This is a genomic window from Azospirillum sp. VT-I1, from assembly GCF_055698305.1.
In genome coordinates, this window is record NZ_CP168802.1 from 872,624 (window position 1) to 930,294 (window position 57,671).

Sequence of the window (57,671 nt, forward strand, 5' to 3'; positions counted from 1 at the left end):
GCCCGGTCTCCTCAGCCGCGGTCACCACCGTCTCGCGCGTGGCGACGAAGCGGTCGACCGCCAGCGCCAGCCGCCGGTCCGCCGCCCGCACCACCACCAGCGACAGCGACCGTTCGGCGCTCGGCACCACCGGCGCCTCCATGCCCAGCAGCGCCGCCAGCGAGGTGACGGGGATCTCCTCCTCGCCGATGCGGATCATCGGGATCCCGACGCCGGAGAACAGCGTGTCGGCGGTCGTGGTGCGCAGCCGGACCACGTCGGCCGACGGGATCGCCAGGATCTGGTCCTGCACCGCGACGAAGACCAGGCGCTGGCTCAGCAGGCTCAGCGGCACCTCGATGGTGACGGCGGTGCCGCCCTCGGGCCGCTCCGCAATGGTCAGGTTGCCCTGCAGCCGCTCCACCTCCCGCCGGGCGATGGCCAGACCCATGCCGCGCCCGGCCAGCTCGGTGGTGCGGGCGGCGGTGGAGAAGCCGGGATGGAACAGGAATTCGGTCAGCCGCTCCAGCGGCATCTCCTCGCCCGCCGAAAGCTCGTCGGCGTCGATCAGCCCGCGCTCCGCCGCCTTGCGCAGGATCGCGCCGCGGTCCAGCCCGCGCCCGTCATCCTCGATGCGCAGGCGCAGGCGCGCGCCCTCCACCGACGCGGCGATGGTGACGCGCGCCGCCGGCCGCTTGCCCAGCGCCAGCCGTTCCGCCGGCGTCTCGATGCCATGGCTGACGGCGTTGCGGGCGATGTGCAGGATCGGGTCCTTCAGCCGTTGCAGGACGGTGCGGTCGGCCTCCACCTCCAGCCCGCGGACGTCGACCTCGACCTCCTTGCCCTCGGCCCGGCTGATGTCGCGCACCATGCGGCCCAGCCCGCTCAGCTGGTTCTCCGCCGGCAGCATGCGCAGGCGCCGCATGTCCTGCTGGAAGCCGCCGCCCCAGCGCCGCATCGACCACAGCAGCCGGTCATGGCTGCGGTGCGCCGAATCCAGCGCCCCGCCCAGCGCGCGGAAGCGCCGCTCGAACGCCATCAGCGCCGGCAGGGCGCCGCGCCCGTCCAGCGCCTCCGCACCGGAGCCGCGCCCGATCTGCAGCCGCAGATGGCGCCATGCCCGGTCCAGCGCCCGCCATTCCTGGCGCATCGCCCGCAGCTCCTCGCCAAGCCCGGCCTGCGCCTCCACCTCCGGCAGCAGGGCCGACGCGGTTTCCGACAGCCGTTCCAGCCCCTGCGCCGCGATGCGGACCAGCGCCGCGGAGTCGGCATCGACCGTCCCGGCGCGCGCCCGCTGCGCCCGCCGCTCCGCCCTTGGCTGGGTGGTCGGCGCGGCTGCGGCCAGCTGCGGGCCGTCACCGTTGCGACCGCCGGCAAGCAGGTCGAGGTCCGCCAGAACCGCGGCGATCTCCACCTCCTCGCCGCCCTGGAGCGACCAGGCGACCAGATCCTCGATGGCGTCGAGCGCCCGGCGGACCACGGCGATGGCGGCGGAATCCAGCACCGCCTCGCCCTTCTGCACGGCGATGAAGGCGGCCTCCAGCCGGTGGGAAATCGCTTCCACCTCCGGCAGGTCGACGGCGCGGGCGGCGCCCTTCAGGCTGTGGGCGCGCCGGTGGATGTCGACGAGGTCCGGCTGCTCCCCCGTCGCCTCGGCCTCGCGCAGCCCGGCGCGGATCACCGCGAGATGGTCCTTGTGCTCGATCTCGAACGCGGCGAGCAGGCGCTGGCGGATGTCCATCAGGCGCTCCGGCGGGGAGCTTGCGATCCGGCGGCGCATCGTCACACCCGGTAGTTCCGCACCGCCTCGACCAGCCCCTGGCCGAGGTTGTTCAGGTTGGCAGCGGCGCCTTCCAGCTGGCGGGTGCCGGCGGCGGTCTGGCTGCTCGCCTCGCGGATGTTCTGCAGCGCCTGGATCACCTGCTCCAGGCCGATCTGCTGCTGGTTGGTGCCGGCGACGATCTGCTGGAAGGCCAGCACGCTCTCCTGGATGTTCTCCGCCATGGTGCGGATGGTGGACTGTGTGGCGTCGGTCTGGCGCTTGCCGGCGGCGACGCGCTTCACCGCCTCCTCCGTCAGCATGACAGAGGCGTTGATGCCGTGCTGGATCTCCGACAGGTTGGAGCGGACCTGGGCGGTCGCCTCCTTCGACTGGTCGGCCAGGCTCTTGATCTCGCCCGCCACGATGGAGAAGGTGCGGCCATGCTCGCCGGCCGCCGCCGCCTCGATGGCGGCGTTCAGCGCCAGCAGGTGGCAGCGCTCGGCGATGTCGTTCACCGTCACGATGATCTCGCCGATCGCCTGGGTGCGTTCGGACAGCATGACGATGTTCTCGGCCACCGCCTCGGCCTGTTCGCGGATGGCGTCCATCGCCTGGATGGTGTCGTCGACCGCCTTCATGCCGGAATGGCTGGAGGTCGCCACCGTCTGGGCGCCGTGGGCCACGTCCTGGGCGCGGCGGTTGATCTGGGCGCCGGATTCGGTGATTTCCGACAGGGTCGCCGTGGTCTGCTCCACCGCCGCCAGCTGTTCGGCGACGCTGGCCGACTGCTGCTGGGTGGAGGCGCGGATCTGGGCGGTGGCGGCGTGGACGCTCTCGGCGGTCTCGCGGGTGGTGCGGGCCATCGACTTCAGCCGGCCGGCCATCTCGTTCAGATGCTGGCCCAGGACGGCCAGCTCGTCCTTGCCGGGGATCGTGACCTCCTGCGTCAGGTCGCCATGGCCGACCTTGGTGACGAAATCGATGGCACGGCCGAGCCGGCGGGTGATGGAGCTGCCGATCAGATAGGCCACGCCCACCGCGATCAGGAAGACGACGACCAGCGCGATGATCGACGACTGGATGGCCGAGTTGTAGATCGCCCGGATGTCGCCGCGGCCGGTCTCCGTCAGGTTGTCGATGGCGGCCTGGGCGGCGGCGATGCGCGCCTCCATGTTCTTGCGCAGCTCGTCCACGCGCTGGCGGCGCTGCAGCGCCTCGGGCACTTGGTTGCGCTCCAGCATGGTGTAGATGGTCCGCGCCTCGTCGCCGACCGCTGTGATGGCGCGGCTCATCTCGTTGACCGCGGTGTCCAGCTCGACCCAGCCCTTGCGGCGGTTGTCGGTCACGCTGTAGGACGAACGCTCCGCCACCAGCGCGCGCAGCCGGCCCAGCGTGTTGCGCAGCTTCGTCCCGACCTCGTCATACTGCCGGTGCAGCGGCAACATGATGTTCGGGATGTCCAGGACCCTCCCTTCGGCATTGGCGACGGTGACGGCGTTCAGCGCGGTCTCGCGCGTGCTGCGAAGCTCCGCCTGCAGGTTGCCGACGTCCGTCACCAGATTGGCGGCTTCGGTGTCGTAGCTCGACACCGCCATGATGACGGTCAGCGCGTCGGAGAAACGCGCCATCTGGTACAGCGCCAGCAGGGCGGTCAGGACGCAGACCACGCCGAACCCCAGGACCAGCTTGTGCGCGACTTTGATGTTCATTCTCGGACTCCAGCCCCGGACGGCTCTATGCAGGTGGATCGTTCTTGGCGGCAGCGTTCAGGTCTTCACGGCGTCGAGCAACGCCGCCATGTCGAGGATGGCCATGCGGTCCTCGGCGATCGCCCGGACCAGCGGCCCGGCCTCCGCCGGGGCGGGGGTGCGCGGCGGGACGATGTCGGCCACCCGCTCCACCTCCTGCAGCCGCAGCGCCGCCGGCCGGCCGGCGCCGGTGCGCAGGACCACGGCATAGCCGGGCTGCTCCGCCTCGCCGACGGCGCCCGCACCGCTGCCGCACAGCCGGTCGACGTCGAACAGCCGCATCACCCGGCCGGCGACGGCGATCACTCCCAGCACGGCGTGCGGCGCCCCGGGCACGCGGGCCAGCCGCGGCATCGGGACGATCTGGCCGAGATGACGCAGGTCCAGCCCGTACAGCGTCCCGCTCCCGCGCGCGACCAGCATGGGGATGCCGGCGCTTTCCCGGTCGAAGGCCGGCGGCGGTTCGGCAAGCTCCTCGGCGCGGCGGTCGAGCACGGCGTCGGCCCAGGGGCCGCGGCCGGCGAAGGTCTGCGCCAGCACGGCGTTGCGCTGCGCCAGCTTCTCGCGCACCGACTGCCAGTCGATGGAGCCGTCGGTGTTCCGTCCTTGCGAAGCGTTCCGGTCCATCAGCCTTCCTCACCGGTCAGCCAGAGGTCGAGCATCCCGCGCAGCTCCTGCACGGTCAGGCCGCCGCCCTCCGTCACCGCCTCGTCGTCCGGACGGTTTTCCAACGCTTCGCGGGCATTGCGGAAATGGCGTTGCGCCGGGACCAGCCGCCCACGCCGCCAGTAGGCCAGCGCCAGATGGTAGTCGGCGAGCACGAAGCGCGGGTCGAGATACAGCGCGCGCTTGAAGGCCGCGACCGGGTCGCCGACCCCCAGCTCCTCCTCCACCAGCCCCAGCTGATAATGGGCGCCGGGGTCCATCCGGTTCGCCTCCACCCGCGCCAGACAGGCTTCCAGCAGGGAGGACCGCTCGTTGGCCTCCGGATCCGCGGGGTCCCGGTCGGGCGGGGTCGGCGCCGCGGGCGGGGCCGCCGCCTTGGTCGCCGCTTTCGCCGCGGGCCGGGCGGCGGCGGCGCGCCGCGGCCTGACGGTGGGTGTCGGGTCCGCCGGCGCCGGGGCCGGGCCGGGTGCTACGACAGGCGCCGGTGCGGCCCGTTCGGTCTGCTTGCGGTAGAGCGTAGCGCCGGGGACCGACACCGGGATGAACAGCTCGTTCATCTGCGGCCCGGCTTCGGCATGGCCGACCACCAGCCATCCGCCGTCGGCCAGCGCCTTGTGCAGGTTCCCCAGCAGCCGGTGCCGCGTCGCCTCGTCGAAATAGATCATGACGTTGCGGCACAGGATGATGTCGAAATGGCCGATGCCGTGGGGGTAAGAGGGGATCGCCCCCTCCACCAGATTGAACGGCATGAAGCTGGTCCATTGCCGGTATTTCGGCTTCACCGACCACAGCCTGTCCTGGCGGTCGAAGCAGGCGTCCAGCGTCTCCGGCGACAGGCCGCGCACCGCCCAGTCGCCATAGGCGCCGCGGCGCGCCTGCTCCAGGAAGGCGCCGTTGATGTCGGTGCCGACGATGTGGACCTGCCAGCCCTCCAACTGGTCGGCGAAATGCTGCTTCAGCAGGATTTCCATCGTATAGGCTTCCGGCCCGATGGAGCAGCCGGCACTCCAGATCCGCAGCAGCCGCGTCGCCTGGTTGCGGCGCAGGCATTCCGGGATGGCGACGGCGCGCAGGGCGTCGAACTGCTCGATGTAGCGGAAGAAGAAGGTCTCCCCCACCGCCAGCTCGTTGATCAGCCCCTGATACTCCGCACCGCCCGGCCCCTGCGCCTCCAGCGCCGCCAGATAGCCGGCGACCGTCGTGACCCGGCCGAAGGGCAGGCGGCGGTTGATCCGCTCGGCGAAGGCCGCATCCTTGTCGGCGTAATAGGCGAGCCCGGTGGCGTCGATCACCATCGCCTTCAGGCGCGGGAAATGCGGGTCGCGGCGGATGGCCTCGATGGCGGCTGCCGCGGCGGCGGGACCGGAGGGCGTCATTCCGCGCCCTCCCACCGGGCCAGCCGCCGTTCCTCCGCCGCACGGAAGGCGTCGAGCAACCGGCCCTCCGCCTCGCTCAGCAGCCGGTCGGGGGCGAGCAGGGTGACGGTGCCGGCGCGGCCGGTCACCCGGTCCGGAAAGGCGCCGGCCGCGCAGCCGTTGAAGGACAATGACGGGTCGGGGGCCACGCGCTCCTCCGCCGCCAGCGCCACGTCGCCATGGACCTGATCGACCAACAGGGCGGTCGGCCGCCCCTGCCAGGTGATGAGGATCAGCGGCGCGTAGAGCCCTGTCTCCCCGCCGGCCGCCCCGCCCGCTGCGAGGTCCAGCAGAACGCCCAGGCGCAGGACCGGCACCACCTCCCCATGATAACGGAACACCCCCTCCACCGGCGGCGGCGCGGTCGGCAGACGGTCGAGGCGCGGCAACGGCAGGAAGCGCCGCACGGCTTCCACCGGCAGCGCCAGCGCTTGACCGGCAACCGAGAACACGACGCAACGGACGGGCGATGGCGTGGAGGGGCTGGAGGGGCTTTGCGTGGGGTGCGGTGACATCCGTCCGTCGATGGTCTGGGATCCGACCGGGAACATGCCCGATCACGACTGGAATGCGAATTACGCCAAAGGTTTACGTCAGACGATCTATGCCCCGGCCGCCGGAATCGGGACCTTTGCCGGATTGCTTCGCCAATCTACTGTCTTCCGTCATGTCGGAAAGCCGGCAACGACCAACCAAACCGACGACCAAGGGAGAGACGAGACAATGCCCGGCCGCCATTTCGAGGATTTCCGCATCGGCGACGTGATCGAATCGGAAGGGGCAACCCTCACCGACAGCCAGATCATGGACTTCGCCCTGCGCTTCGACCCGCAGCCTTTCCACATCGACGCCGTGGCGGCGGCGGACGGGCCGTTCCAGGGGCTGATCGCCAGCGGCTTCCACACCCTGTCGCTGACCTTCCGCCTGATCCGCGACACCGGCATCATCACCGGCACCAGCCTGGGCGGCTCCGGCATGGACGAGCTGCGCTGGCTGCGCCCGGTTCGCCCCGGCGATACCATCCGCGTCCGGGTGGAGGTGGTGGAGACGATCCCGTCGCGCCGCGGCGACCGCGGGACGGTGCGGCTGGCCTACACCACGGTGAACCAGCGGGGCGAACCGGTGATGACCTGCATCATGAACCACATCGTGGCCGGCCGGACGGTCGCCGTCTGAACGCTCGGCCTGACCGCCGCCACCGGCCTAAAACCTACCTCTGCGCTCTGCCATGACAATTTTGTTAACCAGAGCTGCGCCGATTTCGGCGGCCTGTCCATTGCCAGTTCGCAGGTGCGGGACTATCTGACCGCTCCGCACAGTCCACGCTGGCAAGATGCTGGGAATAAACGCAGTTCGTAACGCTGACGATTAATTTTCATTCATCCCCACGAAGCTGACGGAAGAAAGGACGGGCCTCCTGCGTCCATTGCGCAGGAGACCGCAGAAAAAGGTCTGGCCACCCCGGTCGGGTGGCCGCAAGAGGTTAGGGAAAGGGTTGGTCACCATGCTTTGCAACTTCGTCGCCGTCGCCTCGATCGGCGTCCTCCTGCTGTCGGGTATCGGTTTCGGCGTCACCAAGCCGCCCAAGCAGGACCGTGAGCAGCGTGTCGATGTGCCGCGCCGCTCGCTGGGCGAGAACATTATGGGCTGATGCCCGGCCTCTCCGCCTCGCGCGGAGGGGAGAGACGGGAAGGGGGCGGCGCCGTAACCGCGATTTCGACGGCGCCGTTCCCCGATCCTGGCCTTCGTCCTCCACGGACCGAAGGCGTCCAACAGTCAAATCTCGATCAGCGCATATGGCCGGCCGCTGTCCTTCGGGATGGTCTGCGCCACATTGTAGACCGGCGTGCCGCGCAGCGTCGTTCCCGAATAGGTGCCATGGTGGGCATGGCCGTGGGCGATGGCGCGGACATTGTCGAAGCGGTCGATGGTCTCGGCCAGCCGCGAAGAGCCCAGGAACGGATAGATCTCCGTCGGCTCCCCCTCCACCGTCGCGGCGACGGGGGCATAGTGCAGCACCACGAACACCCGTTCGGTGTCCAGCTGCCGCAACGCGCTTTCCAGCCGCATCGCCTCGTTCACCGCCTCGTGGACGAACTGCTTGATGGCCGGTTCGCCGAAGCTGTCCAGCATCCGGTTGCCGAAGCCGCCGCCGAAGCCCTTCACACCGGCGAAGCCCACCCCGCCGATCTCCTGCGGAGCGCCGTCGAGGAACCGCACGCCGGCCTGGGTCAGGATGTGCTGGACCTCCTCCAGATGGCCGCATTCGTAATCGTGGTTGCCGAAGACCGCGACGATGGGGATGCCGATGGCGCGCAGGGCGTCGGCCAGGATTTCCGCCTCGCGCGGCTTGCCATGGTTGGTCAGGTCGCCGCACAGAGCCAGCACGTCGGCCTTGCCGGCGATCTCCTGGAACAGTTCGCGATAGGGATACTGGGTGGTCTCCCCGACATGGATGTCGCCGATGGCGGCGACGGTCAGCCTGCGCTCAGCCATTCCCATTCTCCTTTGGCCTCTCCTTCGTGCCCTCTTCCCCGACGACGTCGGCGAAGCCCCACTGGGTGACGTCGATCAGGTAATCCTCGCGCGAGAACAGCCGGCCCCGGCAGATGCGAGTCTGCGCGACCGGCAGCTTGGCGCGCTCCTGCATCCGCTCCAGCAACTCCGCCACCAGCCAGTCGGGCACGCGGTCGCGTTCGGTCGGGTAGATGAACCGGAAGTTCAGGAGGTGGATCAGCAGCACCTCCCAATACTGCTCCATGTGGGCGAGCAGCCTTTTCCAGTCGACCTTGTCGTGCTGCTTCAGGATCAGGTGCGCCACGTCCGGTCCGTCGTACTTGTGGCGCATCTGGACGAAGGATTTGGAGAAGATCATCTCGGTCGGGGCCACCAGCCGCACGTCGGCACCGCAGATCACCGCGCGATGCTCCTCCTTGAACCAGCGGTCGTTGACCGGGTTGATGGCGACGGCCGAATTGAAGATGACGTCGAAGAACAGGTCGCCGTGCGTGACCTTGCCGATCCAGCGTTCGTCCTCGATCTCCGTCCCGAAGCCATGGTCCTGGAAGTGGCCCAGGATGCGGGGGAAATCGCCGCCGCAGCAGAAGACGTCGATGTCCTTGGTCGGCCGGTTGATCCCGGTATAGGCGCTGACCGCATAGGTCCCGCCCAGCAGGAACGGGATCCCGGACTGGGTCAGCAGCTTCAGGCTTTCGGTATAGAAGGCTTCGGCTTCCGCGGAGACGGTGGCGCTGCCCTCACGGAGTTCGCTCATGAACCACTCCCCATTACGCGCCGACGCGGCACGTTGCCCCGATACAACAGGGCAGGGGAGGAAGCGTTGCGGGGGAGGCGTCACGCCTCCGCCCCGTTCCGCAATGACCGCCGGCGAGGCCGTCAGACCCCGAAGTTCGGCTTTCCGGCCAGGATGTTGGAGGTGACGTCCTTGATGTCGCGCAGGCCGCACATCGCCATGGTGACGTCCATTTCCTTGCGGATGATCTCCAGGCACTGGGACACGCCGGCCTCGCCGCCGGCCCCAAGCCCGTAGAGGAAGGCGCGGCCGATGAAGGTGCCCTTGGCGCCCAGCGCCAGCGCCTTCACCACGTCCTGGCCGGAGCGGATGCCGCCGTCCATCAGCACCTCGATCCGGTCGCCCACAGCCTCGACGATGGCCGGCAGGGCGGCGATGGAGGAGATGGCGCCGTCCAGCTGGCGGCCGCCATGGTTGGAGACGATCAGCGCGTCGGCTCCGGTCTCCGCCGCCATCACCGCGTCTTCCGCGTCGAGGATGCCCTTCAGGATCAGCTTGCCGCCCCAGCGGTCGCGGATGCGGCGCACATCGTCCCAGTTCAGCGTCGGGTCGAACTGCTCGGCCGTCCAGGAGGACAGCGACGACAGGTTGCTGACGCCGGTGGCGTGGCCGACGATGTTGCGGAAGGTGCGGCGGTGGGTGCGCAGCATGTTGATGGACCAGCGCGGCTTGGTCGCCATGTCCAGGATGTTGCCGATGGTCAGCTTCGGCGGGGTGGACAGGCCGTTCTTGATGTCCTTGTGGCGCTGGCCGAGGATCTGCAGGTCCAGCGTCAGCACCAGCGCCGAACAGCCGGCCGCCTTGGCGCGGTCGATCAGCTTGTCGATAAAGGCGCGGTCGCGCATGACGTAGAGCTGGAACCAGAAGGGCTTGTCGGTATTCTCCGCCACGTCCTCGATGGAACAGATGCTCATCGTCGACAGGGTGAAGGGCACGCCGGCCTTGGCCGCAGCGCGGGCGGCCAGGATCTCGCCGTCGGCATGCTGCATGCCGGTCAGGCCGGTCGGGGCCAGCGCCACCGGCATCGCCACCGGCTGGCCGGCCATGGTGCTGGCCAGCGTCCGGTTGGTCATGTCCACCGCCACGCGCTGGCGCAGCTTGATCCGGCCGAAGTCCGATTCGTTGGCGCGGTAGGTCGACTCCGTGTAGGAGCCGGAATCCGCATAGTCGTAGAACATCCGCGGCACGCGCCATTCCGCCAGCTGCCGCAGATCCTCGATGCAGGTGACGGGCCGGTCGGTGAACAGGTTCGCCCAGCGCGACGGCGGCCGCGAGGAGGGCATGCGAACGGAGGTCATGGGGCGTGTCTCAACGGTTGCGCGTGAAACGAAGGGGGTGGGATTTGGCCATCCCCTCCGCGCACCGTCAAGCACGCCCTCGCCCGCCGCTTGCAGAATCCGCCCGTCCGCCGGTCAGCGCGCCGGCTTGGCCTTGCGCTTCGGCTTGGACGTCTTGGGCGGCGTCATCATGGATTTCAGGGCCGCCGACTGGTTGCGCTTGGCCGCCGACATGGCGGCGGTGGTCCACATGCCGGTGGCACGGTTGGCCCAGGACAGCCAGGCGCTCATGAAGGGATTCTTGGCCATGGCGGGACGACTCCGGGACGGTTGGGGTGCCGACTCAACAGCGGCGGCGGAGTGTTTGTTGCGGCGCACACGGCTTGGCCGGTCCTGTGCGCAAATTTTCAGCGAATTCGCCGCATTCTTAGGCAATCGCATGATCTCGGAGCAGCCGGCTTGCGGTGTGGAAGCCCTTCTCCCCTTGTGGGAGAGGGGCCTGTTTTTGCTGGCATATGCGTTGCTTAACCGGTGACGGGTGCAGCGCAGGGAGATCGGGCCGGATGGCTAGGCAGCGGGAAACCAAGGACGGCGGGGCGGACACCGCAGCCGCGCGGTTTCTGCGCGCCGCCAAGCTGTGCCGCATCCGCGACGTCGAACAGCTTCTGGCCGTCAGCGCCCTGGTCCGCGACATGGGCGGGCTGATCCACGCGCTGCAGAAGGAACGCGGCGCCTCCTCCATCTATCTCGGCTCCAGCGGCAAGCGCTTTGCTGAGGACCGTGCCCGCTGGCAGGCCGACGCCAAGGCGCTGGAGGCGGTCCTGCGCGACCGGCTCGACCATATCGACGAGCAGCTCGGCCGCCTCGGTTCGGGGGCGCAGTTCTACAACCGCGTCGCCATCGCCCTGCATGCGCTGGACGGGCTGCCGGCGCTGCGGGAGCAGGTGGCGTCGCTGGCGCTGGTGCCGCAGGACGCCGTGAAGTCCTTCACCGACATCGTCGGCCACCTGCTGGCCGTGGTGTTCGAGGCGGCGGACATCGCGGCCGACCCGGCGATCTCCCGCGCGCTGGTGGCGCTGTTCAACATCGTGCAGGGCAAGGAATTCGCCGGGCAGGAGCGGGCGACGGCCAGCGCCGGATTCTCGCGCGGGCGGTTCGACGGGGCGGAGCATGGCCGCCTCGCCCAGCTGATCGACGCGCAGAACCGTGCGTTCCGCATCGTCGCGGAATTCGCCGACCCGGCCCACGTCGCCGCCTTCCGCGCCGCCCTGTCCGACCCGGCGGTGGCGGAGGTGGAGCGGATGCGGGCGGTGGCGCTCGGCGATGGCGCCCGCCATGGCGAACTGGCGGGCATCACGCCGGAGTCCTGGTTCGAGCAGGCGACGCGGCGGATGGATCTGCTGAAGACGGTGGAAGACCGGCTGACCGAGGATCTGCGCCTGCTGTGCGAGGCGAAGCTGGCCCAGGCGCGCGCCGACCTGGAGCAGGCCGATTTGCGCGGACATGACGCGGTGATGCCGGTCGCGATGGTGCTGATGGACGCCGACCCGGCCCTGCCGGGGCAGGACGGCGCCGGGCTCTATGCGCCGGACGGGCTGCGGCCGAAGCTGATGCGCTCCGTCCTCGACGTGGTGCAGGCGCAGTCACAGCGCCTGCGCGACGTCAGCCTGGAGCTGGAGACCGCCAAGGCGGCGCTGAACGAGCGCAAGGTGATCGACCGCGCCAAGGGCCTGCTGATGTCCACCCGCAACCTGTCGGAGGAAGAGGCCTACAAGCTGATCCGCAAGACGGCGATGAACCAGAACAAGCGCATCATCGAGGTCGCCGAGGCGATCCTCAGCATGTCCGACATCCTGCGCGGCGTGACGGCGGGCGGGGGCGGGGCGGGCGGAGGCGGGGCGGCCGGCTGAGGACGCCCCTTCCTACTGCACCGTCCGCACCGGCGAGAAGGGCAGGCCGGCCTGATCCAGGGCGCGGTCGATGACCTCCTCCGACTTCTGGTCGAACAGCTGCAGCAGCAGGTCGTCGACCATCCAGTCGTTGGTGGGGGTGCAGGCGGTGAACAGTTCGCTGATGACCTCCGACTGGAAGTCCTCGCGGCGGTCCTCCTCACCCTCATACTCCATCCGCTTGGCGACGCCGACCGCGACCTGGAAGGGATGGGTCAGGCCGGGGGCGACGGTCGCCTTCTTCAAAAGCGCCGCCATGCCCAGCTCGCCGTCATCCCAGGCCAGCCGGCGGGCGTTCTCCGCCGGGATGCCGGCGCGCAGCGCCATGCCGGCGACGAACAGCGACAGGTCGCCTGCGCACAGCGCGCGGAACAGCAGCACCGGCGTCAGGCGGCGGTTGGCGTGCAGCCACTGGATCACCGAATCGATGTCCTCCGCCCCGCGCAGCACCGGGCGCAGCAGACGCATGGTCGCCGCCTCCCGCCCGCGCTCCACCAGCCGTTCGACCAGCTCGCGCGACAGCCCGTGCGCCTGCATCAGCGTGGTGCGCATGCTGTCCGACACGAAGGCGACCACCCGCTCCACCATCGCCAGCGACAGGCCGGGGCGGGTCGCCGCCGCCTCGCTGACCATGCGGACCCGGCCGAAGCGGTCGAGCGCGCGGTGCATCGCGCTGTCCGGCACGTCGGCCCCATCGTTGCGCAGCAGGGCGGTGACGGCGACGACGTTGCCGCGCTCCGCGATGGCACCCGATACGCGGGCCGAGACCTTCGATCGGCTGGCGACCGCCACATGCTTGCCGGAATCGGGATCGGACAGGACGTCCAGCAGCAGGTCGTCGGTCAGGCCCGCCGCGTCGCGCAGGATCGGGAAGGCCACCCGCCCGACGTCGCGGACCAGCCGTTCGGCCAGATCCTCGGTCAGCAGCGGGCTGTTGCGCAGCTGCCAGGCCACCGCCTCGCGCACCGCGACCTGGGCGTCGCCGGCGAAGCAATGCACCACCTCGATCGCCAGCGACCGTTCGGCCGGGCTGAGTGCGCCGGCCTCCAGGTCGTGGAACAGCTTGTTCATCGTCTCGATCCGCGTCTCCGCGGTGGGCGAGGTCAGCAGCCGCTCCACATCCCGCGACGACAGGGCGTTCGGGTTGGGCGCGTCCTGCTGGGGAGACTGCGGTTGGGCGGCGTGTGGCATGGGGGCACCCGGCTGCGGCATCGGTCGAAAACCCATCAGTCGAAATCGAGGCAGGAGTAGCGGACCATGTCGCCCCACAGCCGGTCGAGCCGGCGGAGCGTGCGGTAGCTGGCCTTCAGGTCGCGGGCCTCGGTCTCGTTGCGCACCAGCGCCTCGGCCTGCGCCTGCTCCATCCGCCGCAGCCCCTCCCAAAGCTCCCGCCCCTTGTCGGTCAACTGGAGCCGCGCGGTGCGCCGGTCGCGCTGATTGGCGGCGCGGTTGATGTAGCCGGCATCGACCAGGATCTTCAGGCTGTAGGACGCGTTGGAGCCCAGGTAATAGCCGCGCTCCATCAGGTCGCGGACCGACAGCTCGTCCTCGCCGATCAGCATCACCATCAGCGCCTGCACCGGGCCGATGTCCTCGATGCCCTGCTTTGACAAGCCGACGCGCACGACGTCCAGGTAACGCCGGTGCATCCGCTCGATCAGACGCGCCATGCCATGGAAGTCGGCGAGGTCGAGGTCCTCGCCGGGCTTCCTGGCGGGATCGCCGCCCGGCTTGCCGTCCGGTCCCGGTTCGGGCGCGTCGTCGTCGTCCCAGTTCAGGTTGCTCATCGCGTCCATGATCCCGGCTCTACCATTGCCGCCATCCTTCTCGCCTCTGCCTTATTCCGCCGCGGCGGCGAGGCCGCGGAAACCATGCGGGTGCGCGCTGCGCCAGGCCCAGGCGCCGGCGATGATGCTATCCAGGTCGGGAAAGCGCGGCTGCCAGCCGAGGTCGCGGCGGATGCGCTCCGACGAGGCGATCAGCACCGGCAGGTCGCCGGGGCGGCGCGGACCGATCTTCACCGGAACCGTCCGGCCGGTGATGCGCTCCACCGACGAGATCACCTCGCGCACGCTGTATCCGGTGCCGTTGCCCAGGTTGTAGCGGACCGACCGCTCCTCCAGCACGTCCAGCACCCGCAGATGGGCGTCGGCCAGATCGCAGACATGGATATAGTCGCGGATGCAGGTGCCGTCGCGGGTGTCGTAATCGTCGCCGAAGATTTCGATGTGCGGACGCTTGCCGGTGGCGGCGTCCATCACCAGCGGGATCAGGTGCGTCTCCGGGCTGTGGTCCTCGCCCAGCCTGCCGTTGGGATGCGCCCCGGCGGCGTTGAAGTAGCGCAGGCAGGCGGAGCGCAGCCCATGGCAGCGGTCGGCCCAATGCAGGGCGCGCTCGATCATGAACTTCGATTCGCCATAGGGGCTGCCGGGGTCGATCGCCTCGTCCTCGTCGATGGGGATGCGCTTGGGCGAGCCGAACAGGTTGGCGGTGGAGGAGAAGACCAGCTTCATCACCCCGGCCTTCACCGCGGCGCGGATCAGGTTCAGCGAGGTGACGGTGTTGCCGTGCAGGTAGGCGTGCGGGTCGCGCATCGATTCGCCGACCACCGACAGTGCCGCGAAATGGAACACCGCGTCGAAGCGCCACTCCGCGAAGACGCGGGCCAGCGCCGCCTCGTCGGCGAGGTCGGCCTGGACGAAGGCGGCCTCGGGCGGGACGGCGGCGGCATGGCCCTGGCGCAGGTTGTCGAACACCACGACGCGATGGCCATGGTCGAGAAGCTCCGCCACGCAATGGCTGCCGACATAGCCGGCGCCGCCGGTGACGAGAACGGTCTTCGGGTTCGTCATGGATCAGGTTTCCTTGAACCGAAATTCGGGCCGCGACCGATTGCGGGCGGCCGGCATGGTGGAAGGAAAGGGGGCGGGGCAGGGGCGGGCTGGGGGAGGCCCGGCGCCCTGCGCAATTCATCGCGACGCAGCATGCACGATAACCCAGCGCTCTGACCAGATGGCTGGAAACCCCACCCAAAATGGCATAAGACCTTAGGTGAATGCCGGATTTACTCAATTAAATCAGCTGTTTGCAGGCGACGATATACCTCTTTTGCGGAAACTGGAAAGGGGTGGGACCCGAAACTTGTCACACGTCTCTAAAATGTCCCCGGTGTAAAGCTTAAGCGTGCCAAGTCCGTCGGCGCTTCCCCCCGCGTCTGGATTTGTCCTTCACATAGGCAGCCGTTCCTCATGGATCGGCCGCACCCGGCTTCCCCCGGCCGGCTTCCTGTCCCGCGTCCCGTCGCCGCCGGCAGCCTTTTCCGTTTCCCCGCCCTCCCGAGTTCCAGCGCCGCCTCGATCGGCCAATCCTCCATCAGGAAGGATCGAAGATGAGTTCCGTGGATCGGCCCCTGCTGACCCAAGCCTACCGGAAGATCGGGCACGGCCTGCTGCTGGCCGGCATCCTCAGCCTGTTCGTCAATGTGCTGATGCTGGTGGTCCCGCTCTTCACCATGCAGGTCTACGACCGCGTGATGAGCAGCCGCAGCCTGGAAACGCTGACGATGCTGGCGATCATCGCGGTGGGGGCGCTGGCGCTCTACGGCGTGCTGGACTTCATCCGCGCCCGCGCCTTCCTGGTGACCAGCGCCGTGATCGCCCACCGCTTCAACGTGCCGGCGCTGGAGGCGTCCATCGTCGATGCGCTGTCGGGCGGCCCGCGCAACGCAGCGCAGACCATGCGCGACCTGAACGACCTGCGCGCCTTCATGACCAGCAGCGCCGTCACCGCTCCGCTGGAACTGGTCTGGGCGCCGATCTTCCTGGTGATCCTGTTCCTGCTGCACCCGGTCTACGGCTTCCTCGCCATCGGCTCCGCGCTGGTCCTGATGGTGATGGGGGTGCTGACCGACGCGCTGACCCGGCGGCCGATGGCCGAGGCGAACGAGGCATCGGCCCGCGTCTTCGCCGACATCGCCGGGACCGTCCGCCATGCCGAGGCCATCGAGGCGATGGGGATGCTGCCGGCGCTGGCGCGGCGCTGGCAGGCGGCGCAGAGCGGATCGGCCGGCATGATCGACCGCGGTGCTACGACCTCGCGCGCGCTGGCCGCGGCGTCGCGCTCGCTGCGCCTGATGCTGCAGGTCGGCGTGATCGCCGCCGGCGCCACGCTGGTCATCGACAATCTGGTGACCCCCGGCAGCATGATGGCTGCGAGCCTCATCACCGGACGGCTGCTGCAACCCTTCGAACAGCTGGTCGACGGCTGGCGCCAGTGGGTCAAGGCGCTGGAGGCGCACCGCCGCATCCGCGACCTGCTGAACAACGGGGCCTCCGCCCGCTCGACCATGCCGCTGCCGACGCCGCAGGGAAAGCTGACGATCGACCGCGTCAGCCATGTGCCGGCCGGCCTGAACCGCCCGGTGCTGCGCAACGTCTCCTTCGCCGCAGAGGCGGGAGAAGTGCTGGGCATCATCGGCCCGTCCGGCGCCGGCAAATCGACGCTGGCCCGCCTGCTGGTCGGCGTCTGGCAGCCGACGGCCGGCGGCATCTATCTGGACGGCACCAGCACCTACCTGTGGGAGCGCGAGAGCTTCGGCAAATATGTCGGCTATCTGCCGCAGTCGGTGGCACTGCTCGACGGCACCATCGGCGAGAACATCGCCCGCATGGCCAACGCCGATCCGGCGGAGATCGTCCGCGCCGCCCGGCTGGCCGGCGTGCATGAGATGATCGGCCGCCTGCCCTTCGGTTATGACACGCCGGTGGGCGAGAGCGCCTTTTCCCTGTCCGGCGGCCAGCGGCAGCGCATCGCGCTTGCCCGCGCGCTGTTCGGCCGGCCGCGGCTGCTGGTGCTGGACGAGCCGAACTCCAACCTCGACCATGAGGGCGAGCAGGCCCTGCTGAACGCCATCCACAAGGTGAAGGCCGACGGCACCACCGTGGTGATGATCGCCCATCGCCCCTCCATCGTCGCGGTGGCCGACAGGCTGGTGGTGATGAAGGAAGGGGTCGTCGAGCATTTCGGCGCCCGCGCCGACGTCCTGAAACTGGTGCAGCCGGCCGGGGTGCCCGCCGGCGTGACCCGCCTCGTCCGCAGCGGAGAGCAACGATGACCAGCGAAACGCCTGCATTGACGACCCCAACGGTCTGGACGGCGACCATCGACGCCGTTCCCGCCGAACCGTCGCTGCGCAACACCGCGCTGGCCGGCGCGATGGCCGTTCTGGTCGGTTTCGGCGGCTTCCTGACATGGGGTTTCACCGCCAGCCTGGACAGCGCAGCGTTGGCCGCCGGCACGGTGATGGTGGAAAGCCACCGCAAGACCGTCTCCCACCTGGAAGGCGGCATCCTGCGCGACCTGCTGGTCAAGGACGGCGACCTCGTGCGGGCGGGCCAGGTGCTGCTGCGGATGGATTCGACGCAGAGTCAGGCGGTGGTGTCGCAGCTGCAGGGCCAATACTGGACGGCGCTGGCCCGGCTCGGCCGGCTGCGGGCGGAGCAGTCCGACGGTCCGAAGCCGCTGTTCAACGAGGATCTGGTGAAGGCGGCCCGCGACAATCCGGTCGCCGCCGAGGCGATGGCGGTCGAAGAGCGGCTGTTCCGCTCCCGTCTGGACAGTTACGAGGCGCAGATGGGCATCCAGCGCCGGCAGATCTCCCAGCTGCGGGATGAGATCGCGGCGCTGGAATCCCAGCGCGTCGCCACCGCCGACCGGCTGCGCTACACCCGGGACGAATTGCAGGTGGTGCAGGGCCTGCTGGCGAAGGGCTATGAGCGCAAGCCGCGCCTGCTGGAGCTTCAGCGCAACGTCGCCGATTCCGAAGGACGGCTGGGCGAGCTGATGGCGAACAAGTCAAAGGCCGAACAGGCCATCGCGGCGGCCGAGCTGACCATGATCAACCTCGGCAACACCCGCCGGTCCGAGGTGGCGGTCGATCTGCAGACGGCCCAGGCCAGCGTTTCCGACCTGTCGGAACGGCTGCGCAGCGCCGACGACATTCTGCTGCGTCAGGCGGTCACCGCACCGCAGGCGGGACGGGTGACGGGCCTGCGCTTCTTCACGACCGGCGGCGTCATCCCCGCCGGCGCCGGCATCCTCGACATCGTGCCGCAGGACGACGCCATGATCGTGGAGGCCCGCGTCTCTCCCCACGACGTGCAGAATGTGGAGGTCGGCAGCAAGGCGATGGTGAAGCTGACCGGCTATCGCCAGCGTACGGTGCCGCCGGTGGCGGGGCAGGTGCTGTCGCTGTCCGCCGACCAGCTGCAGGACGAACGCACCGGCGCCTATTATTTCGCTGCCCGGATCAGCATGGATGCGGCGGAGTTGAAGGCGCTGCCCGATGTCGACCTGCATCCGGGCATGCCGGCGGAGGTCATGATCCACGGCCATGCCCGCCGCGCCATCGACTATTTCCTGACGCCGCTGACCGACGGCATGCAGCGGGCCTTCCGGGAGAAGTAACGCCACGCCCGTCCCCCCGGCCCTCCCCCGTTGGGCCGGTGCGGGCTGGGGCCGCCGGCATGGGTGTCCATCCCCCGCAAGCGGTCCCGTGAAAGGGCCGGCGTCCCCCGCGCCGGCCCTTTTGCAGTTCGAGGACGGGTTCATGACGCTTTTACTGCATCAAATTCCGTCTTTACTTGCATACCGGAGTATTTGCGGCGATCTCGCTGGCAGCGGGACTGTCGCCTTCGTCCGGTCATGAAAGCGGTTCGCCATCGGCTCCGGCCGCTGGGCGCGCCCGTGGCATTGTTTGGGTGAACTGATTTTTAAAAACCATCTCTTAACCAAGAGAACTTTTCCTGGTGATCCCGTGGGTTGACGGCAATCCAGAGTTTGGAAGTGAGTCTGACCAACATTTTTTAAAACGGGAACTGCTTAGAAATTCGAAGCAATTCAGACTAACTCTCTTTTTGAAAATACAGACAATACGTTTTTCTGTGAGATTCTTCTGTTCTGACTCAACTTTTTCTTCCCACAGCCCCTCTTTTATCACACTATCCCCTCGAAAGATTTGGTTACACCGAAAGGCAAGCTCAGCCTTTCGAGCGAGGCCGAAAGACGGCCCAAAAATCCCAATCACATCGCAAGGAGACACCTACGATGGCTACGGTTCCTGGGGGCAATTACGACGTGCAGTTCGGCACGAACCATGACGATCTGCTCGCCGGCGGGCAGGGGAACGATCTGTTGCTGGGGGGCAACGGCTCGGACACCCTGCTCGGCGGTGCCGGACACGATGCTCTGTTCGGGGGGAACGGGGCGGACGTGATCCATGGCGGCGCGTCGGCGGATATCCTGCTGGGGGGCAACGGCAGCGACATCATCGACGCCGGTTCGGGCGACGACATCATCCTGGGGGGAATGGTGACGACGTGCTGATCGGCGGCGCCGGCCGCGACCTGCTGGACGGCGGCAACGGTCACGACGTGCTGTCTGGGGGTGACGGTGACGACGTTCTGAACGGCGGCAACGGCAACGACACGCTGTTCGGCGGCGGCCATAACGACATCCTCAACGGCGGCAAGGGCGACGACCTGCTGCGCGGCGGCACCGGCCACGACGTTCTGAACGGCGGCGACGGCAACGACACGCTGTTCGGCGACGAAGGCAACGACCGCCTGGAAGGCGGCAAGGGCGACGACCTGCTGATCGGCGGCGCCGGCCACGACGTCTTCATCTTCTCCGGCGGCGGCGGCCAGGACGTGGTCCTGGACTTCAAGGCCGGCGAGGACGTCCTGCAGATCGCCCGCAACATCAACGGCCTGAAGGTGACCGACGCTGCCGATCTGGCCGCCCGCGTCACCGACCAGCATGGCGACGCCGTGATCGACCTCGGCCATGGCGACAGCATCACGCTGAAGGGTGTCTCGGCTGCGGACATCCACAACCACCCGAACGACTTCTTCGTCATCCACTAACCGTCCGCTGCTTCCTAGGCAGTGAATGAAAAGGACGGACCGGTGGCGTCAAAGCCGCCGCCGGTCCCCCTTTGCCCGAATTCCGCCTGTCCGACTTTCAAACACCCGTCTTTCAAACCCCGATCTTTAAACCATCGACGCTGCCGGGATCCCATCCATGACCGTCATCGCCGTCCTGCCGAATTCGGTGTCGATCGCCCCCGCGCAACGCTTGGCGCTGGGCCGCCGTTTCCTCCTCGTCTCCTGGACGATGGATGGCGCGGCCGATGCCGTCGGTTCGATCACGCCGAGCGTCGATGGCGAGCCGGTGCGTCCGCCCTTCACCACGCTGACCATCGACAGCGGCTGGGGCGCCCGCCGCGTCCTGTCGATCCTGCCGGCACCGCGCGACCCGCGGATGCCCATCCATTTCATCGCCAACAACCGCGTGATCGCCGAGCTTCGCACCGAATCCGGTGCCGCCGACCTCGATCCCGCCGGGCTGCTGGGCAGCCTGGACGGTGCCGGTCGGCTGCGGGTATTGCGCTTCCTGTTCGATTTCGCCTGCTCCACCCCGGCGCTGCGCCGCGACGCCGCATTCACGGCGCTGTGCCGCCGGCTGGTGCTGGATCGTGCGGCGGAGTCGGCGATGCTGGCGGTCCGCGCAACGGCGGGCGGCGACCTGCTGCTGTGCGCCGGTGCGCTGTCCGGCCGCTTCGGCGCCATCACCGGTCTGGTGGTTCTGTCGCCGAGTGCGGTGGTTCGGGCGCCGTTCGACGCCTGCATCGGCCCTGATCCGGCGGGGAAGGGGCGTGTCGCCTTCGACCTGCTGATCGACCGCGGGCTGTGCGCGCCGGGCAACCTGCTGGTGGTGCTGGGCGCCAACGGTGTCGCCTGCCGCCGCTTCCCCGAGGAGCCGGCCGGCCTGCCGACCCTCACCGACCGGCTGAACGCCCGCCCCGACACGCCGGCCGCGCTGCGCCACTATCTGCTGTCCTGCCTCGCCAAGCGTGGCCGCAGCGATGCGTCGGCCGCGTCGGCGGTCAGCGAGTTGCAGGCGCTGGCGCCGCTGCCCCGCCGTCAGGCCGCCGACGCCAAGCGGCCGATCGGCGCCTCGCTCGACCTCGCGGTTCCGACCTCCGACGGCGGGCTGTTCCTCGCCGGCTGGCTGCATGATCCGCATGGGCTGGCGGCGGAGCTGGTGGTGCGCACCCCCTTCGGCGGCGAACGCCGGGTGGAGCGTTTCGCCCACCGCTTCCCGCGCGAGGATGTGGCGAAGCTCTACGGCAACACCGGAGTCGACCGCAGCGGCTTCGTCCTGCATCTGCCGGGCAATCCCGAACCGGCGGAGGCGCTTCAGGTGACGGCGGAGCTTCGGCTGGCGTCGGGCGGCGCACTCCGCCTCGTCCCGCCGCCGCGTCCGCGCGCCGATTCTGACGCCCGTGCCGCCGTGCTGGGCAGCCTGCCGCCGCGCTTCGCCACGCCTGAGTTGCTGGAAACCGTCATCGGTCCGGCCGTCGCCCCGCTGCACGCCGCCCATCTCGCCACCCGTGGCGAGCCGGAACTGGTCGTCTATGGCGAGCGCAAGGCCAGGCCCGCGGTGTCCGTCATCATCCCGCTCTACCGCACGCTGGAGTTCCTGCGCTTCCAGATTTCCAGCTTCTCCACCGACCAGGATATGGCCGATGCCGAGCTGGTCTTCGTGCTGGACAGCCCGGAGCAGCGCGACGAGGTGGTGCATCTGCTGCGCGGCTTCCATGGTCTCTACGGCCTGCCGATGCTGCTGCTGGTGCAGAGCGCCAATTACGGCTATTCGGCCGCCAACAATGCCGGCGTCGCCGTTGCGCGCGGCAACCGCCTGCTGTTCCTCAATTCCGACGTGGTGCCCGACCGCGCCGGCTGGCTGCCGCAGCTGGTGGCGGCGCTGGAGGAGCGTCCGGGCATCGGTGCGGTGGGTCCGAAGCTGCTGTTCGACGACGACAGCCTTCAGCATGCCGGCCTCTATTTCGACCGCGACCTGCAGGGCGCCTGGTACAACCACCATTACTTCAAGGGCCTGCCGCGCGACTTCGCCGCCGCCTGCCGGCCGCGCTCGGTTCCCGGCGTCACCGGCGCCTGCCTGCTGACGACGCGCGCCGCCTACACCGCCGCCGGCGGCTTCTGCGAGGACTACATCATCGGCGACTTCGAGGATTCGGACCTGTGCCTGCGCATCCGCGGCCAGGGTCTCGACATCCGCTATGCCCCGTCGGTGGAGCTGTACCATCTGGAACGCCGCTCCATCGGCCGGCACCAGGGCTACACCCGCGGAGTCGCCTCCGAATACAACCGCTGGCTCCATGGCCGCCGCTGGGCCGACCGTATGGCCCAGCTTATGGCGCGCGACTGGGACGCCGACGACGAGGTGCAGCCCGCCAAAGCCGGCCGCGCCCGCAAGACAGCACAGGTGACCCGATGAATGCGATTCTGCCGAACCCGCAGCTTGCCGTTCTGCGCCGCCAGACCGATCCGCGGCTGGAATGGCTCTGCGCCCAGATCGCGCGCAACCGCTTCCTGCCGGTGCCGCCGCCGGAGCTGCATTTCATCGGCGACGGCGATTTCCGCGCCATCGGGGCGGAATTCCTGCGCCATTTCGTGCGGCTGGGCGGCCTGCGCCCGGACCACAAGGTGCTGGAGATCGGCTGCGGCGTCGGCCGCATGGCGCTGCCGCTGACCCAGTATCTGGACTCGTCCTATGACGGCATCGACATCGTGCTGGACGGCATCCGCTGGTGCGCGTCGACCATCACCCCGGCCTATCCGGAGTTCCGCTTCCACCACCTCGACGTCGCCAACGGCCTGTACAATCCCGACGGCCGGATCGAGGGGGAGACGGCGACGATGCCCTTCAAGGCGGGGACTTACGACTTCGTCATCCTGACCTCCGTCATCACCCACCTGCGCACCGCCGATACTGAGCGCTACGCGGCGGAGATCGCGCGGGTGCTGAAGCCGGGCGGGCGCTGCTTCCTCAGCCTGTTCCTGGCCGACGCCACCGCGCGCGCCGGCATCGCCAAGGGCACGGCGCGTCCTCCCTTCCGGGATGCGCCGGGCGTGGAACTGCTGGCCAATCCCGAGCATCCCAACGCCGCCGTAGCCTATGACGAGGCGTTCCTGCTCGGCCGCTTCGCCGCCCATGGGCTGCGTCCCGCCCGCGTCGTCATGCGCGGTCACTGGAGCGGCCAGCGCGAGGCCGAGAATTTCCAGGACCTGCTGGTTCTGGAGAAGGGGCTGCGCCATGAGCCGGCGTCGTCTCCCTCTTCTCCCCGCCGGCCATGCTGCGGCCCGTCCCGCTCCGCGCCAGCCGGCGCGTCCGCTGGTGGCTGCCCGGCCGCCGCGGGTGCTGCTGATCGCGCACAACCACCCGAGCCTGCATCCCGGCGGCACCGAGATCTTCGCGCACGAGCTGTTCGGCGGCCTGAAGGCGGCGGGAGCGGAGTGCCTGTTCCTGGCCTGCACCAACGACACCCACCGCGCTCCGCGTCCCGGCACCGGCTTCCAGACGCTGGGCCGCAGCGCCGACGAGGTGCTGCTGTGGGCCGGTCATTTCGACCATTTCCACCAGAGCCAGATCGACCTGCACGGGCTGGTCCCCGACCTGTCGAACCTGCTGCGCGCCTTCCGGCCGGACATCGTGCATGTGCACCACACGCTGCTGCTGGGCGTGGAGATGCTGTTCCTGATCCGCCGCGTCTGCCCGGATGCGAAGATCGTCTACACCCTGCACGACTATTACCCGATCTGCGCCAACGACGGGCAGATGGTCACCCCGCCGCGCGGTGAGGGCGGGCGGGCGCTCTGCAGCAAGGCGTCGCCGGATGCCTGCCACCGCTGCTTCCCCGACCGCCCGGCCGACCAGTTCCTGCTGCGCGAGAAGCACATCAAGTCGATGTTCGGGCTGGTCGACCGTTTCCTGGCGCCCAGCCGCTTCCTGCGCGACCGCTATGTCGCCTGGGGTCTCGACCCCGCCCGCATCGAGGTGATGGCCAACAGCCGCCCGGCGGTGGAGCCGGCCCCGGCCCGCGACCTCGCCTCCGGTGCGGCGCGCGACGCCTTCGCCTATTTCGGCAACCTGAACCCATTCAAGGGCGTCACCGTGGCGCTGGACGCCGTCGCCCGCATGGCGCGGCAGGGGCTCTCCCCCTCGCTGGCCGTTCATGGCGGCAGCCTCTATCAGGCGCCGGAGTTCCGCCAGCGGGTGGCCGATGGCTTCGAGGCGACGCGCGGGCTCGCCACCGCCCATGGCCCCTACCGGTCGCAGGAGATGCCAGCGCTGATGGCCGCCACCGACTGGGTGGTGATGCCATCGATCTGGTGGGAGAACGCGCCCCTGGTGATCCAGGAGGCCTTCCAGCACCGCCGCCCGGTCATCGTCAGCGGCATCGGCGGCATGGCGGAGGCGGTGCGCGACGGCGTCGACGGCCTGCATGTCCGCCCCAACGACCCCGTTGACCTCGCCCGCGTCATGACCCGCGCGATGACCGAACCCGGCCTGTGGGAGCGGCTTTCCGCCAACATCCCCGCCGTCCGCCCGACGGAGGAGGCCGCGTCGCTCCACCTCGCGCTCTACGGCGAACTTCTGTCGCCCACATCCGCCGCTCTTTCCCAGGGGAACCGCAACCGATGAAGGACCGCAGCACCAAGGCCGACATCACCGCCGCCGTCCTGCTGGACGAGGACACGCTGATGCTGTTCGGGGCGATCGACCAGCCCCTGCCGGCCGACAGCGTGGTGATGCTGGACGGCATGATCGACGGGCGTTTCCGTGGCGGCTGCTGGACCGACGGTGCGGGGGAGCGCTGGTTCCTGGGCGCCATCCGCGTCACCGGCTTGGCCCACATGCGCCCGTCCCGCATCGAGATCGAGGACGCGCAGGGCAAGCATCTGCTGCTGCCGCGCCTGTCCAACGTCCGCACCAACCCCGCCCATCTGGTCGCGGCCCTGCGCGAGGTGCAGCCGCAATCGCTCGACGTCGCACTGGATGTGGCCGTCACCCTGCTGTCCGGGCTGAAGACGGGCGAAGGGGAGGCCGACCGCCGCACCCGCCTGCTGTTCGGTCTGGCGCATGAGGCGTCCCGCCCCGACGGCTTCGCCGAGGTGCTGGGCCGCTTCCGCGACGGTGCGCTGATGGTGCAGGGCTGGTCGCACGGCTTCCCGGCCGGTGCCGCCCATGTTCTGGTCGAGGCCGACGATCTGCGCGCCCATGCCAGCGCCGCCGCCCCCTTCCACCGTCCGGACCTGCCCGACGATGCCGCCGGGCTGCTGACGGTACTGGAAGGGCCGGTCGCTGCCCCCGAAACCATCCGCCGCATCCATTTCCGCGCCGCCGACGGCTGGCGCCATCTGGCGATCTTCGAGCATCGGCAGCTTCTGGCCGACGGCGTCGCCTCCGCCCATGCCCGCGACATGCTGGGCCAGCTGCAGGGCGATGCCGCCCGCCGCGGTGTCGCCGCCGCCATCGCCTCCCGCTACAACGGGGTGGAGACGGTGTCGCAGATCCAGGCGCCGGTGCGCATGGGGCTGGACATGGCGGTGCGGGTGCCGGGGGCGGGGCTGTTCGTCTGCGGCTGGCTGCTCGACCCCACCCAGGCGGTGCGGGCGGTGACGGTGAAGGGCGGCGGCCTGACGGCGCGGCTGGATGCTGACTGGTCGCGGCTGGGCCGCAAGGACGTGTCCGACGCCTTCGCCCATGACCCGCTGTTCGCCGGCCGCCTGGTTCCCGGCAACGACGCCCATGGCTTCACCGCCTTCGCACGCGAGCCGGCCGGCATCGCCGCCGACGCGGAGTTCCACCTGGAACTGGCGCTCGCCGACGGCATCGCCTTCCTGCCGCTGCCCTGCCAGCCGCCGACCGGCGATTCGCTGCGCCGGATGCTGGGGTCGGTCAACCCGGACAGCCCGTCCATCGACCGCGTCGTCGCCACCCAACTGGGGCCGATGCTGCGCAGCGCGGCGTCCGGGCAGCCGGCGCCGTCCTCTGTCCTGCACCCGATGGGCCGCGCGCTGAAGAGCCCGCGCGTGTCGGTGATCCTGCCGGTCTGCGACGGGCGCGAGGATGTGGACCTGAACCTCGCCCGCATGGCGAACGACCCGGACTTCGCCGAAGCGGAAATCCTGGTGGTGGCCGGCGCCGGCACCCATGAACGGCTGGCCGGCATGGTACGGCAGGCCGCCGGCTTCTACCGTCTGGCGGTCGGCTTCGTCGCCGCAGCCACGGCATCCGACCCGTTCGAGGCGGTCGCCGCGGCGCTGCCACATGCGCGGGCCGACCGCGTCCTGCTGCTGTCGCCGTCGGTGCTGCCGACCGAACGCGGCTGGCTGTCGGCGCTGGAACGGGCGATCCGCAAGCCGAACGCGGTGGGTTCCGCCGCACTGGCGCCGGTCATGGCCAGCCCGACGCTGCTGTATGAGGACCACTCGATCCGCTTCGCCGGCATCGTCGCGGTGGAAGGGCCGGGCGGTGCCGTCACCTACGAGCGCCGCTATGCCGGCTACCCGCGCGACTGGCTGAAGGAGCAGGAGGCGTCGGCGGTGGACGCCGCGTCCGCCGACTGTGCCCTGCTGCCGCGCGAGCTGCTGGTACGGGCGATGGCCGACGGCGGCCGCTATCTGGCGCCGGAGCCGAAGGGGCTGGACCTGTGCCTGCGGGTGCGGGCGGCCGGCGGCTCCTGCCTGTGGCTGCCCAAGGTCCGGCTGGTGGCGGTCGACGAACAGCCCCGCCACACCCGCGACCCCCGGCTGGAGCGCCTGAGCGCGCTGGTCGACGGGTGGAGCTTCGCGGAGCGCTGGAAGGCGTCGATCGCGGCCTGAGTTATTGCCCCCACCTAACCTCCCCCGCTGGGCGGGGAGGGTCGGGGTGGGGGCAAGCGACACAACCACTTCACCACCCCCCGCTTAGGACAGACGGTCACCCGATGAGCAAGACCAAGCGCGCGCTGATCATCAGCCATGGCCACCCCTCCTTCTCGCTGGGCGGGGGTGAGGTCGCCTCCTACAACCTGCACAATGGCCTGCACGACCTGCCGGGCTGGGAAAGCCACTACCTCGCCCGCGTGGCGCCGCCCATCGCCCAGCATCGCGGTTCCGCCCTGATGGCGCTCCGCCAGAAGGAGCGGGAGGTGCTGTACTACGCCAACGACTACGACCATTTCCGCCTGTCCAACCGCAACCTGCCGGGGCTGGAGAAGGATTTCGTCCGCTATGTCCGCGACCTTCAGCCGGACGTGGTGAACTTTCACCATTTCCTGGGGCTGGGGATCGAGACCATCCAGGCGGTGCGTCAGGCGCTGCCGCGCGTGCCCATCGTGGTGACGCTGCACGAATACCTGTCGATCTGCCATCACCACGGCCAGATGGTGAAGACCAGCCGCAACACGCTGTGCTACCGCGCCAGCCCGGCCGATTGCGCCGGCTGCTTTCCCCACATCGGCGAGGCGGAGTTCTTCAAGCGCGAGCTGTTCCTGAAGACCTTCCTGGAGCAGGCGGACTTCTACGTCAGCCCGTCGAACTTCCTGATCGACCGCTACATCGATTGGGGGCTGCCGCGCGAGAAGTTCCGCATGATCGAGAACGGCCTGACCATCGAGGGCATCGCCCCGCCGCGCCCGGTCACCCGCGGCGGCAAGCGCAACCGCTTCGCCTTCTTCGGCCAGCTGACCGAGTTCAAGGGCGCCCATCTGCTGGTGGAGGCGGTGTCGCGCATCTCCGAGAAGGCGTGGGGCGAGGACGGCGCGCTGATGATCTTCGGCGGCAACCTGGAACGCCAGCCGGAGGCCTACCAGAAGCGCTTCAACGACGCGGTGGAGAAGGCCGGCGACCGGGTGCGCTTCTACGGCAGCTACCGCTCCGCCGAGCTGCCGGGCCTGATGAAGGACGTCGATTGGATGATCATCCCGTCGATCTGGTGGGAGAACTCCCCCGTCGTCATCCAGGAGGCGTTCCTGCACGGCCGCCCGATCATCGCCAGCAACATCGGCGGCATGGCGGAAAAGGTGACCCACGGCGTCGACGGCCTGCATTTCCGCAACGGCAGCGTCGAGGATCTGGTGGACCGCATGACGGAGGCGCTGACCTCCCCCGACCTGTGGGACCGCCTGCGCCTGCGCATCCGCCGCCCGATCGACCGCGCCGAATGCGCCCGCCAGCATGCCGAGGTCTTCGACGCGCTGCTGGCCGCCGGCGGGGCCGCAGCCTCCATTCCCGAACGGGCGGTGGCGCAGCGGTCCTGATAGTGAAGAATGGGATAGCCTGTGATATTTTCGAAGTCGTGCAATAAATCATTCCATCACTCACAGAATAAATTGATAAGGTTGGAATGAAAGTCGCAGGGCCTTCCATTCAGGTTCTGCGCGCCGATTCGAATTCGCCCGGCGACGATCCGGGTATAATCCACCCTATTGCCGCCCAACCAAGGGAGAGCCGCCGTGGCCAACATCCTCGTCATGATTCCGTCGGGCGAAGTCTACGATCACGACTGCGTGCGTTGGTACAGCTACCAGGACATTCAGCGCAGCATCGACCACTACCACAACATCGGCGACGCCTTCGTCTTCGACTCTTCGTTGAAGCTGTTGACCTACGACAAGCTCGACGTGCTGGAAATCCGCGAGTTCCGGCAGGAGGTCGTCGACCGGATCAACGCCGAATATGATTACGTCTTCCTGCGCGGCAGCAACTACATCCACGATTCGATGGACTGGCCGGCGGCCACCATCCAGGTGCTGACGAAGCTGCGCATCCCCGTCATCGCCTTCGGCGTCGGCGCCCAGGCGCCGGCCACCGGCAAGCTGACGCTGACCGAGGAAAGCAAGCGCATCTGGCGGTTGATCGCCGACAAGTCGACGACACTGGGCGTGCGCGGCACCTACACCGCCGAAGTGCTGTGGGATCTTGGCATCAAGAACACCCGCATCGTCGGCTGCCCGACCGCCTTCCGCAACCGCGACCCGGAACTGCGCATCGACCTGCCGGCGCTCGACAGCGTGCGCAAGGTCGGCATCACCATGCGCCGCGAGGTCTCCAAGCACTATTCGCCGGACGTGCGGAAGTATCTGGAACGCCACCGCGACTTCGTGAAGGACATCTCCCGCCGCTTCGACACCGTGCTGATGATGCAGGGCGAGGTGGAGGAGAAGAAGCTGCTGTGGGGCACCGAGGAGCAGAAGGCGGATGCCTGGACGCACCTGCATGACAGCGCCTGGCTGAAGCAGTGGTACTTCGACGACGAGATGGACGCGCTGTACCGCGAGCGCCTGTGGTACTCGGACGTCGTCGCCGATTACGAGAGCCTCGTGCGGTCGAAGGATCTGGTGCTGGGCTACCGCCTGCACGGCAACCTGATGGCCCTGTCGAACGCCACGCCGTCGGTTTACTTCAGCTACGACAGCCGCACGGCCGAGTTCGCGGAGACCTTCGCGATCCCCTGCTACAACGTCTATTCGGACAAGCCCTTCGTCCTGGAGGAATACTGGGACCAGAGCCTGTTCGAGAAGTTCAACCGCACCTACTACCAGCGCTATCGCGACATGCGGGAGTTCCTGGACGAGAATTACGTCCCCCACCGCATGCCGAGCCACACCCTGCGCCGCAGCACCGAACGCAAGGCGGCGTGAGGGGGCGCCCTATTTCCCTCTCCCGAGGAGGGAGAGGGAAATAGCCAATTCTCCAACCAACCGGAACGGGTCCCATGTCCGCTACCGCCAAGATCGTCGAGCTTCACGACCCCGCTCCCGCGGCCGAGGCGCCGCAGGGTGCTGCGATCGTCGGCCATATCGACGCCCTGCAGGGCGGGCGCGTCTTCGGCTGGGGCTGGGACGGCAACCATCCCGGCGACCGGCTGGAGGTGGAACTGCGGCTGGAGCGGGACGGCGGTCCGCCGGTGACGCTGGCGCGGGTGCTGGCCGACCGGCCGCGGCCCGATCTGGAAGGCGGCGGCATCGGCGACGGCGCGCACGCCTTCGAAGCCGAACTGACCCTGCCCGACGGTGCCGATCCATCGCGGGTGGTGGCGGTCGTCCGCTCGCCCTCCACCGGCGAGACCGTGACCTTCGCGCAGCCCAACCCGGAGGACCAGCGGCTCGACCGGTTGCTGGGGCCGCATCTGCAGCGCATCGGCGAGCGGATCGATGCGCTTCGCCGCGACCAGCGCCAGCTTGCCGCCGCCCAGCAGACCATAGGCCGGATTCTGCGCGATGCCGGGGAGGGGGTGGCGGCGCTCCGCACCGACGCCACCCGCCTGGAGACCGCACAGGCGGAGCGGACCGAGGCGATGGCCGCCGCCATTCAGGAACTGACGGAGCGCGTCGGCGGCCTGGAGGTGTTCCTGATGCGGATGGACCAGACCCTGCGCGGGCTGGATGGCGCCGCCGCGGAAAAGGGCGGCGGGACGGGCTGGTCGCCGCTGCTGACCGTGCTGGGATCGACGGCCGGCGCCTTCATCGCCGTTCTGGCGGGCTGGTTGACGCTGCATTGATCGGGAAGGTTCCGCTAGACTGAAGGGTAGGCAACCGGAAGGACCTGGCGGTGTTGAACCCCTGCGGCCCTTCCTGCCGCACGGCCTCACCGACCGGAGCCCTCCCACCATGCCTGCCCATCATGCTTGACGGAGTGCCCGTCGCCGATCCCGCCCCCGAGGCATCGCCTTCCCCGCCGCCTTCCCCGAGCGGCCTGTCCGTCGGAAGCGAAGGCGAACTGGCCGTCCGGCTGACGACGCTCGCCCGCCGCCCCGGCGGCGTCCTGCTGCTTGCGCGCAGCGACGGGCGTGCCGCCCGGCTGGCCGCCTTGGCCGGCGACATCGCGCCGGACCTCGACGTCGTGCTGCTGCCCATCGACGAGACGGCTGCGGGAGACCGGGCCGCGCCGTCGCGCGCCGTGCTTGGGCGCCGCGCCGCCGGGCTGATGCGGCTCGCGGAAGAGGCGGCACCGGCGGCCGGCCGGCTGGTGGTGGCGTCGGCCGACCTCGCCCTGCAACGGCTGCCGCCGCCGGAAGCCTGGACGGGCGCAAGATTCCACGTGACGCGCGGCATGGCCTATGACGAGGCGGCGTGGCGCGGCTGGTTCGCCAGGGCCGGCTATGTGCTGGACGAGCGGGTCGACGAACCCGGTGAGGCGGCGATCCGCGGCGCGGTGGTGGAGGTGTTCCCCGGCGACTGCGACCGGCCGGTCCGCTGCGACATCGCCGATGGCGTGGTGCGCGAATTGCGTCTGTACGACCCGGTTTCCCAGCGCTCCATCGCCTCCATCGACGGGATCGCGCTCGGCCCGGTCACCGACCTGATCGTCGGGCCAGAAATGCTCGACCGGCTGACCGCAAATCTCGCCAAGCTGGGCTATGTCCTGCCGGAGGGCCTGCGGCGGGAGTTGGAGGAGGGGCGCCGGCCCTACGCCTTCGACCTTCAGCTTCCCAATGTCTTCGATGAGTGCCCGCTGCTGCTCGACCTGTTGCCGGACGCCCAGGTGGTTCTGGATGCCGGCGCGCGCGACCGCATCGAGGCGCGGGCTGACGATCTGGCCGAGTCCGGCCCCGACCGCCGCATCCGCCGTGACGACGCCTGCATCCTGCCGGTGCCGGTGCTGGAACGGCGCCTGATCGGCGCCGAGGCCCTGGACGACAGGCTCGCCGCCCGCGGGGTCCTGCCGGTGGAAATGCTCACCGGGCCGGCGGTGGAGGCGGTGCGGACCGAACGCACGCTTCTGCGCCGGGCGGCGGCCCTGGCCGGGGAGGGCGGGGCGGTGCTGCTCGCCGCCCGTCCCGGTGATGGTCCGGGCGAGGCGGAACGGCTGGCCGAGCGGGCGGCGGCGGTGCTGGAGCGGCCGGTTCCGCTGCTGGAGCGCTGGCCGGACCCGCCGCTCGCGCCGGGGGACTGCGCCGTTCTGGCTCTGCGGACCGGCGGCGGCTTCGTCTGCGACGGCATGACCGTGCTGGTGGCGCCGCGCCATGCCGGGGAGCGGGGGCGCGAGGCCCCGGCCCGGCCGCCGCTGGCGCCGTCGGAACTGGCGCCCGGCGACTTCGTCGTCCATCTGGATTACGGCATCGGCCAACTGGTCGGGCTGGAGGCCATCGCGTCCGACGACGGCGCGGGCGGGGAGGCGACCGCCGACTTCCTGGTTCTGGACTATGCCCATGACGACCGGCTGCTGGTCCCGACCGCCGACCTCGACCGGCTGTGGCGCCATGGCTCGGCCGACACCGGTGCCCGGCTCGACAGCCTGAAGAACGCCAGCTGGCTGGACCGCCGCGCCACCTTGGAGGCGGAGATCGGCGAGACCGCCAAGGGCATCCTGCGGGAAGCCCGCCGCCGCGCGCGGGAGACGGCGCCGGTCATCGACCCGCCGGCCGACCGCATGCGCCGCTTCGGCGCCCGGTTCGGCTTCGACCCGACGGAGGGGCAGCGGAGCGCCATCCAGGCCGTGCTCGACGCCATGCGCCGGGGGCATCCGATGGACCATCTGGTCTGCGCCGACGTCGGCTACGGCAAGACGGAGGTGGCCCTGCGGGCGGCGGCGGCCGTTGCCTTCACCGGGCATCAGGTGGCGGTGATGGCCCCGACCTCCGTCCTCGCCCGCCAGCATCTCGACGTGTTCCGCCGCCGCTTCGCCGGCTTCGGCCTGACGGTGGAGCCCCTGACCGGCGCCATGACCAAGGCGGAGAGCGAGCGGGTGCGCGTTGGGCTGGCCGACGGGTCGGTGGACATCGTCGTCGGCACCCATGCGCTGCTGTCGAAGGACGTCCGGTTCCAGCGTCTGGGCCTGATGGTGGTGGATGAGGAGCAGCGCTTCGGCGCCGCCCAGAAACAGGCGCTGAAGCGGCGGACCAAGGGCGTCCACAGCCTGGCGCTGAGCGCCACGCCGATCCCGCGCACGCTGCAGGGCGCGCTGGCGGGCCTGCGCGGGCTCAGCATCATCGACACCCCACCGGCCCGCCGCCGGCCGGTGCGCACCGCCGTGACCCCGCGCGATCCCACCACCGCCCGCGCCGCCCTGCTGCGCGAACTCGGCCGCGGCGGGCAGGTCTTCTGCGTCACCCCGCGCATCGCCGACCTGGGCGAGCTTGAGGACTGGATCCGGGAGCTGGTGCCGGCCGCGCGCATCGCCGTGGTGCATGGCCGGCTGGGGGCGGCGGCGCTGGACGACGCGGTGATGGGCTTCGTCGACGGCGAGAGCGACATCCTGCTGTCGACGCCGATCATCGAATCCGGCATCGACATCCCGCGCGCCAACACGCTGCTGCTGTTCCGCCCCGACCTGTTCGGGCTGGGCCAGCTGCACCAGCTGCGCGGCCGGGTGGGGCGCGGGGCGGTGCAGGGCTACGCCTATCTCCTGACCGATACCGACCACCCGCTGGAGGAGCGGGCGGCCCGCCGGCTGGGTTCCCTGGAGGTGATCGAGAGCCTGGGCGGCGGCTTCGTGCTGAGCATGCTCGACCTCGACCAGCGCGGCGCGGGCGACCTGCTGGGCGAGGACCAGACCGGCCATCTGCGCGCGGTGGGGACGGAGCTTTACCAGCGCATCCTGGCCGACGCCCTGCGGTCGCTGCGCCGCCAGCCGGACGAACGCTGGGACCCGGAGGTGACGGTGGCGGTGCCGCACTGCATCCCCACCGCCTACATCCCGGAGGAGGAGCTGCGCATCGGCCTGCACCGCCGCATCGCCCGCACCCGCGAGGCCGGCGAGCTGGAATCCCTGCGCGAGGAGATGGAGGACCGCTTCGGCCCGCCGCCCGATCCGGTGGAACGCCTGCTGGCCGTGGCGTCGCTGCGTTGCCGCTGCCGGGCGCTGGGAATCGCCTCCCTCGGCTGCGGTCCGGCCGGGGTGGCGGCGACCCTGCGCGGGGAGCGCGCCGACAAGCGGGCGGCGACTCTGGCGAAGCGTTCCAAGGGCCTGCTGCGCGCCCAGGACGACCGTCTGACCGCCGCGCTGGAGGCCCCCGACGCCGACGGGCGGCTCGCCAATGCCGAACGGGTGCTGGACTGCATCGAGGCGATTGTCCGCAAGGCACAGAGGAGGAAGAAGGAAAGCGCAATTTGAAAGCAAGCGGCGGAGTGCGCGGTGTTGTCCGCCGGCCCAGATTGCCCCCTCAACACGCCTTGATGCCTGTATGGTTCGAGGAGGGAGAGGGACAGATGACCGTCGCACTCGATACCGCCGCACCCGCCATCGCCGATACCGACACCGACGCCGGCCGTTGGGATGCTCTGCGCCGCCGCGATCCCGCCGCCGACGGGCGGTTCGTCTATGCGGTCCGCAGCACCGGCGTCTATTGCCGTCCCAGCTGTGCCGCGCGCCCGGCCCGGCCGGAGAATGTCGCATTCTACGACACCAATGCCGAGGCCGAACGGGCGGGCTTCCGCCCCTGCAAGCGCTGCCGCCCGGACGGCCCGAGCCAGGCCGAGCGGCGGGCCGAGGCCGTCGCCCGCGCCTGCCGCCTGATCGACGAGGCGGAGGAGGTGCCGCCGCTGGACCAGCTTGCCGCCGCTGCCGGGCTCAGCCCGCACCATTTCCACCGCATCTTCAAGCAGGCGACCGGCGTCACCCCGCGCGCCTATGCCGAAGCCCGCCGCGCCGCCCGCGTCGCCGGCACCCTGCAGGAGGCGGGCAGCGTGACCGAGGCGATCTATGAGGCCGGCTATGGCTCGTCCGGCCGGTTCTACGAGACGGCGGGGGCGAGGCTGGGCATGACGCCAACCGCCTACCGCCGCGGCGGGGTGGGGGAGGCGATCCGCTTCGCGGTCGGGGTCTGCTCGCTGGGGTCTATCCTGGTGGCGGCGACGGAACGCGGGGTCTGCGCCATCCTGCTGGGCGACGATCCGGAGGCCTTGCTGCGCGACCTGCAGGACCGCTTCCCCAAGGCCGAATTGATCGGCGGCGACGCCGGATTCGAGGCGACCGTGGCGCAGGTGGTGGGGCTGGTCGAGGCGCCGGGAACCGGGCTGGCCCTGCCGCTGGACATCGGCGGCACCGCCTTCCAGCAGCGGGTCTGGCAGGCATTGCGCGCGATCCCCGCCGGGCGGACCGCCAGCTATGCCGAGATCGCCCGTGCCATCGGCGAGCCGGCGGCGGTCCGGGCGGTGGCGCGGGCCTGCGGCGCCAACCCGCTGGCGGTGGCGATTCCTTGCCACCGGGTGGTGCGCTCCGACGGCGGCCTGTCCGGCTACCGCTGGGGCGTGGAGCGCAAGCGCGACCTGCTGGAGAGGGAAAGGGCGGAAGACCGCAAGGAGTTGGCGCGGTGACGGCGGTGGACGATCTGGACTGGGACCGCATCGGGGCGGACCTCGACGCCGCCGGCCATGCCCTGACCGGGCCGCTTCTGGATGCCGGGACCTGTGCGGCGCTGGCCGGCCTCTACCCGCAGGACGGCCCCTTCCGCAGCCGGGTGGTGATGGAGCGGCACGGCTTCGGCAAGGGGGAGTACAAGTATTTCACCCACCCGTTGCCGGACCCGATCGCTGCCCTGCGGGCGCCGCTCTACCGCCGGCTGGCGCCGGTCGCCAACCGCTGGGCCGCGGCGATGGGGCTCGACACCCGCTACCCGGCGGAGCATGCGGAGTTCCTGGAGCGCTGCCACGCCGCGGGACAGACACGCCCGACGCCGCTTCTGCTGAAATACGGCCCCGGCGACTACAACTGCCTGCACCAGGACCTCTATGGCGAGACGGTGTTTCCGCTGCAGATCGCCATCCTGCTGTCGGAGCCCGGCAGCGGCTTCACCGGCGGCGAGTTCGTGCTGACCGAACAGCGCCCGCGCATGCAGTCGCGCGCCACCGTCGTGCCGCTGGGGCTGGGGGAGGGGGTGATCTTCGCGGTGGACCAGCGCCCGGTCCAGGGAACCCGCGGACCTTACCGCGTCCGCCACCGCCATGGCGTCAGCCCGGTCAGGTCGGGCGAACGCTACACGCTGGGCATCATCTTCCACGACGCGGCGTGAGGCGTCACCCCGCAGCCGACGGCGCCCGCGATCCCATCCCACGGGCGGGGGAGTAGCCGCGCACGGCCAGCGCCGCGAACAGCAGGGTGGCGCCGGTGACGACCGCCAGCGCCAGCCCATCCACCTGCCCGTACAGCGCGAAGCGGATCAGCTCCACCCCATGGGTGAAGGGGTTCAGGCTGCACAGCCACCACAGCAGCGGCCCGGCCTCCTCCATGCGGTAGAGCGGATAGAGGGCGGAGGACAGGAAGAACAAGGGGAAGACGACGAAATTCATCACCCCGGCGAAATTCTCCAGCTGTCGGATGGTGGAGGCCAGCACCATGCCCAGCGCGCCCAGCATCAGCCCGTTCAGCAGCAGGGCCGGCAGCACCGTCAGCGGCGCCCAGGCCGGCAGGTCAATGCCATAGAGCCGGACGATCAGCAGGAAGGCCGCCACCTGCAGCACCGACACCACCACCCCGCCCAAGAGCCGCGCCAGCAGAAGGAAACCGCGCGGCAGCGGGCTGGTCAGCAGGATGCGCATGCTGCCCATCTCGCGGTCGTAGACCATCGACAGCGAGCCCTGCATCCCATTGAACAGCTGGATCATGCCGATCAGCCCCGGCACGATGTAGGTCTCGTAGGGGATGTAGGTCTCGTAGGGCGGGATGATGGCGATGCCGAGCGCCGCGCGGAATCCCGCCGCGAAGACGAACAGCCAGACCAGCGGCCGGACCAGCGCGCCCAGGAAGCGTTCGCGCTGATGGACGAAGCGCAGGACCTCGCGCGCCACGATCCCCTGGAAGGCGATCCACCATCCGCTCATGCCGCGGCCTCCGCATTCGCGCCCACATCGGCGCTCGGGTCGGCGACCGTTTTGGCGGCAGTCAGCCGGTCAAAGCTCTCCGCCACGGTGGCGCATCCGGTTTCGGCATTCACCGCGGCGACCGGGCCGCTGGCCCGCACCCGGCCGCGATGGAGGACCACCACATGGTCGGTGGCCGGGTCGATCTCGTCGATCAGGTGGGTGGCCCACAGCACGGCGATGCCGTCCTCGGCACACAGCGCATGAACATGGCGGATCAGGGTGCGGCGGGCGGGGATGTCCAGCCCGACCGTCGGTTCGTCCAGCAGCAGCAGGGACGGGCGGTGCAGCAGGGCGCGGGCGATCTCCACCCGCCGGCGATGCCCGCCGTTCAGGGCGCGAACCTTCTCGCCCCGCCGTTCGAACAGGGACAGGCGGGTCAGCTCCGTCTCGATCCGCCGGTCGGCCTCGCGCCGGCCGATGCCGTGCAGAGCCGCGAAGTAGCGCAGATTCTGCATCACCGTCAGGTCGAGATCGAGCGTCGGCTGCTGGAACACCACCCCCAGCCGGGCCAGCGCCTCGCTGGGAGCCTGCGCCATGTCGTGGCCGTGGATGCGCACTCGGCCCGCGCTCGCGCGAAGCAGTCCGGCAGCCAGCGCGAACAGCGTGCTTTTCCCCGCCCCGTTGGGGCCGAGCAGGCAGGTGAAGGCGCCCGGCATCACGCGGAACCCGACATCCTCCAGCGCATGGCGCTCCCCGCCATAGCTGTGGCGCAGCCCCTCCACCTCCAGTGCCGGCACCGTCATCCTGCTGCTCCCTCTTCCCATCACCCCTTGACGACGACGCCCCAGGGATAGCGGCCGACCTTGATGGACTTCGTCACCTTCAGGCTGTCGACGTCGATCACCGACACGTCGCTGCTGACCCCGTTGGTGGTGTAGAGCGTCTTCTGGTCGGGCGTCAGCGCCAGATGCCAGACGCGGCGGCCGACCAGCAGGTAATCCTTCACCTCGAAGGTCTTGGCGTCCACCACCGCGACATGGTTGGCCGGCCCTAGAGCCACGAAGGCATAGCGGCCATCGTCGGTCAGCTTGACGCCCACCGGCTGGATGCGGTCCTTGGCGACGCCCTTGATGTGGAAGTCGATGGCCTTCTTCACCTGCCGCGTGGCGGTGTCGATGACGCTGACGGTGCCGCCGATCTCCGACGACACCCACAGCTGCGCGCCGTCCTTGGTGAACTCCGCATGGCGCGGGCGGGGGCCGACCAGGGTGTTGTCGGTGACCTGCCGCTTCTCCACGTCGATCCAATGCACCATGCTGGTGGTCTCGGACGTGTTGACGGCCCAGCGTCCGTCGGGGCTCACGTCCATCCCCTCCGGCTCCACCCCGACATCGACCTGGAAGGCCACCTTGCGGGTGGGTACGTCGACCACGGTGACGACGTTGCTGTCTTCGTTGGCGATGAACAGGCTCCTGCCGTCGGGGCTCAGCGCGAACTGTTCCGGATCTTCGCCGGAGGGCAAATTGTGGACGACCTTCTTGGTGGCGAGGTCGAGCACCTGCACCGCGTGGTCGTCGCTGGCGCAGATGAACAGCTGGGTGCCGTCCTTCGACAGGGTGATGCCGCGCGGACGCTTGCCGACCTTGATGGTATCGACAACCGCCAGCGTCTTGCCATCGATCACCGACAGGCTGTTGTCCTTCTCGTTGGACACGTAGATGGTCTGGGCCGACGCGGCGGACGCCAGGAAGGCGGTCAGCAGGGAAGCCGTTAAGGGCAACCAGGGCAGGCGGGCGGATGTCATGGCGTCTTCTTCCCTCGCGTCTTGCAGAGTGTTTCGGGTTGGTCGTAGCCCAGGCTGTCCAGTTCGGTCCGCGGGTGCAGGAAGCCCTCCTGCGGCGACACCGACACGACGGAGCGGTCGGCGGCGAGCAGCACCGGCTGGCGCAGCTGCCCGTCCCACGGACGCAGGGTCAACGGCGCGCCGCGGAAGGCGGACATGGTGAAGTCGGGCGATTGGATGAAGGCGATCAGCCGGTCCGGGTCGGCGGTGCGGGCACGGGCCGCCGCCTCCCCCACCACGCGGACGGCGGTCCAGCCATTGTGGTCGCGGGCGGTCATCGGCCGCTTGGCCGCCGCCTTGAAGCGGGATTGCAGCTGCGCCGCCCCCCATTGCTCGTGGGTGCGGTGCCAGACCGTGGGCACCAGCCCCTGGGTACCGGCAACCGGGCGCGGATCGGCAGTGCGGTAGGACAGATAATCGCCGAACTCCCCCACCTCGTCGGCGACGATCAGCACGTCGTATGACTTGGCCTGGGTGAAGACGGGGATTTCCGCCTCCGCCGTGCGGTTCACGTCGCTGTCGGCGGTCCAATCCTTCTCCGCCACGATCTGCGCGCCGACGCGCTTGGCGGTGCGGCGGACGGCGTCGGCATAGAGCCTGTCCTCCGGCCGGCGGCCGGTGACGAGGAACCAGCGCGGCCAGCGCTTCTTCACCAGATATTGCCCGAGCGCATCGGCCAGCATCGCCCGGCTGGGCGCCACATGCAGCAGGTTGGGCGCGCAGGCCGCGCCGCGCAGGGCATCGTCGGGTGCATTCGCGTTCAGGATCAGCAGGTTGCGCGCCTCCGGCAGCTTCGACAGCGCGTCCACCGTGGCACCCGGCGCATCGACGACGACGAAGCGCCCGCCGCGTCCTGCCAACTCGCGCAGGGCCGCCGCCGCGTCGCCGTCCGGCGGCACCTCAACGCTGTCCAGCACGAAGGACTGCTTGAGGAACTTGCCGGTCGTGTTGTTGTCGGCGATGGCCAGCGTGGCGCCGGCCAGCCCGTCGTCCGTCGGCGGCTCGTCCGGGTTGGCGACATAGGGCGGCGGCTCCGGCGTCTGCGACAGGAAGCCGATGCGGATCTCGCCGGCATCCGCATCGGCGGGCTGCTGGGCGCCGGCCGGCGTCCCGGCGAGCAGAACGGCGCCGAATGCGGCCAGCGACAGGCTGTGGAGCAGGCGTGTCTTCGTCATCGTATCCGTCGGAACGCAAACAGTTTGGTGTGCAGCCTATCCGGCGAATCCAACCTCCGGAATGCGACTATGGGAGGATGGACAGGGTCCCGTGGGGGTGAAGCGTCCGCAGAACGGCTGCGGCCCACCCTCATCTTGTACGAAAGTCCAATTATTGGCGTGACTGACTGATGGCTATCCTGGCGGTCCGTTCGATCAGGAAACCACTGCCGGAACCTCCGATGGCGCCCGTCACCCGCCGCCGCTTTCTCTCCGGACTCGCCGCAACCGGTGCCGCCATCGGGGCGTCGGTCGGGTCGGCCGTTCCGCGGAATGCCTCCGCCCGCCCGCTCGACGAGGTGATGGAGCGCGGCCGGCTGCGCGTCGCCGTGTATCGCGATTTCCGACCCTTCTCCTTCCGGCAGGACGGGGCCCTGGTCGGCATCGACGTGGATCTTGCCCGTGCAATCGCGGGAAAGCTGGGGGTGAAGGCCGACATCGTGGAGCAGATCGCCGGGGAGACGGTGTCCGACGACCTGCGCGTCGCGGTGTGGCGCGGCAGCCTGTTCGGCGGCGAGCTGGCCGACATCATGATGCACATCCCCTATGACAAGCAGTTCGGCCTGATGAACCCGGAGGCGGTGCTGTTCGGCCCCTACCATCACGAGGTGTTCGCCCTGGCCCGCAATCCGCAGCGGGTGCGCTCCGCCATGCTGGCGACCCTGCCGGACGAGCCGATCGCGGTGGAGATCGACAGCATCCCCGACTTCTTCCTGCTGGGCCTGCAGGGCGGCCGGCTGCGCAGCCATATCATCCATTGCCCGACGCCCGAGGCCGCCGTGGAGAAGCTGACCTCCGGCGAGGCCGCCGCGGTGCTGGCGCCGCTCAGTCAGGTGCAGGCGGCGCTTGGCGCGCGGGCGGAGCAGTTCCCCATCACCACGGTGACCCTGCCGGGGATGATGACCTCGAGCTGGAACGTCGGCATGGCGACCAAGGAGAACTCCCGCGATCTCGTCTATGCCGTCGGCGACGCGGTGAGCGCCCTGACCGAGGACGGGACGATGGCGAAGATCTTCGCCAGCTACGGCGCCACCCACACCCCGCCCCCGCTGGTGGAGTGAGAGCTAGGGTTCCCTCTCCCCCCGGGGAGAGGGGAAACTGCCGATTGGGAGGAGTTGCATGCGACACGCCTTGCTCGGAGGCCAACTGACCGCAGCGCTGCTGTTCGCAGCCGCCCCCGCATTCGCCGCGGCCTCTCCCTCCGACCCGCTCGGCTCCGTCATGTGGGAGGTGTTGCGCGAGCAGTATTTCGCCGGCGCGCCGGTGGTGTTCGACAGCGCGGTGAAGGTCACGGCCCCAGCCTCGGCGGAAGACACGCGCGCCGTCCCGCTCTCCGTCGACGCCACCGCCCTAGGGCAGGTGGTGGAGATGCTGGCGATTGCCGACCTCAATCCCTTCCCCCTGATCCTGCGCTATCACCCCGGCACCGCCGCGCCCTACATCGCCACCCGCATCAAGATCCAGCAGGCGACCGCCGTGCGCGGCGCGGCGCGGACAGCCGACGGCGTCTGGCATGTGTCGGGCGTCCTGGTCGATGCGGCAGGCGGCGGCTGCAGCGCCCCGCCGGTGTCCTACGCGCAGAAGGACTGGGCCGACCATGTCGGCGAGGTGCAGGCGCGGCTGTGGCCGGCGGATGCGGACGGGGTGGCGCGGCTGCGGCTGCGCATCCGCCATCCCAACGACACCGGTCTCGTCGACGGCATCCCCGCCTTCTTCGTCGAGACGCTGACGGTCCAGGCTCAGACCCCCGGCGGTCCGGCCGAGCTGGCGCGGATCGACAGCCTGGAGCCGGTGTCGGAGAACCCGGTCTATTCGCTGGACGTCCGCCCGCCGCCGGACGCCAAGGCGCTGGTGCTGCGCGGCCGCGACAACCAGGGCGGCGAGATCGACGCGGTCATCCCGATGCCGCCGCCCGGCGCCCGGCCGGCGATGACGCTGCGCCCGGCCGACCCGCTGCGGAGCGTCGGACAATGACGATGAAGCTCCTGCGCCGGCTGGCGCTCGCCGCCGCCCTTGCCACGGTTCTCACGGCCGCCGCCCAGGCCGCCGGCCCGCTGACCTACGACCTGAAGCCGACGCGCATCGCCCCCGACACCTATGTGTTCGAAGGATCAACCAAGCATTTCACCCGCGCCAACGGCGGCAACATCCTGAATTCCGGCTTCATCGTCACCGCCGACGGGGTGATCGTCATCCAGACCGGCCCGTCCCGCCGCTATGGCGAGGAGATGCGCGCCGCCATCCGCAAGGTCACCGACAAGCCGATCCGCAAGGTCTTCGTCAGCAACCTGCACCCTGATTACTGGCTGGGTTCCCAGGCCTTCGCCGACGTGCCGGTCGCGGCGCTGCCCGGCACCATCGCCGGCATCCAGGAGGAGGGGAACGGCATCGCCGACAACATGTACCGGCTGGTCGGCGACTGGATGCGCGGGACCGAGGTGACGGTGCCGACCGAGCCGGTCTATGGCTCCACCGTCAAATTCGGCGACCACCGGCTGCGGCTGATCCCGCTGTCCGGCCACACCGCCGCCGATCTGATGATCCTGGACGAGACGACGGGCGTGCTGTTCGCCGGCGGCGTCGTCTTCTGCAACCGCACCCCCACCACGCCCCATGCCACCATCGCCGACTGGCTGAAGGAGCTGGACGCGGTGGATGCGCTGGACATCCGGCTGCTGGTGCCCAACCACGGCAACATCCGCCCCGACAAGGCCTGCGTCGCCCAGACCCGCGACTGGCTGACCTGGCTGGACGGCACGCTGCGCCATGCGGTGGAGTCCGGCATGGACATGGCGGAAGCGCTGGAACTGCCGATTCCGGAGCGATTCGCAGTGCTCGACGTGCTGCGCGAAGAGTATCGCCGCTCCGTCGCCCATCTCTGGCCGAAGATCGAGCAGGAGAGCCTTCCCAAAGTCAATTGACGCTTGCGCCTGCTACTATCCGACAATTTACCCGACCGATCATCCGTCTACACTGCCGATATCGTGAAGCGACGCGGCCCTTGCGGCCGCCAACATCCTGATTGCCGCCCCGATCCCGCCCAGCACCGCCGGACCCGCCCGTCCTGCGGCAACGGTCGGACCTTGCCCGGGCGGTGCCGTCATCATCAGTATTGGGAGGCAACCGCACATGAAGCGTCTGGTTACAAGTCTCGCCCTGGCAGCCTCGCTGACCGCGTTCAGCGCCACCGGCGTTCTCGCCGCCGAAGGCCCATCCAACGACGATCTGCTGAAGAGCGCCACCAACACCGAAGCGGTCCTGACCTATGGCATGGGTCCGCAGGCCCAGCGCTTCAGCCCGCTGACCGACCTGAACGCCGACACCGTCAAGAAGCTGGTCCCGGTCTGGTCCTTCTCCTTCGGCGGCGAAAAGCAGCGCGGCCAGGAAGCCCAGCCCATCGTCTATGACGGCACCATCTACGTCACCGGTTCCTATTCCCGCCTCTATGCGGTCGATGCCCGCACCGGCCAGAAGAAGTGGGAATACAACCACCGCCTGCCCGACGGCATCATGCCCTGCTGCGACGTGGTGAACCGCGGTGCGGCCATCTACAAGGACAAGATCTACTTCGCCACGCTGGACGCCCGCCTCGTCGCGCTGAACCGCGAGACCGGCAAGGTCGTCTGGAACAAGAAGCTGCAGGACTACAAGGAAGGCTATTCCAACACCGCCGCCCCGATGATCGTCGACGGCAAGATCATCACCGGCAACTCCGGCGGCGAGTTCGGCGTCATCGGCATGGTCGAGGCCCGCGATGCCGAGACGGGCGAGCTGGTGTGGCAGCGCCCGACCATCGAAGGCAACATGGGGACGCTGAACGGCAAGGATTCGACCGTCACCGGCAAGACCAATGCCAGTTGGCCGGGCGACATGTACAAGACCGGCGGCGGCGCCACCTGGCTGGGCGGCACCTACGATCCGGAGACCAAGAGCCTGTTCTTCGGCACCGGCAACCCGGCGCCGTGGAACTCGCACCTGCGCCCGGGCGACAACCTCTACACCTCCTCCACGCTCGCCATCAATCCGGACAACGGCGAGATCAAGTGGCACTACCAGACCACGCCGCATGACGGCTGGGATTTCGACGGCGTGAACGAGTTCGTGTCCTTCGACCTGAAGAAGGACGGCAAGGTCATCAAGGCCGGCGGCAAGGCCGACCGCAACGGCTTCTTCTATGTCATCGACCGCAACACCGGCAAACTGATCAACGCCACGCCCTTCGTCACCAAGATCACCTGGGCCAAGGGCATCGACATCGAGACCGGCCGTCCGATCTACATCGACGACAACCGTCCGGGCGCCCCGACCGAAGGCAGCGGCGACGCCAAGGGCAAGTCGGTCTTCGCGGCCCCCGCCTTCCTCGGCGCCAAGAACTGGATGCCGATGGCCTACAACCCGCAGACCGAGCTGTTCTATGTCCCGGCCAACGAGTGGGGCATGGACATCTGGAACGAGCCGATCACCTACAAGAAGGGTGCTGCCTATCTCGGCGCCGGCTTCACCATCAAGCCGCTGTACGACGATTACATCGGCGCGCTGCGCGCGGTCGATCCGAAGACCGGCAAGATCGTCTGGGAATACAAGAACCCGGCCCCGCTGTGGGGCGGCGTCCTGACCACCGCCGGCAACCTCGTCTTCACCGGCACGCCGGAAGGCTTCCTGAAGGCTTTCGACGCCAAGTCCGGCAAGGAGGTCTGGAAGTTCCAGACCGGCTCCGGCGTGGTCGGCAGCCCGGTCACCTGGAAGATGGATGGCGAGCAGTATGTCGCCGTCGTCTCCGGCTGGGGCGGTGCCGTGCCGCTGTGGGGCGGCGACGTTGCCAAGCTGGTGAAGGACATCAACCAGGGCGGCTCGCTCTGGGTCTTCAAGCTGCCCAAGGCCTGATCGTTTCCTGATCGGTTCCCGACCGACCCGAAAGGCCGATGGGAAGGAGCGGACCGGAGCAATCCGGTCCGCTCATGCCTGTCTGTAAACACTGCACAGTCAAAATGCGGCTGCTTCTTGTTATGTCCTACCATAGTCCAATTATTTGCCTCCCCCACTGCTGATAACGTCCGTCCATGCGAAGCAGAAGCCGCAGGGCGGCGAGAAACAGAGGGAACGTCTTACCCATGAATGCACGGATTCTTCGGATTGCAGCCGCTGTTGGTCTGATCGGCGCCGTGGCGCTTCCCGGCCTCGTCTATGCCCATGGCGATGTCGTCCCGCAGGCGGTCGACACCAGCGGGCTGGAGAAGCTGGGCGACAAGTGGCGCGACAGCAACCCCTACCGCAGCAACCAGCGCGCCATCGAGATCGGCGCGTCGGCCTTCAACCAGAACTGCGCGCGCTGCCATGGGCTGGGTGCGGTGTCCGGCGGCATCGCTCCCGACCTGCGTTACCTGGAAAAGGGCGACGCCGGCGACGAGTGGTTCAAGGAGCGCGTCATCAACGGGTCGATCCGCAACGGCGTCACCTACATGCCGGCCTTCGGCGACGCGCTGGGGCAGGAGGCGCTGTGGTCGATCCGCTCCTGGCTGGAAACCGTGCACGAGGACTGATCCCCTGCTGCCGGTCGTCAGGCGCCGGCTTTCCGCTCCCGTTTTACTTCCTTGAAGGTGGTTATCCATGATCCGCAGAACCGCTTCCCTGGTCGCCGTCGCCGCTGCCCTGCTCGCCACGCCGGCCGCCGTTTCCTTCGCCGCCGACCGCGCCACCCCCGAACAGGCCAAGTCGCTGGTCGCCGATGCCGTCGCCTATCTGAAGGCCAAGGGGCCGGAGGAAGCCACCAAGGCCTTCCAGGACCCGAAGGGCAACTTCCGCCGCGGCGAGCTGTATGTCTTCGTCTTCGACACCAACGGCCGTTACGTGGCCTCCGGCGCCAACCCGCGCCTTGCCGGCTCCGAGGCCGCCGACCTGAAGGACGCGGAAGGCAAGCCCATCGTTCAGGCGATGATCACCGAGACCAAGGACAAGCCGAGCGCCGTCATCGACTATGTCTGGCTGAACCGCCAGACCAACAAGGTCGAGCACAAGCATTCCTACGTCACCCGCGACGGCAACTACATCGTCGGGGCGGGAACCTACGACCAGTGACGGTGCTGCGGGGCGGAGCGGGGAGGCGAAGGCCGCCACCTCCGCATAGGCCGCCCCATCCTCCTATCGTTGAATATACGAACCATCTGCAATGCCCCTAGACTGAGGGTTCAACCAGACGCCGGGGACCGGACCATGTCGGCAGGCTGTACGAGACGGGCGACGCTGCTGGCCGCCGGCGCGCTGGTCGCTTCGGCCACGCTCCGGTCCGGCTTCGCCGCCGAACGGCCGGTCGTCCGCGCCGGGGTGCTGAAGTTCGGCACGGTCAGCTGGGAACTCGACACCGTCCGCGCCAACCGCTTCGACGAGCAGGCCGGGATCGACCTGCGGCTGGTGGAACTGGCGGGCAGTGCGGCCACGCAGGTCGCGCTGCAGGCGGGCGGGGTGGAGGTCATCGTCTCCGACTGGCTGTGGGTGTCGCGGATGCGCACGAAGGGGGAGGCGCTGTCCTTCATCCCCTATTCCACCGCCGTCGGCGCCCTGGTGGTGCCGGCCGGTTCCCCGATTGCCGGGATCGCCGACCTGCGCGGCAAGCGCATCGGCGTGGCCGGCAGCCCGCTGGACAAGAGCTGGCTCCTGCTGAAGGCGCTGGCCAGCGACCGGCACGGCCTTGCGCTCGACCGTGACGCCCAGCCCTTCTTCGGCGCGCCGCCGCTGCTGAACAGCAAGATCGCCGACGGCGACCTCGACGCCGTGCTGACCTACTGGCCCTTTGCCGCCCGGCTGGAGGCGCGGGGCCTGCGCGTGCTGGTCACGGTGTCTGACATGCTCACCGCACTGGGCCAGCCGGCCGACGTTCCGTCCATCGGCTATGTCTTCCGCGAGGAATGGGCGCGCGCCAACCCGGCCGCGCTGGCCGGATTCCAGGCGGCCACCGGCAAGGCGAAGGCGCTGCTGGCACAATCGGATGCGGCCTGGGACCGGCTTGCCCCGCTGATGCAGGCGGAGGACGACGCCACCTTCCGCACCCTGCGCGACCGCTACCGCGAAGGCATCCCTCGCCGCTGGACGGCGGAGGAGCAGGCCGGCGCCGCAAGGCTCTATGCGCTGCTGGCCCGGCTCGGCGGACGGGAACTGGTCGGCGATGCGGCGACGATCGCGCCCGGCACCTTCTGGACCGGCGGGGCATAGCCGGTGCGCCGCGCCCTGATGCCGCTGCTGTCGATCCTGCTGCTGCTGGCCTGCTGGCAGGCGGCGGCGATGCTGGTCAGCGGGCGCCTGCTGCCGGGGCCGCTGCCGGTCGCCGAATCCCTTCTGCGCGAGGCGGAGAGCGGGGCGCTGTTCCACCATCTCGGCGCCACGCTGCTGCGGGTGGTGGGCGCCTTCGCGCTCGCCATGTCCATCGGCACCGGGCTGGGGGTGGCGATGGGCCGCTCCCCCGTTATCGACCGGCTGTTCGGGCTGTGGCTGGTCTTCTTTTTGAATTTGCCGGCGCTGGTGGTGATCGTGCTGGCCTATGTCTGGTTCGGCCTGACCGAGGCCGCCGCCATCGGTGCGGTGGCGGTCAACAAGATCCCCAACACGGTCGTCCTGGTGCGCGCCGGTGCCCGCGCCATCGACGAAGGGCTGATCGACATGGCCCGCGTCTATCGGTTGTCGCCCGCCGACCGGCTGCGCCATGTGCTGCTGCCGCAACTCACCCCGACCATCGCCGCCGCCGCGCGGTCCGGCCTCGCCCTGATCTGGAAGATCGTGCTGGTGGTCGAACTGCTGGGCCGCAGCGACGGTGTCGGATTCCAGATCAACCTCCTTTTCCAGACCTTCGATGTCGCAGGAATCCTGGCTTACACCGTCGCGTTCGTGGCCGTGGTCCAGCTTTTGGAGTACGGCGTCCTCCAACCGGTCGAGCGGCGCAGCCAGCGCTGGCGGCGCTTGCCCGCTGACGCTTGAGATCCGCTCCAAGCGCTTCGGCGCGGTGGAGGCGGTGCGCGGCCTGACCCTGTCCGCCGCGGCGGGAGAGGTAGTGGCCCTGGTCGGCCCCAGCGGCTGCGGCAAGACGACGGCACTCGGCATCGTCGCCGGGCTGGACCGCGCCTTCGACGGGGAGGTCCGCATCGGCACCCGGCCGGACGGCGAACCGGCGCGCCTCGGTTATGTCTTCCAGGAACCGCGACTGCTGCCCTGGCGCAGCGTGCGGCAGAATCTGGCGCTGGTCCTGCCGCGGGCGCAGCGCAGGGGACCGGCGGTCGACGCCATGCTGGATGCGCTGGAGCTGACGCCCTTCGCCGACCGCTTCCCCACCCAGCTGTCGCTGGGCATGGCGCGGCGGGTGGCGCTGGCCCGCGCCTTCGTCGTGGAACCGGACCTGCTGCTGATGGACGAGCCCTTCGTTTCGCTGGATGAGCCGACGGCGTTGCGGCTGCGGGCGCTGCTGGCGGGATTGCTGGACCGTCGGCCGACCACCGTCCTGCTGGTGACCCACAATCTGCGCGAGGCGCTGGCGCTCGCCGACCGGCTGCTGTTGCTGGCGCCGTCGCCGGGCCGCGTGGTGGCGGAGGTGCCGGTTGCCATACCCCGTGCCGCCCGCGACGATTCCGCCATCGAGACGATGCGCCGCGACCTGCTGTCCCGTCCCGAACCGGCCTTCCGCCTGCTGGCGTGACACCTGCCGCTTTCCGGTGCATTTGCCCCTCGTCCGGCCGATGCGGGTGCGCTATGGTGCGACCGTGCCGGCTGGGTCCGGCGGTGGCGGAAGGTGGCGGAACCGGATGGCGTTCGGTCGATGCACGGTGCGGCGGGTGCGGCGGCTCGGCCTGTTGGCCGGGATGGTCGCGCTGTTGCTGCAGGTCGTCGCCTGGAGCTGGATGCCCGTCGCAACAGCCGCTGCCCGGACCGGAGAGACGACGTCTCTGCAAATCTGTTCGGCCGGCAGCTTCGCGACGGTCGATGTCGATCCCGCTGAATACGGGCTGGCGCACTATGGCGGCGCGGTCATCGGCAAGGGCTACGCTGCCGACGACGGCCACGGCGCTCCGTCCGACCCGAAGCCCTTCGGCAGCGGCCATTGCCCGCTCTGTCCGCTGGTGAGCGGACTTGCCCTGCCGCCGCCGCTGTTGAGCGTCGGTCCGGCCATGGCGGTTGCCGCCGATTCCCGCCTGCTGCCGGGCGAACGCATCGCCGCGGGCTGGTTCCTGTCGACGCTCCAGGCCCGGGCGCCTCCGTTGAGCGCCTGATCGTGCACGCGTGATCGTTCACGCCCGATCTTCCCTTCCTTTGCCATTCACGTCGCTGCGCATCGCGTGCCCGATCCCGCCGGGATTCCGCCGGCCGCCTGCCATGCCCATTCGTCATCAGGAGACCATGTCAATGAAGCGCATTCTCGGCATCGCCACCGCCCTCGTCCTGTTCGGCGCCGGTGCCGCGCTGGCCCACAGCTACAAGGCCGGTCCGATCGACATCGGCCATCCCTGGGCGCGCGCCACCGCGCCGTCGGCACCCAACGGCGGCGCCTATCTGTCGCTGACCAACACCGGCACGGCGGAAGACCGGCTGGTCGCCGCCTCCACCCCCGCCGCCGAAAAGGCGGAACTGCACACCCACCTGAACGAGAACGGCGTGATGAAGATGCGCGAGGTGCCCTTCATCGCCGTGGCACCCGGAGAGTCGGTGAAGCTCGCGCCGGGCGGGCTGCATGTCATGCTGCTCGGCCTCAAGAAGCCGCTGGTGAAGGGCGAGCGCGTGCCGCTGACCCTGCGCTTCGAGAAGGCCGGAACCGTCGAGGTCGAACTCGCCATCGAGGCGGCCGGGCAGAGCGGCTCCGACCACGGCCACAACCATACCGGTGCCGCGCACGGCCATGACGCCGGACAGGCCGGAAAGCAGTAACGCAAGGGCGCCCTCATCGCCAACGAAGCCGGCAGCCATCGCATGTCGCTGCCGGCTCCCTGTGCATCCAGGTGCGCGGACATTGCCGAGCTTGCTCAGCCAAAGAAAATCCGAGTTTAAGATAACAATAGGATGAACATCGCCCTCTTTGCGGACACTGGGGTGAGGATGATCAACCTAAGATCACAAATGGCGTGATCGATATTCTTGACAAATTCGTGTCAAATATTTTTCATAATACTGGTATCGACAGCTTGTGCCAGGGGCCAGACCGTGGACGAATTTGCGGGCCATCTGCAGCACGAAGCTGCGCGGGAGCTGCTCGGATCCTTGCGGATATCCGACGGCGCTCTGCTGGTTCTTTGCGATCCGAATGGCGAGAATCTGACGCTCAGCGCTTCGACGCGCCGCTATTTCGGTCCGGCGGCAGGTCGGATGATGGGCAGCGGCTGGGTTTCGGTGATCCATCCCGACGACCAGATGCTCGCCGCCAATTCCTGGCTGCGAGCTGTGTTCGACGACGAGGCTTATGATCTTCAGCTGCGGTACCGGCGGTATGACGGCATCTATCGCCCCTTCGCGGTGAAAGCCGTTCGCTTCTTCGACGGACATGCCCACCAGACGCGTTGGCTGGTGGTATCGGAACCGCTCAACGGGGAGGGTGATCCGCCAACCCGCTCAGCGCGGCCGGTGGCGGGCCAGCGCGTCGGTGATGTCGATGTCGCGGAAGGGCTTGCCGATCACCGGACGCGCGCGGTGGGCGTCGGGCAGACCCTCCGCCCCATGGCCGGTGGTGAAGATGAAGGGGATGCCGGCGGCGGCCAGACGGTCGGCCACCGCATCCACCCGCTCGCCGCGCAGGTTGACGTCGAGCAGGGCGATGTCGAAGCCGCCCGCCTCGATCATGTCCAGCGCCGCCGTGACCGAGCCGGCCGGACCCAGGCAGGTGACACCCCGGTCGAGCAGGGCATCCTCCAGGCTCATGGCGATCAGCGGCTCGTCCTCGACGATCAGGACGGTCAGGTCGGAAATATTCGCGTCGGTCACTGCGGGCTCACTCGCGACGACAGGGGGATCACCAGCCGGCATCGCACGCCTGCAGGGTCGAAAGCAAGCGCCACGTCGCCCTCCAGCTCGTGCGCCAGTCCCCTTTCGATCAGGCGGGAGCCGAAGCCGCGGCGGGTCGGCGCCACCACCGGCGGCCCGCCGCTTTCGCGCCAGCGCAGAACCAGCGCGCCCGCCTGGCCGTCCTTGCCGGTGCGGACCGGCGGCTGGGCCTGCTGCGCGATCTCCCAATCCAGCTCCACCCGCCCGTTCTCCGCGGACAGGGCGCCGTATTTGGCGGCGTTGGTGGCAAGCTCATGGAAGGCGAGGTGAAGGGACACCGCCACCCCGGTCGTCAGGTTGACCGGCGGCCCGCCGACCTTGACGCGGCCGGCATGGACATGGGGTTCCAGCGTCAGGGCGGCGATCTCGCTCAGCGAGGCACCCTGCCACTGGCGGCGGGTCAGCAGGTCGTGCGCCTGGGCCAGCGCGCGCAGACGGGACTGGAAGGCATCCGGGAAGGCTTCCACCGACGGGGCGGCGCGCAGAGTCTGCTTGGCGATGGACTGCACCATCGCCAGGGTGTTCTTGACCCGGTGGTTCAGCTCCTCCAGCAGCAGGAGCTGCCGCTCCTCCGCCTTCTTGCGGTCGGTGATGTTCAGCGAGACGCCGGCCAGCCCGATCGGCACGCCGTCCCGGTCGTAGACCGCGCGGCCGCGCACCTGCACCCAATGGACGCTGCCGTCGGGCCAGATGCTGCGGTACTCCATGTCCAGCGGGGAGCCGCTGCTCACCGCCTGCTGGACCATCGCCTGCTGGTACTCGCGGTCCTCGGGATGGACATGCGTCAGCAGCCGGTCATAGCTGGTGAGTTCATCGGGGTCGGACAGACCGAGATTGGCGGCGCAGATCGACGACACGCGCAGCCGGTTGTCCGCCAGCGTCAGTTCCCATGAGCCGAGCCGCCCGGCCTCCAGCGCGAAACGCAGCCGCGCCTCGCTCTCCGCCAGGGCCTGGCGCTTGTCGGCCAGTTCGTTGCGGTCGCGCGCCTCCACCAGGGCGCGGCGCACCACGACCTGCAGGCGCTCCATCCGCAGCTTGACCACGTAATCGGTGGCGCCCTTCTTCAGCGCCTCGATGGCATTCTCCTCGCCCAGCATGCCGGACACGAAGATGAATGGCACCCGCGGCAGCCGTTCGCGCGCGATGGCCAGCGCCGACATGCCGTCGAAATCGGGCAGGTCGAAGTCCGACAGGATCAGGTCGTAGGGACCGCCGCCGGCGACCGCGTCGATGAAGGACTGGCGGGTATCGACGCGCTGGATGTCGAAATCATGGTCGTCGATCATCAGCAGGTGCTCGCGCACCAGATCGGCGTCCATGCCGTTGTCCTCCAGCAGCAGGACACGGCAGGGGACCGGCTGCCCCGGACCGGCGGGCATGCCGTCCGATGTGAGGAGCCCCGATGGCGGATCGAGCAGTCTGGTCATCAGGTGCCGCGCGGCCGGCGGGGATGGCAGCCGGGCGGCGGCTCGTTCAGGATCGCCCAGAAGCTGCCGATGTCGCGGATGGCGTCGAAGAACTCCTTGAAACCGACCGGCTTGACGACGAAGGCGTTCACCCCCAGCCGGTAGCTGCGGACCAGATCCTGCTCCTCCTTGGAGGATGTCAGCATGACAACCGGGATGGCGCGGGTGCTGTCGTTGGCCTTGATCCGCTGCAGCACCTCGATCCCGTCCACCTTCGGCAGCTTGATGTCGAGGATGATGACCGCCGGGTATTTCGGGTCGGTCGGCTTGGACACCGCCTGCCCATCCTCGTGGAACAGGTAGGACAGCGCTTCCGCCCCGTCGCGGGCGACGACGATGTCGTTGGCGAGCTGCGCCTCCTCGAAGGCTTCCAGCGTCAGCTCCAGGTCTTTCGGGTTGTCCTCGACCAGCAGGATCGGTTTCAGCGTGGCCATTGGGCTACCTCGATTCGGCGGTTGCGGGCCGCGGCAGGGAGAAATGGAAGGTCGCACCGTGGTCGAGCCTGCCTTCCGCCCACACCCGGCCGCCGTGGCGTTCCACGATGCGGCGGACATTGGCGAGGCCGATGCCGATGCCTTCGAACTCCTCCTCGCGGTGCAGGCGCTGGAAGACGCCGAAGAGCTTACCGGCATAGGCCATGTCGAATCCACGGCCATTGTCGCGCACATAGAACTCGTGCGCCTCGGGCGTGCTGCGGCAGCCGATCTCGATTTCCGGGTCGGCACGGTCGCGGGAGTATTTGATGGCGTTGGACAGCAGATTCTGCACCACAAGGCGCAGCATGGTGGGATCGCCGGTGACGCTGGGCAGCGGGTGCACGGTCCAATGGACGTTGCGGCCCCGCAGGTCGGGCTCCAGCAGGTTGCGGACCTCCTCCACCAGCCGGGCGACATCGACCTCCACCCTCGCCAGCGTGGCACGGCCGAGCTGCGAGAAATGCAGAAGCCCGTCGACCAGCGTCCCGGCCGAACTCGCCGCCTCGATGATGCTGTCCAGGTAATGGCGTTCCCGGTCGTTCAGCTTGTCGGCGGCACGGGAGCGCAGAAGCTCGGCGTAGCTGGTGACGTGGCGGAAGGGGGCCCGCAGATCGTGCGAGACCGAATAGGAGAAGGCGGCAAGCTCGCCGTTGCTGCGGCGAAGCTCCTCGTTCAGCGCGGCCATCTCCTCGGCCTTGCGCAGCACGATGCTGACGATGGCGTTGCGGAAGTCGCCGGCCGCCTCGACCTCGCCATGGCGCCAGGGCAGGGACTGGCCGCGCACCGTCTCCTTCCAGGTCTCGAAGGAATTGCGCGGCGAAAGCCTGCCGCTGTCGTCCACGGGCTTCTTGGGATCGCCGGCCCATTCGATGGAGCGCACGATTTCCGGCCGGAACCACAGGACGTAGCTGGGATGCAGCTGGGAGATGGAGATCGCCAGCAGCCCGCTGGCGCTGGCCTCCATCCCGGCGGCGACCTGCATCTCCACCGGCAGCTGGTGGCTGGCGAACAGGTCCTTGATGCCCTGTCCGGCCAGTTCCGCGCCGATGGCCTCGGCCACCTCCTGCGGCGGGGTGTGGCCGATCAGGCGGCAGTCGCCGTCGAACAGGATGGCGGCGCCGTCGGCATTCACCAGCGCCAGCAGATCCTCCGGGTCCTCCGCCAGCCCATCGACGAAGCGTTCCGCCGCGGCCATATGGGCGAGCAGCCGGGCCTGGATGCTCTTGGAGCGGATGCGGTGGTCGGCATCCTCCGCCCGCTCCAGCGCGATCATCTGGCTGGACAGCACCTGCCCCAGCAGGTCGCAGGCGGTGCGGACGGCGAAGGACACCTGCCTCGGTTCGGCATGGTGGCAGGAGATCAGGCCCCACAGCCGTTCGCCCTCCATGACGGAGATCGACATAGAGGCCGGCGTGCCCATGTTGCGCATGTATTCCAGATGGACGGGCGACACGCTGCGCAGCACGGAGAAGCTGAGGTCGAGCGGCCCGGCCGCCCCCTCGGCCGCCAGGATGGGGACCGGCCGGTAACGGGCGTCGGCGATCAGCCGCAGGCGGTTCAGCGCATAGAGGCGGCGCGCCTGTTCCGGAACGTCCGACGCGGGAAAGCGCAGGCCACGGTAGGAGGGCAGGCGTCCGTTGCCGTCCTCGGCGATGACGGTGCCGTTCCACTGCTCGTCGAACTTATAGATCAGGACGCGGTCGAAGCCGGTCAGCGACCGCACCTCCTCCGCCGTGCGGGTCAGCAGCGCCTCGAAATCGTGGGACGCCTGCATCCGCCTGATGCCTTCGCGCATCTGCGGATAGAGCGCCTCCAGCGTGCCGACGCCGGTGTCTTCGAGATCCTCAAGCTCCAGGATCACCAGCCCGCCGGACCGGTGGGCGATGGCCTGATGGTCGCTGCCGCCGCGCAGGTGCAGGATGTCGAGCTGCACCGGCTCGGCCGGGGCGGCGCGCAGCCCGCGGACGAGCGACGCCATGCCGTCGGCGTCGATCAGCCGGTCGATCGGCTGGCCGAACGCCTCCTCCAGGGAACGGTTGAGCACCGCCCCGGCCTCCGCGCTCGCCCGGACCAGCCGCAGGCCGTCGGGGTCCAGCGCCAGGAGGTGGCCGTGCGGCTGGATGCTGCCGGGGATATGAATCGGTTCGCGCGCGCAGGCGTCGAGATCAAGCGTGCCCGCCATGGTCTGCGGCCACGATTCCGGTCCGGTTGCAGGCGTCACGATCGTCCTTTGCTCGTCTCGATCCCATACCCGGCAGGCCCGCTGCTTCAAGCCCTTGCCGACAGGGCCCGCCGGACTTTCGTCGAGAGTACGACGACAATCCGGAAAGTCCACAATGCAAAACCCGCCTCCAGCCGCGCATGTCCCACAGCTGCGGACAGGACGGCAGGATATTCTTCAGAGCCTATACATTCATTATCATAAGGCAAGTTTACGGCCGGTTCCCAGTATTTTGTCCGATCAGCGCTTTAATCATACACCGAAGATCATATGCCTTTCTATCTTACGGGTCAGCTTCTAAGTGCGGGTACCGCCAATGTGCCGCACGGCACGTGGGAAAAGGGAGCGCAAGGGGATTGGACGGCGTAAGATCACCGGGCCTGCCGTACCGGAACGCCGTCCAGGCGGCGGCGGTCAGAAGATCAGCTTCAGGATGCCGGTGACGACCAGCAGGCCGATGATGAAGATGATCAGGATGGCCCAGCCGAGAATCTTGAGCATGGTTTCGGTCCCTGTATGGCTGCGTTCGATGCGCGGTCCCGCCGGCTTGCGGTGACGCCGCGCCCATGCTTGGATCAACCCGAAAGCCACGCTTAGGTTCCCGCGGGAGGCGTGCGGCGGCAACCCAAGTCCCGTTGCGATACGTCCCGTTGCGATATCTCCCGCGGTAACGGATGGCCGGCCGCGGCGGGAGCCGGATGGGATGGGCCGTCTATCGCTTCATCGTCTCGGCCGCCCTGATTTCCGACAGGAAGCTGTGGATCTGCGCGACGACGGCGGCGCCTTCTCCCACCGCGGCGGCCACCCGCTTCGTCGAGCCTGCCCGGACATCCCCGATGGCAAACAGGCCGGGGCGGCTCGTCTCCAGCGGAAGGCGCTGGGAACCATCGGCCGTCGGCGCGGCTGCGGCAGGACCGGTCAATATGAACCCCTTCGCATCCAACGCGACGCCTCCTTCCAGCCATGCGGTGTTCGGATCCGCGCCGATGAACAGGAACAGATGGCGCGCGGACAGATGGCGCTCCGTGCCCGTGGACCGGTTGCGGAGCGTGACGCCGGACAGTCCGGCAGAGGCATCGCCATCCAACTTGACGATCTCGCTTCCGGTATGCAGCTCGACATTCGGCAGGGCCATGATCCGGTCAATCAGATAGCGAGACATCGACGCCTCCAGACCGCCGCCTCGGACGACGAGATGGAGCTTCTCAACGAACGGAGCGAGGAAGACCACCGCCTGACCGGCGGAGTTGCCGCCCCCCAGCAGCACGACCTCCTGCCCGCGGCACAGCTTCGCCTCGATGGGGGACGCCCAATAGGACAGGCCGGCGCCCTTGAACGCCTCCAGGTCCGGAATGTCCGGCCGCCGGTATCGGGCTCCCGACGCGATCACCACCGTCCGGGCCTGAACGGCCGTGACGGCGGCGGTTTCGCTGGCGGCGGCACCATCGATGCGGATCCGGAACGGGCCGCCTTGGACCTGCTCGACCGGGCCCGCCTGGACCGGGATCGCGATCTCCGCGCCGAACTTCTGCGCTTGGTTGAAGGCCCTGCCGGCCAGCGCCTGACCGGAGATGCCGGTCGGGAACCCCAGATAATTCTCGATCCGCGCCGAGGCGCCGGCCTGTCCGCCGATGGCACGGCCGTCGAGCACCAGCACGGACAAGCCTTCCGAGGCGGCATAGACCGCGCCGGCAAGGCCGGCGGGCCCGGCGCCGACCACGGCGACGTCATAAACCTTGTCCGGATCGAGAACGGGTGTCAGGCCAAGCGCGGCGCCGGCTTGGGCGTTACTCGGCCGGCGCAGGATCATGCCGTCGGGGCAGATCATCAGCGGCATCTCGTCGTCGGGGATCGCCGCCCGCTCCAGCAACTCCCGCGCTTCCACATCCTGTCCGGGATCAAGGACGGAGCAGGGGTGCCCGTTTCGGAGCAGGAAGTTCTGAAGTTCGACCGTTTCCGGAGCATCGTGGCGCCCGACCAGCACCGAGCCGGCATCCGCCGTCTCCAGCAGGCCGACCCGCCGCAGGATCAGGGCGCGGAGAACGATTTCGCCGATCTCCGCCGAGCCGACCAGGAGCGCACGCAGATCGGCGGCATCGCAGGGAAGAGCCTCGCATCCATCTGACCCTGCCGTCCCCATCGCCAGCGACGGACGGCCGCCGAGCTGGCTGATCTCACCGGTGAACTGGCCGGGTCCGATCATCGCGATTACGCCTTGATGCCCAAGCCCGTTGCGATGCATCACCTCGATCCCGCCCTGCAGAACGAACCAGGTCGGAGGGCGGCGGTCGCCGACGCCGAACACCGCTTCGCCGGGGCCGAAGCGCCGCGAGTTCGACCCTGCGAAACGGCGGACGGTTTCAAGCTGGCCGGCATTCAGCGTCGGCAGCATCTGGTGCTTGCGGGTATCGATCAGGCTCATGACATCCTCGGCGGCGGAATGGAGGGATGGTGGGCGGCCTTGGCAATGGCCGCGTCGCTGAGCCACGACGCCGACCATGGACTGACAAACTCTATGGTTTGCAGCGGCCCCCGCACACTATACGGGGGTCTGGTGTCGGCACGCCGAAGTGCCACGGCCATGGATACCGGGGACCGGGCAAGCGCATGCCGATGCGACGTCGCATGCATCCGGGTGGCGGCACGCATCCCGGCATGCCGACAATGGCCGGAGGCCGGAGCA

Annotated in this window: 47 protein-coding genes and 3 pseudogenes (1 of these 50 cut by a window edge); 28 read left to right on the forward strand and 22 right to left on the reverse strand. The window is 69.2% G+C overall.

Annotated elements, in window-relative coordinates; translation table 11 throughout:
- The 5 genes in view from AB8P05_RS17930 to AB8P05_RS17950 are tightly spaced (at most 57 nt apart) and all read right to left on the reverse strand, a layout consistent with a single transcriptional unit that may run on beyond the window.
- Positions 1–1,759, reverse strand: the 5' portion of a protein-coding gene (locus AB8P05_RS17930) for a hybrid sensor histidine kinase/response regulator (protein WP_472760125.1). The gene continues 506 nt to the left of window position 1, outside the view; 1,759 of the gene's 2,265 nt are visible here — the first part of the coding sequence; it begins with the start codon at positions 1,757–1,759; the stop codon falls past the left edge of the window.
- Between the two features lie 2 nt (positions 1,760–1,761).
- Entirely contained in the window at positions 1,762–3,450 is a 1,689-nt protein-coding gene (locus AB8P05_RS17935) for a methyl-accepting chemotaxis protein (RefSeq protein ID WP_472759624.1), read from the reverse strand.
- 57 nt (positions 3,451–3,507) lie between these two features.
- A complete protein-coding gene (locus tag AB8P05_RS17940) occupies positions 3,508–4,116 on the reverse strand; it encodes a chemotaxis protein CheW (RefSeq protein WP_472759625.1) in 609 nt (202 codons plus the stop codon).
- Positions 4,116–5,531: a CheR family methyltransferase gene (locus AB8P05_RS17945; RefSeq protein WP_472759626.1), complete on the reverse strand. Its 1,416-nt coding sequence runs from the start codon at positions 5,529–5,531 to the stop codon at positions 4,116–4,118. The genes AB8P05_RS17940 and AB8P05_RS17945 overlap by 1 nt, the downstream gene beginning before the upstream one ends.
- Positions 5,528–6,022, reverse strand: coding sequence for a chemotaxis protein CheW (locus tag AB8P05_RS17950; RefSeq protein WP_472759627.1), 495 nt, complete (start codon positions 6,020–6,022; stop codon positions 5,528–5,530). The genes AB8P05_RS17945 and AB8P05_RS17950 overlap by 4 nt, the downstream gene beginning before the upstream one ends.
- Positions 6,023–6,293: 271 nt before the next feature.
- Between AB8P05_RS17950 and AB8P05_RS17955 the strand changes: the two genes are divergently transcribed.
- Both AB8P05_RS17955 and AB8P05_RS17960 read left to right on the forward strand, forming a co-directional pair.
- Positions 6,294–6,746: a MaoC family dehydratase gene (locus AB8P05_RS17955; protein ID WP_472759628.1), complete on the forward strand. Its 453-nt coding sequence runs from the start codon at positions 6,294–6,296 to the stop codon at positions 6,744–6,746.
- 328 nt (positions 6,747–7,074) lie between these two features.
- A complete protein-coding gene (locus tag AB8P05_RS17960; RefSeq protein WP_014188933.1) occupies positions 7,075–7,221 on the forward strand; it encodes a hypothetical protein in 147 nt (48 codons plus the stop codon).
- A 125-nt stretch (positions 7,222–7,346) separates the two neighbouring features.
- Here the strand turns inward: AB8P05_RS17960 and AB8P05_RS17965 are convergent, their stop codons facing one another.
- The 4 genes from AB8P05_RS17965 to AB8P05_RS17980 form a co-directional block, all read right to left on the reverse strand.
- The gene (locus AB8P05_RS17965) at positions 7,347–8,066 is read right to left on the reverse strand and encodes a metallophosphoesterase family protein (protein WP_455173788.1); all 720 of its coding nucleotides are present in this window, start codon (positions 8,064–8,066) and stop codon (positions 7,347–7,349) included.
- Complete coding sequence (locus tag AB8P05_RS17970; RefSeq protein ID WP_455173789.1) at positions 8,059–8,844, reverse strand: nucleotidyltransferase family protein; 786 nt, start codon at positions 8,842–8,844, stop codon at positions 8,059–8,061. The genes AB8P05_RS17965 and AB8P05_RS17970 overlap by 8 nt, the downstream gene beginning before the upstream one ends.
- Positions 8,845–8,966: 122 nt before the next feature.
- Positions 8,967–10,166 carry an alpha-hydroxy acid oxidase gene (locus AB8P05_RS17975; RefSeq protein ID WP_472760126.1) on the reverse strand — a complete coding sequence of 400 codons (1,200 nt, stop codon included), beginning with the start codon at positions 10,164–10,166 and terminating at the stop codon, positions 8,967–8,969.
- A 129-nt stretch (positions 10,167–10,295) separates the two neighbouring features.
- Positions 10,296–10,469, reverse strand: a complete 174-nt coding sequence (locus AB8P05_RS17980; protein ID WP_455173790.1) for a hypothetical protein — start codon at positions 10,467–10,469, stop codon at positions 10,296–10,298.
- 254 nt (positions 10,470–10,723) lie between these two features.
- Between AB8P05_RS17980 and AB8P05_RS17985 the strand changes: the two genes are divergently transcribed.
- Positions 10,724–12,070 carry a nitrate- and nitrite sensing domain-containing protein gene (locus tag AB8P05_RS17985; protein WP_472759629.1) on the forward strand — a complete coding sequence of 449 codons (1,347 nt, stop codon included), beginning with the start codon at positions 10,724–10,726 and terminating at the stop codon, positions 12,068–12,070.
- 12 nt (positions 12,071–12,082) lie between these two features.
- Here the strand turns inward: AB8P05_RS17985 and AB8P05_RS17990 are convergent, their stop codons facing one another.
- From AB8P05_RS17990 to galE, 3 genes are read right to left on the reverse strand one after another with little or no spacing between them, the layout of a single operon-like run.
- Complete coding sequence (locus tag AB8P05_RS17990; RefSeq protein ID WP_472759630.1) at positions 12,083–13,300, reverse strand: DUF2336 domain-containing protein; 1,218 nt, start codon at positions 13,298–13,300, stop codon at positions 12,083–12,085.
- Between the two features lie 35 nt (positions 13,301–13,335).
- Positions 13,336–13,896: a MarR family transcriptional regulator gene (locus AB8P05_RS17995; RefSeq protein ID WP_472759631.1), complete on the reverse strand. Its 561-nt coding sequence runs from the start codon at positions 13,894–13,896 to the stop codon at positions 13,336–13,338.
- A 51-nt stretch (positions 13,897–13,947) separates the two neighbouring features.
- Complete coding sequence (gene galE, locus AB8P05_RS18000) at positions 13,948–14,961, reverse strand: UDP-glucose 4-epimerase GalE (protein WP_455173794.1); 1,014 nt, start codon at positions 14,959–14,961, stop codon at positions 13,948–13,950.
- A gap of 536 nt (positions 14,962–15,497) precedes the next feature.
- Here galE and AB8P05_RS18005 point away from each other — a divergent pair.
- From AB8P05_RS18005 to AB8P05_RS18065, 13 genes and pseudogenes are all read left to right on the forward strand, one after another.
- Positions 15,498–17,222, forward strand: coding sequence for a type I secretion system permease/ATPase (locus tag AB8P05_RS18005; protein WP_472759632.1), 1,725 nt, complete (start codon positions 15,498–15,500; stop codon positions 17,220–17,222).
- Complete coding sequence (locus tag AB8P05_RS18010; protein WP_472759633.1) at positions 17,219–18,574, forward strand: HlyD family type I secretion periplasmic adaptor subunit; 1,356 nt, start codon at positions 17,219–17,221, stop codon at positions 18,572–18,574. Before AB8P05_RS18005 ends, AB8P05_RS18010 begins: the two co-directional genes overlap by 4 nt.
- A gap of 639 nt (positions 18,575–19,213) precedes the next feature.
- Positions 19,214–20,031 (forward strand): annotated as a pseudogene (locus AB8P05_RS18015) (calcium-binding protein).
- A gap of 157 nt (positions 20,032–20,188) precedes the next feature.
- Positions 20,189–22,468, forward strand: coding sequence for a glycosyltransferase (locus AB8P05_RS18020; protein WP_472759634.1), 2,280 nt, complete (start codon positions 20,189–20,191; stop codon positions 22,466–22,468).
- A gap of 239 nt (positions 22,469–22,707) precedes the next feature.
- Positions 22,708–22,983, forward strand: a pseudogene (locus tag AB8P05_RS18025) (class I SAM-dependent methyltransferase); the annotation flags it as partial.
- 304 nt (positions 22,984–23,287) lie between these two features.
- A complete protein-coding gene (locus AB8P05_RS18030; protein WP_472759635.1) occupies positions 23,288–24,676 on the forward strand; it encodes a glycosyltransferase family 4 protein in 1,389 nt (462 codons plus the stop codon).
- A complete protein-coding gene (locus AB8P05_RS18035) occupies positions 24,673–26,859 on the forward strand; it encodes a hypothetical protein (RefSeq protein WP_472759636.1) in 2,187 nt (728 codons plus the stop codon). The genes AB8P05_RS18030 and AB8P05_RS18035 overlap by 4 nt, the downstream gene beginning before the upstream one ends.
- Positions 26,860–26,963: 104 nt before the next feature.
- Positions 26,964–28,277 (forward strand): glycosyltransferase family 4 protein, encoded by a 1,314-nt coding sequence (locus tag AB8P05_RS18040; protein WP_472759637.1) that lies wholly within the window; start codon positions 26,964–26,966, stop codon positions 28,275–28,277.
- Between the two features lie 195 nt (positions 28,278–28,472).
- Positions 28,473–29,660: a polysaccharide pyruvyl transferase family protein gene (locus tag AB8P05_RS18045; RefSeq protein WP_472759638.1), complete on the forward strand. Its 1,188-nt coding sequence runs from the start codon at positions 28,473–28,475 to the stop codon at positions 29,658–29,660.
- A 74-nt stretch (positions 29,661–29,734) separates the two neighbouring features.
- Entirely contained in the window at positions 29,735–30,520 is a 786-nt protein-coding gene (locus AB8P05_RS18050) for a hypothetical protein (RefSeq protein ID WP_472759639.1), read from the forward strand.
- 122 nt (positions 30,521–30,642) lie between these two features.
- On the forward strand, positions 30,643–34,074 hold the full coding sequence (locus AB8P05_RS18055) for a DEAD/DEAH box helicase (RefSeq protein ID WP_472759640.1): 3,432 nt from the start codon (positions 30,643–30,645) through the stop codon (positions 34,072–34,074).
- A gap of 95 nt (positions 34,075–34,169) precedes the next feature.
- Entirely contained in the window at positions 34,170–35,276 is a 1,107-nt protein-coding gene (gene ada, locus AB8P05_RS18060) for a bifunctional DNA-binding transcriptional regulator/O6-methylguanine-DNA methyltransferase Ada (RefSeq protein WP_472759641.1), read from the forward strand.
- Positions 35,273–35,971 (forward strand): 2OG-Fe(II) oxygenase, encoded by a 699-nt coding sequence (locus AB8P05_RS18065; RefSeq protein WP_472759642.1) that lies wholly within the window; start codon positions 35,273–35,275, stop codon positions 35,969–35,971. The genes ada and AB8P05_RS18065 overlap by 4 nt, the downstream gene beginning before the upstream one ends.
- A 4-nt stretch (positions 35,972–35,975) precedes the next feature.
- Here the strand turns inward: AB8P05_RS18065 and AB8P05_RS18070 are convergent, their stop codons facing one another.
- The 4 genes from AB8P05_RS18070 to AB8P05_RS18085 are packed head-to-tail and all read right to left on the reverse strand — an operon-like array spanning position 35,976 to position 39,779.
- Positions 35,976–36,779, reverse strand: a complete 804-nt coding sequence (locus AB8P05_RS18070) for an ABC transporter permease (protein ID WP_149224272.1) — start codon at positions 36,777–36,779, stop codon at positions 35,976–35,978.
- Positions 36,776–37,564 (reverse strand): ABC transporter ATP-binding protein, encoded by a 789-nt coding sequence (locus AB8P05_RS18075; protein WP_472759643.1) that lies wholly within the window; start codon positions 37,562–37,564, stop codon positions 36,776–36,778. Before AB8P05_RS18075 ends, AB8P05_RS18070 begins: the two co-directional genes overlap by 4 nt.
- Positions 37,565–37,584: 20 nt before the next feature.
- Positions 37,585–38,565, reverse strand: a complete 981-nt coding sequence (locus tag AB8P05_RS18080) for a YVTN family beta-propeller repeat protein (RefSeq protein ID WP_472759644.1) — start codon at positions 38,563–38,565, stop codon at positions 37,585–37,587.
- A complete protein-coding gene (locus tag AB8P05_RS18085) occupies positions 38,562–39,779 on the reverse strand; it encodes an ABC transporter substrate-binding protein (RefSeq protein WP_472759645.1) in 1,218 nt (405 codons plus the stop codon). The genes AB8P05_RS18080 and AB8P05_RS18085 overlap by 4 nt, the downstream gene beginning before the upstream one ends.
- Positions 39,780–40,000: 221 nt before the next feature.
- On the opposite strand from AB8P05_RS18085, the gene AB8P05_RS18090 reads away from it, so the two are divergent.
- The 12 genes and pseudogenes from AB8P05_RS18090 to AB8P05_RS18145 form a co-directional block, all read left to right on the forward strand.
- Positions 40,001–40,879, forward strand: coding sequence for a substrate-binding periplasmic protein (locus tag AB8P05_RS18090; protein WP_472759646.1), 879 nt, complete (start codon positions 40,001–40,003; stop codon positions 40,877–40,879).
- A 58-nt stretch (positions 40,880–40,937) separates the two neighbouring features.
- Positions 40,938–41,792 carry a quinoprotein dehydrogenase-associated SoxYZ-like carrier gene (locus AB8P05_RS18095; RefSeq protein WP_472759647.1) on the forward strand — a complete coding sequence of 285 codons (855 nt, stop codon included), beginning with the start codon at positions 40,938–40,940 and terminating at the stop codon, positions 41,790–41,792.
- On the forward strand, positions 41,789–42,739 hold the full coding sequence (locus AB8P05_RS18100) for a quinoprotein relay system zinc metallohydrolase 1 (protein WP_472759648.1): 951 nt from the start codon (positions 41,789–41,791) through the stop codon (positions 42,737–42,739). The genes AB8P05_RS18095 and AB8P05_RS18100 overlap by 4 nt, the downstream gene beginning before the upstream one ends.
- Before the next feature lie 208 nt (positions 42,740–42,947).
- Positions 42,948–44,702, forward strand: coding sequence for a methanol/ethanol family PQQ-dependent dehydrogenase (locus AB8P05_RS18105; RefSeq protein WP_455173815.1), 1,755 nt, complete (start codon positions 42,948–42,950; stop codon positions 44,700–44,702).
- 227 nt (positions 44,703–44,929) lie between these two features.
- On the forward strand, positions 44,930–45,358 hold the full coding sequence (gene pedF / locus AB8P05_RS18110; RefSeq protein ID WP_455173816.1) for a cytochrome c-550 PedF: 429 nt from the start codon (positions 44,930–44,932) through the stop codon (positions 45,356–45,358).
- A gap of 67 nt (positions 45,359–45,425) precedes the next feature.
- On the forward strand, positions 45,426–45,893 hold the full coding sequence (locus tag AB8P05_RS18115; protein ID WP_472759649.1) for a cache domain-containing protein: 468 nt from the start codon (positions 45,426–45,428) through the stop codon (positions 45,891–45,893).
- Between the two features lie 135 nt (positions 45,894–46,028).
- Complete coding sequence (locus AB8P05_RS18120) at positions 46,029–47,024, forward strand: ABC transporter substrate-binding protein (protein ID WP_472759650.1); 996 nt, start codon at positions 46,029–46,031, stop codon at positions 47,022–47,024.
- 18 nt (positions 47,025–47,042) lie between these two features.
- Positions 47,043–47,783 (forward strand): ABC transporter permease, encoded by a 741-nt coding sequence (locus AB8P05_RS18125; RefSeq protein WP_472760127.1) that lies wholly within the window; start codon positions 47,043–47,045, stop codon positions 47,781–47,783.
- A gap of 25 nt (positions 47,784–47,808) precedes the next feature.
- Entirely contained in the window at positions 47,809–48,495 is a 687-nt protein-coding gene (locus AB8P05_RS18130) for an ABC transporter ATP-binding protein (protein WP_472759651.1), read from the forward strand.
- Positions 48,496–48,601: 106 nt separating this feature from the next.
- The gene (locus tag AB8P05_RS18135) at positions 48,602–49,066 is read left to right on the forward strand and encodes a DUF2946 family protein (RefSeq protein WP_472759652.1); all 465 of its coding nucleotides are present in this window, start codon (positions 48,602–48,604) and stop codon (positions 49,064–49,066) included.
- 133 nt (positions 49,067–49,199) lie between these two features.
- Entirely contained in the window at positions 49,200–49,718 is a 519-nt protein-coding gene (locus tag AB8P05_RS18140; protein ID WP_472759653.1) for a copper chaperone PCu(A)C, read from the forward strand.
- 438 nt (positions 49,719–50,156) lie between these two features.
- A pseudogene (locus tag AB8P05_RS18145) lies at positions 50,157–50,294 on the forward strand (PAS domain-containing protein); the annotation flags it as partial.
- A 102-nt stretch (positions 50,295–50,396) separates the two neighbouring features.
- On the opposite strand, the gene AB8P05_RS18150 reads toward AB8P05_RS18145, so the two are convergent.
- The 6 genes from AB8P05_RS18150 to AB8P05_RS18175 form a co-directional block, all read right to left on the reverse strand.
- Positions 50,397–50,765: a response regulator gene (locus AB8P05_RS18150; RefSeq protein ID WP_472759654.1), complete on the reverse strand. Its 369-nt coding sequence runs from the start codon at positions 50,763–50,765 to the stop codon at positions 50,397–50,399.
- Positions 50,762–52,204 (reverse strand): sensor histidine kinase, encoded by a 1,443-nt coding sequence (locus AB8P05_RS18155; RefSeq protein ID WP_472759655.1) that lies wholly within the window; start codon positions 52,202–52,204, stop codon positions 50,762–50,764. The genes AB8P05_RS18150 and AB8P05_RS18155 overlap by 4 nt, the downstream gene beginning before the upstream one ends.
- Before the next feature lie 47 nt (positions 52,205–52,251).
- Positions 52,252–52,725, reverse strand: a complete 474-nt coding sequence (locus tag AB8P05_RS18160) for a response regulator (RefSeq protein ID WP_452007569.1) — start codon at positions 52,723–52,725, stop codon at positions 52,252–52,254.
- A 4-nt stretch (positions 52,726–52,729) separates the two neighbouring features.
- On the reverse strand, positions 52,730–54,949 hold the full coding sequence (locus tag AB8P05_RS18165) for an ATP-binding protein (protein ID WP_472759656.1): 2,220 nt from the start codon (positions 54,947–54,949) through the stop codon (positions 52,730–52,732).
- 453 nt (positions 54,950–55,402) lie between these two features.
- Positions 55,403–55,579: a small membrane protein YohP gene (locus AB8P05_RS18170; RefSeq protein ID WP_472759657.1), complete on the reverse strand. Its 177-nt coding sequence runs from the start codon at positions 55,577–55,579 to the stop codon at positions 55,403–55,405.
- A gap of 121 nt (positions 55,580–55,700) precedes the next feature.
- Positions 55,701–57,410: an FAD-dependent oxidoreductase gene (locus AB8P05_RS18175; protein ID WP_472759658.1), complete on the reverse strand. Its 1,710-nt coding sequence runs from the start codon at positions 57,408–57,410 to the stop codon at positions 55,701–55,703.
- Positions 57,411–57,671 lie beyond the last annotated feature (261 nt).

Coding starts and splice junctions, on each gene's coding strand:
- AB8P05_RS17990 (WP_472759630.1), bottom strand. CDS start 13,300: ATGCCACACGCCGCCCAACCGCAGTCTCCCCAGCAGGACGCGCCCAAC.
- AB8P05_RS17965 (WP_455173788.1), bottom strand. CDS start 8,066: ATGGCTGAGCGCAGGCTGACCGTCGCCGCCATCGGCGACATCCATGTC.
- AB8P05_RS18055 (WP_472759640.1), top strand. CDS start 30,643: ATGCTTGACGGAGTGCCCGTCGCCGATCCCGCCCCCGAGGCATCGCCT.
- AB8P05_RS18125 (WP_472760127.1), top strand. CDS start 47,043: ATGCCGCTGCTGTCGATCCTGCTGCTGCTGGCCTGCTGGCAGGCGGCG.
- AB8P05_RS18095 (WP_472759647.1), top strand. CDS start 40,938: ATGCGACACGCCTTGCTCGGAGGCCAACTGACCGCAGCGCTGCTGTTC.
- AB8P05_RS17970 (WP_455173789.1), bottom strand. CDS start 8,844: ATGAGCGAACTCCGTGAGGGCAGCGCCACCGTCTCCGCGGAAGCCGAA.
- AB8P05_RS17955 (WP_472759628.1), top strand. CDS start 6,294: ATGCCCGGCCGCCATTTCGAGGATTTCCGCATCGGCGACGTGATCGAA.
- AB8P05_RS18030 (WP_472759635.1), top strand. CDS start 23,288: ATGAGCCGGCGTCGTCTCCCTCTTCTCCCCGCCGGCCATGCTGCGGCC.
- pedF (WP_455173816.1), top strand. CDS start 44,930: ATGAATGCACGGATTCTTCGGATTGCAGCCGCTGTTGGTCTGATCGGC.
- AB8P05_RS18020 (WP_472759634.1), top strand. CDS start 20,189: ATGACCGTCATCGCCGTCCTGCCGAATTCGGTGTCGATCGCCCCCGCG.
- ada (WP_472759641.1), top strand. CDS start 34,170: ATGACCGTCGCACTCGATACCGCCGCACCCGCCATCGCCGATACCGAC.
- AB8P05_RS17985 (WP_472759629.1), top strand. CDS start 10,724: ATGGCTAGGCAGCGGGAAACCAAGGACGGCGGGGCGGACACCGCAGCC.
- AB8P05_RS18135 (WP_472759652.1), top strand. CDS start 48,602: ATGGCGTTCGGTCGATGCACGGTGCGGCGGGTGCGGCGGCTCGGCCTG.
- AB8P05_RS17980 (WP_455173790.1), bottom strand. CDS start 10,469: ATGGCCAAGAATCCCTTCATGAGCGCCTGGCTGTCCTGGGCCAACCGT.
- AB8P05_RS18010 (WP_472759633.1), top strand. CDS start 17,219: ATGACCAGCGAAACGCCTGCATTGACGACCCCAACGGTCTGGACGGCG.
- AB8P05_RS18105 (WP_455173815.1), top strand. CDS start 42,948: ATGAAGCGTCTGGTTACAAGTCTCGCCCTGGCAGCCTCGCTGACCGCG.
- AB8P05_RS17995 (WP_472759631.1), bottom strand. CDS start 13,896: ATGAGCAACCTGAACTGGGACGACGACGACGCGCCCGAACCGGGACCG.
- AB8P05_RS18070 (WP_149224272.1), bottom strand. CDS start 36,779: ATGAGCGGATGGTGGATCGCCTTCCAGGGGATCGTGGCGCGCGAGGTC.
- AB8P05_RS18165 (WP_472759656.1), bottom strand. CDS start 54,949: ATGGCGGGCACGCTTGATCTCGACGCCTGCGCGCGCGAACCGATTCAT.
- AB8P05_RS18040 (WP_472759637.1), top strand. CDS start 26,964: ATGAGCAAGACCAAGCGCGCGCTGATCATCAGCCATGGCCACCCCTCC.
- AB8P05_RS18050 (WP_472759639.1), top strand. CDS start 29,735: ATGTCCGCTACCGCCAAGATCGTCGAGCTTCACGACCCCGCTCCCGCG.
- AB8P05_RS18175 (WP_472759658.1), bottom strand. CDS start 57,410: ATGAGCCTGATCGATACCCGCAAGCACCAGATGCTGCCGACGCTGAAT.
- AB8P05_RS18140 (WP_472759653.1), top strand. CDS start 49,200: ATGAAGCGCATTCTCGGCATCGCCACCGCCCTCGTCCTGTTCGGCGCC.
- AB8P05_RS18155 (WP_472759655.1), bottom strand. CDS start 52,204: ATGCCCGCCGGTCCGGGGCAGCCGGTCCCCTGCCGTGTCCTGCTGCTG.
- AB8P05_RS18005 (WP_472759632.1), top strand. CDS start 15,498: ATGAGTTCCGTGGATCGGCCCCTGCTGACCCAAGCCTACCGGAAGATC.
- AB8P05_RS18115 (WP_472759649.1), top strand. CDS start 45,426: ATGATCCGCAGAACCGCTTCCCTGGTCGCCGTCGCCGCTGCCCTGCTC.
- AB8P05_RS17975 (WP_472760126.1), bottom strand. CDS start 10,166: ATGCCCTCCTCGCGGCCGCCGTCGCGCTGGGCGAACCTGTTCACCGAC.
- AB8P05_RS18160 (WP_452007569.1), bottom strand. CDS start 52,725: ATGGCCACGCTGAAACCGATCCTGCTGGTCGAGGACAACCCGAAAGAC.
- AB8P05_RS18120 (WP_472759650.1), top strand. CDS start 46,029: ATGTCGGCAGGCTGTACGAGACGGGCGACGCTGCTGGCCGCCGGCGCG.
- AB8P05_RS17960 (WP_014188933.1), top strand. CDS start 7,075: ATGCTTTGCAACTTCGTCGCCGTCGCCTCGATCGGCGTCCTCCTGCTG.
- AB8P05_RS17935 (WP_472759624.1), bottom strand. CDS start 3,450: ATGAACATCAAAGTCGCGCACAAGCTGGTCCTGGGGTTCGGCGTGGTC.
- galE (WP_455173794.1), bottom strand. CDS start 14,961: ATGACGAACCCGAAGACCGTTCTCGTCACCGGCGGCGCCGGCTATGTC.
- AB8P05_RS18090 (WP_472759646.1), top strand. CDS start 40,001: ATGGCGCCCGTCACCCGCCGCCGCTTTCTCTCCGGACTCGCCGCAACC.
- AB8P05_RS17945 (WP_472759626.1), bottom strand. CDS start 5,531: ATGACGCCCTCCGGTCCCGCCGCCGCGGCAGCCGCCATCGAGGCCATC.
- AB8P05_RS18035 (WP_472759636.1), top strand. CDS start 24,673: ATGAAGGACCGCAGCACCAAGGCCGACATCACCGCCGCCGTCCTGCTG.
- AB8P05_RS18075 (WP_472759643.1), bottom strand. CDS start 37,564: ATGACGGTGCCGGCACTGGAGGTGGAGGGGCTGCGCCACAGCTATGGC.
- AB8P05_RS17940 (WP_472759625.1), bottom strand. CDS start 4,116: ATGGACCGGAACGCTTCGCAAGGACGGAACACCGACGGCTCCATCGAC.
- AB8P05_RS18080 (WP_472759644.1), bottom strand. CDS start 38,565: ATGACATCCGCCCGCCTGCCCTGGTTGCCCTTAACGGCTTCCCTGCTG.
- AB8P05_RS18100 (WP_472759648.1), top strand. CDS start 41,789: ATGACGATGAAGCTCCTGCGCCGGCTGGCGCTCGCCGCCGCCCTTGCC.
- AB8P05_RS18085 (WP_472759645.1), bottom strand. CDS start 39,779: ATGACGAAGACACGCCTGCTCCACAGCCTGTCGCTGGCCGCATTCGGC.